Here is a 56840-nt window from a genome sequence, read left to right as displayed (position 1 = left end):
GCGCCCAGCACATGCCGCTGCGCCAAAAACAGCACGCGCCGCCAGCCGACGGTCGCGTGCGCCCCGGCGCGCCTCAGTTCAACGTCATAGTCGATCGCAGCCAACAGGTTCTCCTAATCCGTGTACCGGATACGCGGGTCGAACACCGCGTACAGCATGTCCACGATGAAATTCGCGCTCACCACGACGATGGCAATCAGCATCACCAGGTTCTGCACGATCGGATAATCGCGCCAGCGAATCGCCTCGACCAGGAAGCGCGCGACGCCGGGGATGTTGAACACCGTCTCCGTCACGATGAGGCCGCCGATCAGGAACGCCGCTTCGATGCCAATCACGGTGATGACGGGCAGAATCGCATTCTTCAGCGCATGCTGATAGTTCACAGCGGCGTCCGATGCGCCCTTGGCACGCGCGGTGCGGATATAGTCCTGCCGCAGCACCTCCAGCATCGAGGATCGCGTGATGCGCATGGTCAGTGCCGCGCTGCGGAAGCCGACGGCTGCGGCGGGCACGGCATAGGTCGCAAACGCTTCCAGCCAAGTCGCTGGATTCGGGTTGAAGATCGGCATCTGGTTGAACATCGCCACCGAGGCGGTGAGGATGAGCAGGCCAAGCCAGAACGAAGGCAGCGACAATCCGCTGAGGCTCACCACACGCAATGCGTAGTCGAGCCTCGTTCCCTGCTTCACCGCGCTGATCACGCCAAGGGGGATGCCGATCGAGGTCGAGAACAACAGCGCCAGGCCCGCGAGCCGTGCGGTGATCGGGATCCGTGGCAGGATCTCCTGGAGCGCCGGCTTCTCGGAGACGTAGGAGTAGCCAAAATCGCCGCGCAGGAAGCCGCTGATCCAGTGCCAATATTGCACCACCAGCGGCTGGTCGATGCCGAGCTCCTTCTCCAGATTGGCCTTGTCGGCGGGGTCCACATAGCCCGCGGCGGCGAACAGGATGTCGACGATATTCCCGGGGACGATGCGCAGCAGGAAGAAGATGACGATCGAGATCCCGAACAGGGTCAGGAGCATCAGCAACAGGCGCCGCACCAGATAGGCAAACATGCATCGCCTCCCGTCGAACCCGTCAGCCGCCCGCGCTACTTGTCCATCCAGACGTCCTCGTAGCGATAGCCATTGTAGGAGCTGTTCGACATCACCGTCACGCCCTTGACGTAAGGTTGCCAGCAGCTGCCGGTACGTGCGTGGAAGATGATCGGGCGGGCGACGTCCTCCTGCAGCTTCTTGTCGATGTCCCACACCAGCTTCTTGCGCTTGTTAATGTCGGTCTCCTGGGACTGCACGTCGAACAGCTTTTCGATCTCCTTGTTGCAGTAATTGGTGTAGTTGCGCTCGGAGCCGCAGGAATAGTTCTCGTAGAAGGACTGGTCGGGGTCGTCGACGGCATTGCCGGTCAAATTGAGCCCGAGCATGTAATCCTTCCGCGCGATCTTCGGGAACCAGTTTGCGGTCTCGACCACGTCGAGCTCGCCGTCGATATAGATACTCTTGAGCTGATCGATCAGAATCACCGCAGGATCGCGGTAGACCGGAATGTTGCGGGTCGAGACCTTGACGGCGAGATGCTTATCCGGCCCATAGCCGGCCTTCTGCATCAGCTTTTTCGCTTCCTCACGGTTGGCGTTGATGTCGGGGCCGTAGCCCGGAATGGTCTCGAGCATCTCCTTCGGCATCCCCCACAGCCCATTCGGCGGCGGCAGCAGGGTGCCGCCGATGTCACCCTGGCCCTCGAACAAGATCGAGATGAAGGCCTTTCGGTCGAGCGACAGCGCCATGGCGCGACGGATGTCGATATTGTCGAACGGCGGCGCGGACGAATTGACGATGATGTTGGTGGCGACATTGTTGGGCTCGACCACGCAGACCGCGTTCGGCGCCTGCGATTTGACGTCCTTGAGCAGCGGGATGCTCACCTCGGTCGGGAAGGTCATGTCGAACTTGCCGGCGACGAACGCGAGGATCGCGGTGGAGCGGTTCGGGATGATGGTGAACTCGATGCCGTCGAGATAGGGCCGGCCCTTGCGCCAATAGTCGGGATTGCGGGTCAGCTTGATCGATTCATTGGCCTTGAACTCGACGAACTTGAACGGCCCGGTGCCGATCGGGTGCGTGCGCATGTCGCCGGGCGAGACGTGGCAGGGATAGACCGGCGTGTAGCCCGAGGCGAGCAGCGCCAGCAGCGAAGGCTGTGGCCGCTTCAGATTGAAGGAGACCTCGAGATCGCCGTTGGTGGAGACGTCGTTGACCTGTTCGTACCAGCTCTTGCGCGGGTTCTGCCGGAACTTCTGCTGCGACTTGCCCATCAGCATGTCGAAGGTGCATTTGACGTCCGCCGAGGTGAACGGCTTGCCGTCGTGCCACTTCACGCCCTGGCGTAGCTTGAAGGTCAGCGTCTTGTTGTCGTTGACCCAGGCCCAGCTCTCGGCGAGCTCGGGCACGATGGTGTCCATGCTGTTCTGCGCCACGTCCTGCTTGTAGATGACGAGGTTGTTGAACACCGGCATGAAGGGAACGTTGAGCGAGTAGGTCGCGCCTTCGTGGATCGAGGCATTGCCGGGACTGTCGCGGTGGTACATCCGCAAAATGCCGCCCTGCTTGGGCTCGCTGGCGAGTGCAACGCTCGAAAACGCAAGCAAAGATAGCGCCGCCGTCGCGGCGAGCGCCCGTACGCTCCGCATCCTCGTCCTCCCTGGACATCGGCCTTTTGCGGCCTGTTTGTCCCGACGATAGCGGCGCGTGCGCGGTGAGGCAACCGTCAAGGTCCGCTACTCTCTCGGCAATTCGGACGACGGAAGGCCGCAGGGGTGTCTCTCACGATGAGAGGGAAGTTTCTCCGGCGACAGCGGCCCTTCACACAATCCTTGACGCCTTGTTCCCCCAATACCGGTCCCGCAGCAGCCGCTTGTACAGCTTCCCCGTCGGCAGCCGCGGCAACTCCTTCTCGAAATCGACCGAGCGCGGCACCTTTTGCCGCGACAGCGACGCCCCGCAGAACGCGATCAGCTCCTCGGCGAGCGCCTCGCCCGGCACGGCCCCGGGCATCGGCTGCACCACCGCCTTCACCTCTTCGCCGAGATCGGAATTGGGCACGCCGAACACCGCGGCGTCCGCAACCTTCGGATGGGTGATCAACAGATTCTCGCACTCCTGCGGATAAATGTTCACGCCGCCGGAGATGATCATGAAGGTCGCGCGGTCCGTTAGATAAAGGAAACGATCCTCGTCGACATAGCCGACGTCGCCGACCGTGCTCATGCTGCCGTCGGCCGAGCGCGCTTCCCTGGTCTTCTCCGGGTCGTTGAAATATTCGAATGGCGAGGCCGTCTTGAACCAGACCTGACCCGGCGTGCCGGTCGGGCATGGCTTCATGTTTTCGTCGAGAATGTGGAGATCGCCGAGCAGGACCTTGCCGACGGTGCCGCGATGGGCGAGCCATTCCGCGCTGTCGCAGGCGGTGAAGCCAAGGCCTTCGGTCGCGCCGTAGTACTCGTGGATGATCGGTCCCCACCATTTGATCATGTCGTCCTTGACCAGGGCGGGGCAGGGCGCGGCGGCATGGATCGCGATCTCGAGCGACGACAGGTCGTAGCGCGTGCGCACCTCCTCCGGCAGCTTGAGCATGCGCGAGAACATCGTCGGCACCAACTGGGTGTGAGTGATACCCCACCGCTCGACGAGCTGGAGGTAACGCTCGGGATCGAAATTCTCCATGATGATCGCGGTGCCGCCCATGCGGATCGTGAGGTTCACGGCGGCCTGCGGCGCCGAATGATAGAGCGGCGCCGGCGACAGGTAGATCATGCCCTCGCGGTAGTGCCAAAGCTTTGTCAGGAAATCGAACAACGGCAGATTGTGTTTCGGCGGCTCCTCCGGAAGCGGCCGCAGAATCCCTTTTGGCCGTCCCGTCGTGCCCGATGAATACAGCATGGCGGTGCCGAGCCATTCATCCGGGATCGGCGTCTTCGGCAGGTCGGCGGTTACCTCAGTGAGGCCGACGATGCGCTCGCTCTCGCCCGGGCCGTCGGCGACGATGCACAGCTTGATGTCGGGGCAGACCTTGATCGCCTCGCGGGCGATATCGAGCTTCGCAACCGACGTGATCAGGATTTTCGACTGGCTGTTGACCAGGAGATAGGCGAACTCGCCCGGCGTCAGGAACGAGTTGATGCAGGTGTAGTAGAGGCCGGAGCGCTCGCCCGCGCCGCAGGCTTCGAGGTAGCGGGAATTGTTCTCCATGAAGATCGAGTAGTGGTCGAGCCGCTTCAGGCCATACTTGCGGAACAGGTGCGCCAGCCGATTGCTGCGCGCATCGAGCTCGCGATAGGTGACGGCCTCGCCGGTCGTCGCCATGATGAAGGCGGGCTGGAGTGGGCGCAGGCGGGCATGCTGACCTGGGTACATCAGTCCTCCGGCTTTGGATCATGCGGCAAGAAGCAGGATTTCGCGCACTTGAGCGGGGCTGTCGATCTTGCGCGGGTTGCGCGGGATCCAGTTCGTGCGCATCGCAGCGTCCGCGATGGCGTCGAAATGCTCCGGCGAGACGCGCACATCGGCGAGGCTGCGCGGCATGCCGAGCGAGCGGATGAAGGCATCGAGCACATCGGCTGCCGCGTGGCCGGGAAAGCCCATTGCGGCCGCGACGATCATCTGGCGCTCGGCATTGTCGCGCGCATTCCAGCGCATCACGGCCGGCAGCATGACGCAGGAGGTGTAGCCATGCGGTACGTCGAAGGCTGCGCCCAGCACGTAACCGATGCCGTGGCTCGCGCCCATCGGCACGCCAGCGGCGAGCGCGCCCATCGACAGCCAGGTGCCGATCTGCGCATCCATTCGCGCGTCGAGGTCAGCAGGGTCAGCCTTCACCCGTGGCAGCGCGTCGGCGAGCATGGCGAGGCCCTTCACCGATTGCGCGTCGGCATAGGGGTGCGTCTCGCGCGAGCAGATCGCCTCGACGCAATGATCGATGGCGCGGATGCCGGTCGAGAGGAATAGCCATTCCGGCGTGTGCACGGTGATGGCGGGATCGAGGATGGTCGCGCGCGGAACGCTGAGCGGATGCCGTAGCATCTGTTTCACATGGGCGGTGCGGTCGGTGACGCCTGCGATCGAGCTGAACTCGCCGCCGGCGATCGTGGTCGGCACGCTGATCTGACGCACGGTCGGCGCCGTCATCTCGGGCGCGACGCCCTTGTGCACGCGGATACGCTCGATGCCGTCGACATCGTCGATGCCGTTGGCGAGGCAGAGCTGCACCGCCTTGGCGCCGTCGGTGATCGAGCCGCCGCCCACGGTGACGATCAGGTCGGCGCCCGCTTCGCGCGCCGCATTGGTGGCGGCGATCACCGCCTCGCGCGGGGTGTGCGCCGGCATGGCATCGAAGACGCCCGCGCAATTTGTGCCCAGGGCTTGTTTGATCTTGGCGATTTCGTCGGTCTGCCGGTTGAGCGTGCCCGAGACCATCAGGAAGGCGCGGCGCGTCCCCAGCCGGTCCATCTGGGCGACCACGGCCTCGGCCGCGGGGTGGCCGAACACGACTTCCTCGATCGCGCCGTAAACGACACGTCCCTGGTGCACGCCTGTCCTCCCCGGACAATTCGTCTTGTTTTATGAGGAGCAATCTAGCCGAGCCGGCTCCGCCCGTCATGTGCGAAGACGCTAACGCACTCTCCGCTTGCTCTCCCGGCTTACGGGGAGAGGCCAACAAGCCCTGTCAACCCGTCATCCGGCCAGGGCATTCCTCCGAGCATTGCCTGCGCTTTGGTCTTGAAGAGTTCATCATTGCCACCCATCTTGTGGCGCCCGCGGGTACAGGCGTACCCTGCTTTTTCCGCGGCTTTGATGCGAGGACCTGGGATGACTGGACCGGACGGAAGCGAGCAATTTGTCAAAACGCACGATTTCGTTTCGCCTCGGCCTTACGCCATCGTCGGCCTTCTCGCCGCGGCGTTCGTGCTCACCGGTTGCGGCCAGCCGGCCTCGCAAGCGAGCGCTCCCCCGCCGGCGCCGGTAACCGTCGCCCAACCGGTCAAGCGCACCGTCACCGATTGGGACGAGTTCACCGGCCGCTTCGAGGCGATGGAGGAGGTGCAGGTCCGCCCGCGCGTCGGCGGGTTCGTCAACTCTGTCGAATTCCAGGATGGCGCCATCGTGCGTCAGGGCGATCTGCTCTACGTCATCGACCCACGTCCGTTCGAGGCGGTGGCCACGCAGGCCGAGGGGCAGCTTTCCGATGCCCGTGCCAAGGTGGAGCTTGCAAAGCGGGAGCTCGATCGCGGTTTGAGCCTGGTGCAGACCAGCGCCGTCTCCGAGCAGGTGGTCGATCAGCGCCGTCAGGCCTTGCAGGCTGCGCACGCTGCCGAAACACAGGCCGAGGGTGCGCTCAAAGTCGCCAAGCTCAATATCGAATTCACGCATGTGACGGCGCCGCTGACCGGCCGCGTCAGCCGCCACCTTGTCAGCCCTGGCAATCTCGTGCAGGGCAGCGATACCGGAACGTCGACGCTGCTCACCTCGATCGTGACGCTCGACCCGATCTATATCTATTTCGACATGGATGAGGCGACCTTCATCAAATACAGCAAGCTGTGGTTCGAAGGCCGCCGCCCGAGTTCGCGCGATACGGCGAACCCGGTGCAGGTGACGCTCGCCGGCGAGACGAAACCATCCCGTGAAGGCAGCATCAATTTCCTCGACAACCGCCTCGATGTCTCCACCGGCACGCTGCGCAGCCGCGCCGTGGTCAAGAACACCGATCTTTCGATCCTGCCCGGTCAGTTCGGGCGTATCAGACTGATCGGCAGCGCGCCCTATGAAGCGCTGCTGATCCCCGACGTTGCGGTCGCAACTGACCAGTCCCGCAAGATCGTGTTCGTGGTCAAGCCGGACGACACCGTCGAGGCGCGTCCCGTGACGCTCGGACCGCTCGACGAGGGCCTGCGCGTGATCCGCGAGGGATTGAAGGCGGACGACCGCGTCATCGTCAACGGCATCCAGCGCGCCCGCGTCGGTGCCAAGGTCGCACCGCAGACGGCACCAGCGCCCGCCGGTGGCAAATCATGAATCTTGGCCGTCTCTCCATCAACCAGCCCATCCTGGCGATGGTGCTGTCGATCGTGCTGCTGATCGTCGGCGCGCTGGCCTATACCACGCTGCCGGTCTCCGAATATCCGCAAGTGGTGCCGCCGACCGTCGTCGTCACCACGCAATATCCCGGCGCCTCCGCGCAGACCGTGTCCGACACGGTTGCCGCACCCATCGAGCAGGAGATCAACGGCGTCGAGGACATGCTGTATCTCTACAGCCAGGCGACCTCGAACGGCCAGCTCACCATCACCGTCACTTTCAAGCTCGGCACCGATCTCGACAAAGCCCAGGTGCTGGTGCAGAACCGCGTTGCGATCGCGCAGCCGCGTTTGCCTGAAGAGGTTCAGCGCAACGGCGTCACCACGCGCAAGAACTCGCCCGACATCCTGATGGTCGTGTTCATGCTGTCGCCCGACGACACGTTCGACCAGCTCTACATCTCCAACTATGCGCTGCTCCAGGTCCGCGATCAGCTGCTGCGGATCGACGGCGTCGGCGACATCCAGATCTTCGGCGCGCGCGATTATTCGATGCGGCTATGGCTCGATCCTGACCGGATCGCCAATCTCGGCCTGACCGCAACCGAGGTGCTCGCCGCGATCCGCGCGCAGAACGTGCAGATCGCGGGCGGCCAGATCGCCGAACCGCCGATCGCCGACCGCGCCTTCCAGCCGAACCTCACCTTCACCGGGCGATTGAAAGACCAGAAGCAGTTCGAGGACATCCTGATCAAGGCCGGCTCCGACGGCCGCACGGTGCGCCTGCGCGACGTCGCCCGTATCGAGCTTGGTGCTCTCGCCTACTCCACCAACAGCTTCCTGCTGCGCAAATCGGCGGTCGCCATGCTGGTGACGCAGCGGCCGGGATCGAACGCGCTCGCGACCGCGAAGAACATTTCGGACACCATGACGAAGCTGAAGGAGACCTTTCCGAAAGGCCTCGACTTCAATATCGGCTACAACCCGACCGAGTTCATCGCGCAGTCCGTCCACGAGCTGATCAAGACCATCTACGAGGCCATGTTGCTCGTGGTCGTCGTCGTGCTGGTGTTCCTGCAGGGATGGCGTCCCGCGATCATTCCGATCATCGCGATTCCGGTTTCGCTGGTCGGCACCTTCGCGGTGATGGCGGCGCTCGGCTTCTCGATCAACAATCTCACGCTGTTCGGGCTCGTTCTCGCCGTCGGTATCGTGGTCGACGACGCCATCGTGGTGGTCGAGAATGTCGAGCGGCATCTCGAGCATGGCATGAGCCGGCGCGATGCCGCGCTGAAGACCATGGAGGAGGTCGGCGGCGCATTGGTGTCGATCGCGCTGGTGCTGTGCGCGGTGTTCGTCCCGACCGCATTTCTGGGCGGAATTTCGGGTCAGTTCTTCCAGCAATTCGCCGTCACCATTGCGGTCGCGACCGCAATCTCCTGCTTCTGCTCGTTGACGCTATCGCCGGCGCTGGCCTCGCTTCTCCTCGTCCCCCACGAGGAGAAACGGCCGCCCGCGCGCTGGAATCTTGTTGCACGCGGCTGGAACGCTTTCACTGGCGTGTTTAACCGCGTGTTCGACCGTCTCGCGCATGGCTACGCCGGCCTCGCCAATTTCGTGATCCGGCATTCGGCGGTGATGATCCTGATCTACGTCGTGCTGATCGGCAGCGCCGGCTGGCTGATCGCCACCACGTCGCAAGGCTTTATTCCGGCGCAGGACCGCGGCTACGTCATCATCTCCGTGCAATTGCCGGGCGCCGCTTCGCTGGCGCGCACCACCGAGGTCGTGCGCGAGATCGAGCGGATCGCGCTGGATACGCCGGGTATCATCCGCGTGGCCGCTTTCGCCGGCTTCTCCGGCGCGACGCGGACGCAGGCCGGCAACGCGGCGGCGCTCTTCCCAGTGTTCGACGAGCCCGAGGCGCGGATCAAGAAAGGATTGTCTGCGAACGCCATCACGGTCGAGCTGCGCAAACGCTTGGCCGCGATTCAGGGTGCCTTCATCATCGTGATTCCGCCGCCGGCCGTGCCCGGCATCGGCACCGGTGGCGGCTTCACCATCCGCATCCAGGACCGCCAGGGCCGTGGGCCGGAGATGCTCGCCGCGGCTACTGACGAGCTTGTCGCCGCGGCGCGCAAATCGCCCTCGCTGCTCGCTCCCTCCGTGTTCTCGCCGTTCTCGGCCAATACGCCGCAGCTCTTCGTCGACATCGACCGCACCAAGGCGCAGAAGCTCGGCGTTCCCATCGCCGGCATCAACGACACGATCCAGACCTATTTCGGATCGACTTATGTCAACGACTTCAACCTGTTCGGCCGCACCTACCACGTCACCGCGCAGGCCGACTTCCCGTTCCGGAAAGAGCCGAGCGATCTCTCGCGGTTGCGCACGCGCAACGCCTCCGGCGACATGGTGATGCTCGGCAGCGTGGTCGAGTTCAAGGACGTTTCCGGCCCTGACCGCGTCGCGCGCTACAATCTCTACGCGGCCTCCGAGCTGCAGGGCGAGCCGGCGCCGGGCACCAGCTCGACCACCGCGCTCAACGCGATCAAGAAGCTCGCCGACGACACCCTCCCGAGTGGCTTCAGCTTCGAGTGGACCGATCTGTCCTACCAGCAGATCACGGGCGGCAATGCGGGTCTCTACGTATTCCCGATCTGCGTGCTGTTCGTCTATCTGGTGCTTGCCGCGCAATACGGCAGCTGGACCCTGCCGTTCGCGGTGATCCTGATCGTGCCGATGTGCCTGTTGGCGGCCACCATCGGCGTGCGCATCATGGGGCAGGACGTCAACATCCTCACCCAGATCGGTTTCGTCGTGCTGGTGGGGCTGGCGGCAAAGAACGCGATCCTGATCGTCGAGTTCGCGCGCGACATCGAGAAAGAAGGCAAGCCGCGGCTGGAGGCCGTGATCGACGCCTGCCGCCTGCGCCTGCGGCCGATCCTGATGACGTCCTTCGCCTTCATCCTCGGCGTCTTGCCGCTGGTGATCTCGTCCGGCTCGGGCTCGGAGATGCGGCAAGCCGTCGGCGTCGCCGTGTTCTTCGGCATGATCGGTGTCACCCTGTTTGGGCTTCTGTTCACGCCGATCTTCTATGTGGTGGTGCGGAACCTGGCCGAGGGGAAGAACGAGGGGAAGCCGAAGGCGGTGGGCTGATAAGTATCAAATGGCGCGCCACCGACCCTTCAATATTCACGCTGTCGTCCCGGCGAAGGCCGGGACCCATAACCCTCGAACGTGGTTTAGTGAAGATTCGTCGTTCGGTACTCCTACCGACCGCAACCGAGGGATTCCGCGGTATGGGTCCCGGCCCCCGTGCGCAATTGCGTACTAGGCCGGGACGACGCCGTTTGCTTGGCACGCCCTTCATACTAACGACCAACATGCAATGGATGGGCACCGCCGGGGTTCTTCACTAGTATCCGCGCGATTTCAAAACAGAAAACTGCTGGGAGCTAACAGATGAAATCAGCACTTTTGGCCGCTGTCGCAATTTCGGCTTTGCTGCTGGCCGCGCCGGCCTCTGCGCAAGGCGTCAAGATCGGCATCCTCAACGACCAGTCCGGCGTCTACGCCGATTACGGCGGCAAATGGTCGGTCGAGGCCGCCCGGATGGCGATCGAGGATTTCGGCGGCGAGGTGCTGGGCCAGAAGGTGGAGCTCGTCACCGCCGACCACCAGAACAAGCCGGATCTCGCGACCTCGATCGCGCGCCGCTGGTACGATGTCGAGAACGTCGACATGATCACGGAGCTGACGACCTCATCGGTCGCGCTCGCGATCCACGAGCTTTCCAAGGAAAAGAAGAAGATCGACATCGTCGTCGGCGCTGCGACCTCGCGCCTCACCGGCGATGCCTGCCAGCCCTATGGCTTCCACTGGGCTTATGACACCCGCGCGCTCGGTGTCGGCACCGGCGGCTCGCTGACCAAGGCCGGCGGCGACAGCTGGTTCTTCCTCACCGCGGACTACGCCTTCGGCTACGCGCTGGAGAAGGACACCAGCGAGATCGTCACCGCCAATGGCGGCAAGGTGCTCGGTTCGGTGCGCGTGCCGCTCAACTCCTCGGACTTCTCCTCCTTCCTGCTCCAGGCGCAGAGCTCGAAGGCGAAGATCGTCGGCCTTGCCAATGCCGGCCTCGACACCACCAATTCGATCAAGCAGGCGTCCGAGTTCGGCATCGTCTCCGGTGGCCAGAAGCTCGCGGGCCTCTTGATGACGCTCGCCGAAGTGAACGGCCTCGGCTTGCAGGCCGCGCAAGGCCTGGTGCTGACCGAGGGCTATTACTGGGACATCAACGACCGCACGCGCCATCTCGGCGAACGCTTTCTCAAGCGCACCGGCCGGATGCCGAACATGATCCAGGCCGGCACCTATTCGGCGACGCTGAGCTATCTCAAGGCGGTCAAGGCCGCCGGGTCCAAGGATCCGGATGCGGTCGCCAAGAAGCTGAAGGAGCTGCCGGTCGACGACGACTTCGCGCAAGGCGGCAAGGTGCTCGAGAACGGCCGCATGGTCCACGACATGTATCTGTTCGAGGTCAAGAAGCCCGCGGAATCGAAGAAGCCCTGGGACTATTACAAGCAGCTCGCGGTCGTTCCCGGCGAGAAGGCGTTCTTCACTGCCAAGGAGAGCGGCTGCCCGCTGACGAAGTGAGGATCTCTATGTCGTCCTGGCGAAAGCCAGGACCCATTACCCCGACAGCCGCTTGTTGAAACAAGCTGTCGCCGCCATCGTGCCCATAACCGTGTCCTGTGGTTATGGGTCCAGGCCTCCGCCAGGACGACGGCGGGGCAAGTGGCCGTATGTCGGCTGCCTCACACCAGTCGCAGCACCGCCGCCCCCAGCGCCCCCGCCCACAGCGCAATGGCCGCGATACCCTGAATAAAAAATCCCGGGCCGCGTTTTGCGGCGGCCTTCGAATAGCCGATGAAGTAAACGATGCGGCCGACGATCCAGACCGCGCCGATCGCCGCTGCGCCGGAATCGCTGATGTAAATCGCGAAAAGCCAGAGCGACGGCAGGAAGATCGGCATCCATTCCAGCGTGTTCATCTGGATCCGGAACGCGCGCTCGAAATCCGGATGGCCCGACATTGCCGGCACCTTGACGCCGGTTTTGGTGCGCGAGCGCGACACGTTGATGGAGGTGAAGAAGTAGAACAGGATCGCCAGCAGCGTGACGAGGGCGGTGAGGTGATGCATCGCTAGTCCCTTCGAAGAGGTCCCGGTTCAATACCCGGTCAGCTCGAGATAGCCAACGCCGTCATGCGTACCGGCAAAGCTGATCGGCCCTTCCCAATAGGAAAAACCGGTCCCCATCCACGCCTGTGGATTGAGCGGCTTGCACTGGATCGAGAACGACCGCGAGGGGATCGCGATCTGCCATTCCACCGGGAGCTTGTGTCCCGCGACCTCAGCCGTCGCTTTCGGCATCATCTGGATGTCGTCGCCCGCGATCATCTGCGTCTCGCCCATCGCGCTGATCCAGTTGCCGAACGGATAATCTTTGCCGTCCTTCTGCCGGAGCCGGTACAGCATCAGCTTGTCACCGGATGACAGGTGCAGCGACAGCCAGTCCCAGCCGGTCTGGTCGGCATCGAGTGGCTGGCTGCTCCATTCGCGGTCCATCCAGGCCTGGCCGGAAACATCGACCGTCCTATCGTCGATGGTGAGCGTGCCGCGGGCGCGATAGAACGGCTGGCTGTAATAATAGGAGGCCTGACCGCGCTCCGATTTACGGCTGTAGCCGCCGGCGCCCTGCAACACCACCGGACGATCGGCCTCGAGCGTCAGCACGTAACTGAAGTCGGCGCCCGAGGCCTTCAGCGTCAGCGGCGCTAAAGCGCGATCTTCGGTGCGCTCGGATCCGTTCATCTCCCAATCGTCGATCCAGGCCGAGAACGGTTTCGCCGTGACTCCGGCCTGTCCCACACCACCGCGGGAAAACAGCTCGTTGAAGCGGTGGGTGTCGGCGCGCGTTACCGCGGCATGCGCCATCCACACCTGTTGATTGGCCCAGCCTTCGCCCTGCGGCCCCGGCTGCGTCGCCTGTCGGAACAGCGTCCATTGCAGGCTGCAAGCCGCGCCGCTGGCATCGACGAGGTTCGCCGTGAGATACCACCATTCGATGCGAAACTCCGGATGCGGCCCGTGATCGTCCGGAAAGGCGAACGTCTTCCCCGGCGTGACCTTGGCAAAGCCGTCGGCTGTCTCGCCGAGCCCGGCATAGCCTTGCGCGCCTGCGCGGCGGACTGCCGCGAGCGCGGCGATGCCGCCGGCGAAGGTGCGCCGCGAAATCCCATCAGCGCTCATTGGCAAACACCTTGACGAGGCTCGCCGGCTGCATCCGGGCAAGTCGGATCATCGGCGGCAGGGTGGCAAGCAACGAGGCGAACAGCGCGACTGCCACCAGCTCGACCAGTTGCAACGGAAATACATGGAACGGCAGCCGCCAGCCGAACGCTTTCACATTGACGATCGCGATCAGGCACCACGCCACCAGCAGCCCGAGCGGCACCGCCAGCAGAGACGTGAACAGCGCGACCGACAGCGTCTTGGTCAATTCGATCGCGGCAAGGCGTGGCCGCGTGATACCGATCGCCCAGAGCGGCGCAAGCTGCGGCAGGCGCGAGTTCGCCAGTGTGAGAAGGCTGGTCAGAAGCGCGATCCCGGCGACGCCGAGGGTGAAGGCGTTCAGCGCCGAGGTCACCGCAAAGGTCCGGTTGAAGATGCGGATCGATTCCGCCTTCACCGTCGCCTGGTCGGCGACGCTGCGGTCGTCCAGCGCAAACTGCTTCTGCAGCGCCGCGATCAGACCGGGGATATTCTCCTTCGCGACGATGAGACCGATGCGCGTCTGCGGCGTCTGCGGAAAATGCCGGATCAGCGCCGCGACATTCACCGCCAGCTGTCCCTTGGGGTTGCCGTAGTCGGCATAGATGCCGACGATGTCGAGCTCCCAGGTCCCGCCCGGCGCCGGGACGTCAACGACGTCACCGACGCGGACGTTGAGGCGGCGGCTCAGCTGCTCGCTGATGAAAGCGGCATTGCCGGGTATGAGTTGTGTCCAGGCACCGGGTGCGGCTTCGAGCAGCGGCCAGCGCTCGCGATAGAGCGCGTGATCGGGCAGGCCGAGCAGTTCCACCGGCTGGCCCTGCACCTGCGCCTCGGCACGTCCGCCCGACAGGATCGCCTGGACATCGCTGCGCTCCTTCAGCCAGTTGCGGATCGCGACGCCTTTCGCATTGTCGGAGGCGCTGATGTAGACGTCGGCTGCGAGCCGCCCGTTGAGCCAGCCGATGAAGGTGCGGCTGAACGTTTCCACCATGGTGGACACCCCGACATTGACGGCGAGCGCGAGCAGCAGCGCCATCAGCGCCAGCGACAATCCCGAGAGCTGCTGCCGGCTGTCCGCCCAGAACCACAGCGCGAGCGGTTTTCGCGCGAAACGCTGCCCGGTTTGCAGGATGATGTCGAGGAAGGCCGGCAAGATCAACGCCGCGCCGAGCATCAGCGCTGCCAGCACGCCAAAGCCCGCGATCAGCGATTGCCCGTACTGGAGCAGCAACAGCGCGACGGCGAACACGGCGCAGGCAGCCCCGCTCTGCAGGATCAGCCAACGGCTCTGCCTCTGTTGCCAGGCGCGCGGCTGCGCGGTCGCCAGCACCGGCATCCTGACAGCCTTGATCAGGCTGGTCGCCGCGGCAACAAGCGCGCCCACAATGCTGATGCCGATCCCGGCGAGCCACCATTCGGGACGCAAGCTGAGCTGCCCCGGGATTTGCGCGCCGTAGAGCCCTCGCAGGGATGCTGCGACGTCGGGCAAGAGCGCGGCTGCAATGAAATAGCCGCAGGCGAGCCCGATCAGGCCTGCGACCAGCGACAGCGCCACGAGCTCGACCACCAGCACGGTGTTGACCAGTCGTGCCGAGGCACCGCAGGCCCGCAGCGTGCGCAGCATCGGCAGCCGCTGCTCGAAGGCGAGGCCGACGGCTGAATTGACGATGAAAAGACCGACGAAGAACGACAGCAGGCCGAACGCGGTGAGGTTGAGGTGAAAGCTGTCGGTGAGACGCTCCAGCTCGGTCTCCGCATCCGGCTCAACCCGCTGTAAGCGGTCGCCGACGACGCTCGCTAAGGGCGCGGGCTTGCCCTTGGGCTTGCCGATCAGAAGCCGCGAGATCTGGTCCGGCTTGTTCAGCAGCCGCTGCGCCACGCCGATATCGACCACGAGCACGTCGGGCACGAGCTGCGGCAGCACGCGCAGCGGCGGCAGTATTGCGCCGTTGCTGATCGGCGGCGCTGCGCCTTCCCGCTCCTGCAAGTCGGTCAACGTTTCCTTTGCCACCAGCGTCTGGCCCGGCGGCGCCACGAAGCTGCTCAGATCGGCGGCGCCGAGGCGCGGTGCGTTGCCGACATCGACCGGTAGCGTCACCGGCTCGATGCCGAGCAGCCGGACCGAGCGCCCGTTGACCTGGACCCGTCCCTCCAGCATCGGCGAGACCGGCCAGCCGGCGCGGCGCAGCTTGACGAACAGCTCCTGCGGAAAAGTCGCGGCATCAGGCGCGACCAGCATCGGCGTGCGCGCGCCGCCGAAGGTTGCCGCGGCGCGGTCATAGGCGCTGCGGGCCTGCTGGTTGATCGCCTGCACGCCGCTCCACAGCGCAGTCGCCGCGATCAGCCCGATCAGGAGCGTCGCGAACTGCATCTTGTGGCGCCGCCAATGGCTGAGCAGCACGGCGAGGACCCAGAGCGCGCGCCTCATGCGATCCGCCCGGCATGCAGGTTGACGTGGCGATCGAGTGCGGCGGCCAGATGCAGGCTGTGCGTCACCATCAGAAAGCCGCAGCCGGTGCGCGTGACGAGGTCGCGCGTCAAGGCCAGCACGTCCTCGGCGGTGGCCTCGTCGAGATTGCCGGTCGGCTCGTCCGCCAGCAGCAACGACGGCTTCGTCGCCAGGGCCCGGCCAATCGCGACCCGTTGCTGCTGTCCGCCCGACAATTGTTCTGGATAACGCTTGAGCAGGCCGCCAAGCCCGAGACGCTCGATCAGCTCCTTGTACCAAGCCTCGTCGTACCGGCCGGCGATCCGTGCCTGAAACACCAGATTATCCCCGACCGACAGACTCGGGATCAGATTGTATTGTTGAAACACCAGGCCGATCCGGTCGCGCCGCAGGCCCGCGCGTCCCGCATCGGACAATTTGGTGACCTCCGTGTCTTCCAGTCGGATCGTGCCGCCATCGGCGGCATCGAGCCCTGCGATCAGGTGCAGCAGTGTGCTCTTGCCGCTGCCGGACTCGCCGGTCAGTGCGACGCGTTCGCCGGCCTTGAGATCGAGATCGACGCCGCGCAGGACATGGACCGGCTCACCGGCCGAAGAGAACGTCTTGGAGAGGTTTCGGATGCTCAGCACGATGAATGGCGCCGGACGGAATAGCGGAATTGCTGCGTAGCACACTTGCTGCGGAAATGCCGGGTTGCGTTGGTATTGAAGCCGTTGTTAGCTCCTAAGAGGACCACATCAAAAAAGTGCCAAAAAGGGACGACGGGGAGAACGATGAGCGCTCAGGCAACGCAGCCCGCGGCGGGCAAGATGACGGGGATGTCCAAGGAAACGTCGAAGGAAACGCAAAAGCAAACGCAAAAGCAAACGCCAAAGGGCGCCTGGACCGTTACATTTCTCCTGTTTCTTTTCATGCTGGTGAACTTCGCCGACAAGATCGTCGTCGGTCTCGCGGGCGTTCCGATCATGACCGAGCTGAAGCTCGAGCCCGAGCAGTTCGGTTTGCTCGGCTCGTCGTTCTTCTTCCTGTTCTCGATCTCGGCGATCGTGGTGGGCTTCATCGTCAACAAGGTACCGACCCGCTGGGTGCTGTTGACGCTCGCGGTGATCTGGGCGCTGACGCAGTTTCCGATGGTCGGCACCGTCTCTTTCACCACACTCCTGATCTGCCGCATCGTGCTCGGCGCCGGCGAAGGCCCGGCGGCCTCGGTGGCGATGCACGCAGTCTACAAATGGTTCCCCGACGAGAAGCGCACGATGCCGACCGCAATCCTGTCGCAAGGTTCGGCCTTTGGCGTGATCCTGGCGGTCCCGGCGCTGAACTGGATCATCGTCAATCATTCCTGGCACTATGCGTTCGGTGCGCTTGGAATCGTCGGCCTGATCTGGGTCGCCGCCTGGCTCGCACTCGGCAAGGAAGGCCCGCTGGACACCCACGCATCGGCCGTGATCGAACCGAAAATACCCTATCTCCAGCTTCTGACATCGCGCACTTTCATCGGCTGTGTGACCGCGACCTTCGGCGCCTATTGGGCGCTGTCGCTCGGGCTCACCTGGTTCACGCCCTTCATCGTCAAGGGCCTCGGCTTCTCGCAGTCTCAGGCGGGCTTCGTCTCGATCCTGCCCTGGGTGTTCGGGGCGACCATCGTCATTCTCACGGGCTGGATCTCGCAGGTGATGCTGGCACGCGGCTACACGTCGCGGATCTCCCGCGGCGTGCTCGGCTCTGTGCCGCTGATCGTCGGCGGCCTGATCCTCGCGATGATGCCGCACGTCCAAGGTGCCGGCCTCCAGATCGCCCTGCTCGTGGTCGGCTCCGGCCTGTGCGGCGCGATCTACGTCGTCTGCCCGCCCATGCTCGGCGAGTTCACGCCGACGTCGCAGCGCGGCGCGGTTCTCGCGATCTACGGTGCGCTCTATACGCTTTCCGGCATCATCGCGCCGCTCGTGATGGGCAGCGTAATCCAGCGCGCCGGCAGCATGCTCGACGGCTACATGACCGGCTTCACCATCAACGCCGCGATCATGGTCGGCTCCGGTGCGCTCGGGCTGCTCCTGCTCTGGCCCAACACGGAAAAGGCCAGGCTGACCGGTGGAGCTGCTCCGCAGGCAGCGCCGCTGAATAGCGCGGTGTCGCCGACGTAAGGGGCCACTTCAGCCAACCCAATCACAACTGTCATCCCGGCGAAGGCCGGGATCCATAACCACGATTTTTAGTTTGGCGAAGACTTGGAGTTGGCAGCTTTGCGCCACAACTCCGATTCGTGGTTATGGACCCCCGGCCCCTATGCGCAATTGCGCACTAGGCCGGGACGACAATTGAGTTTGTTGCTCAAGCCGCGATTTGCCGCTTCCGCTCCGTGAACGGCGACAGCACCACCGTCGCGACCATGAAGATCACGGATGCGCCGAACACCCAATGCGGCGCGCTCTGGTCCATAATCCAGCCGAACAACAGCGGGCTGACGATGCCGCCGAGATTGAAGCCGGTGGAGACGATGCCGAAGGCGCGCCCCGCCGCGCCGGGAGGTGCTGCATTGCGCACCAGCATGTCGCGCGAAGGCGCGATCACGCCGGAGAGGAATCCCGCGGCCGCCATCGTGGCGGTCAGCGCCCAGCCCGGCAGCGTGACCAGCGCGATCAGCAGCACGATCGCCGCGTTCGCGGCGAAGCAGGCGGCGGCGACATAGCCGTGGCGCTCGGTGTGGTCGGCAAGAAAGCCGCCCGCGAGCACGCCGGCGGCGCTTGCACCGAGGAAGGCGGTGAGCGCGACATTGGCCGCGGAATAGGTCACGCCATAGCCACTCATCAGCGCCACCACGCCGAAATTGTTGATGCCGGCGACCGACAGGCTGAGCAGCATGAACAGTGCCGTCAGCGTGATCAGCGCCGGCGTGATCACGGCCTGTTTGGGTGCGTTCTCGGTGCCTGGCTTGGTCTTGTGCGCGCCGGCATCGGGAATGTTCATGGTCACCAGCAACACCGCGACCAGAACGCCGATCACGCCCGATGCGATCAGCGCACCGACACCGCCTGACACGATGACCATCGCGGCGACGATCGCCGGCGCCACCGCGCCGCCGAAATAGCCGGCAAAGGTATGGATCGAGAAGGCGCGGCCCATCCGCGCTTCGTCCATGTGCTCGGCGAGGATGGCGTAATCGGCGGGATGGTAGACGCTGTTGGCGAGCCCGAGCAGCACGGCGCAGGCGATCAGCGAGGTGTAGCTGAGATGCAGGCCAAGCAGGATCAGCGCGAGGCCGCCGAGGGTGAGGCCGCCCAGCAAAATCTTTCGCGCGCCAAAATGGTCGACGAGATAGCCGGTCGGCGCCTGCGTCAGCCCCGACACCACGGCCGACACGGTCAGCGCGAAGCCGAGCTCGACGTAGCCGACGCCGAGTTGATTTTTGAGGAAGGGAAACAGCATCGGCAGGACCAGCAGATGAAAATGGCTGACCCAATGCGCGATCGAAATTCCCGTCAGCGTGCGTAGCGCGCTGTCCGCCTTGCCTTGCTGCGGTGCGGCGAGAACGTCGACCATTGCAGTTCCGTTTCACGTCCTTTGGAGACGCGCAAACTATCGGGCAGAGCGGTTATTTGTCCATGAACGCAGGCGCATGGCAGTAGCGCGGGGCAGGACGACAGTTGAGAGCGTGGCAAGAGACGAGCCCCTCAAAACGGCTCGTCGTCCGGCCCGTAGCGGTCGCGCTTTGGTGTCGCGATGTCGCCGTCTTCGTAATCATCGTCTTCGGTGTCGCGCGGAGGCTGAGGCTTCTTCGCCTTGTCTTTTGCTGGCGCGTCGTCCGCAATTTTGGGCGGCGCGCTCGGCTTGCCGATCTTGGCCATGGCTGGTCCCGGACAGTGATGCTGCGCCCAAACCTATCCGGAAGATATGTGCAGTTCCTGACTTATCTCAAGGCGGTCAGTGCACCACCGGCCCGCCGGCCTTCTTCCAGGCATCGATGCCGCCGGCGATGTGGGCGGTGTTGGTGAGCCCGGCCTCCTTGGCGGCGGCGACAGCCATCGCAGAGCGTTCGCCGAAGGCGCAGAAGAACACGACGCGGCGACCGGTGGCGGCCGCGACCTCGCGCAGCATGCCGCCGGGCTTGAGGCTGTCCTCAACGGACGGATAGGGTGTATGCAGCGCGCCTTCGAGCATGCCGTGCTTCATCCGCTCATTGGTCTCGCGCAAATCGACCAGCAGGATATCGGGACGGCCGAGGCTGCGGATCGCCTCGACGGCGCGGAGCACGCGGCCCTCTTTCTCCAGCTCCTCCTGGTGCAGGCCGACATGCATGTTGGCGGGCACCGCGACGTCCATCATCTTCGGATTGGGCAGCTTCAGATTGGCCATCAGCTCGATATAGTCGTCGACCGAGCGCACCTGGAGCCGCGGATTGTAGCGTTTCTCCTCGCCGATGGTGGAGACGGTGTCGCCCTTGTAGTCATGCGCCGGGAACACCATGGTCTCGTCGGGCAGCTTGAGCAGGCGGTTGAAGATCGAATCGTACTGCGCGCGCGACGAACCGTTCTGGAAATCGGTGCGGCCGGTGCCGCGGATCAGCAGCGTGTCGCCGGTGAAGACGCGGTCGCCCATCAAGTAGGAGTAGGAGTCGTCGGTGTGGCCGGGCGTGTACATCACGTCGAGCGACAGGCCCTCGATCGTCACCTTGTCGCCGTCGGCAACCCGCATCGCCACCACGTCGGCCTTGGTCTGGTCGCCCATCACGGTCATGCAATGGGTGCGGTCGCGCAGCTCGCCGAGGCCGGTGACGTGGTCGGCGTGCAGATGGGTGTCCACGGCCTTGACCAGCTTGAGATCGAGCTCGCGCAGGAGCTGGCAGTAGCGGTCGACCTTCTCCAGCACGGGATCGAGGATCAGCGCCTCGCCGCCGGCGCGGCTCGCCAGGAGATAGCTGTAGGTGCCCGAAACACTGTCGAAGAGCTGGCGGAAGATCATGGCAAGACCCGGCGTGAACTACCCCGAGATTCTATTACATTTCGGGCTTACAAGAGAAGCAATTCACTGTGTAAGCAAGAAAATTTGGAAGATTTTTATTCCTGTGACGGGCGGGTGGGCGTCACCTAGCCACGGCTGCCATTCCCGCGAAGGCGGGGAATCCAGTACGCCGCGCCCTCCCGTACCCCTCGCGGTCTCGGAGTACTGGATCGCCCGCCTTCGCCGGCGATGACACCGAGTATGCCGCGACGCTTCGCCCCGACAAAAGGCTCAGGGCCTCACCACCGTGTATCCGTTCTCGCTGAGGAACAGGATCTGCCCGACCCCGACCTGCACCGGCGTAGCGGCAGGGATGAACTCCGGCCGCTTGCCGGTCTCCCGCTCGATCGTGTCGACAGTGTTGAGGCAGATGTCGAAGCGTACGCCTTGCGCGATCAGGCTCTCGACCTGCTTGCGGCGCTCGCTGCCGGTGAACAGGAGGTCGATGCCGGGACCGAACGCCACCACCTCGATTGCGACCTTGTCGGGGTCGTAGGCCTTCAGCAAATTGTTGGCGACGCTGAGCACCAGAGCTTGCTTCCTGGCATCGCCATCGGAGAGCTGCAGCACGATCTTGTGCTCGGCGAACGGCTTGTCCTGGAGCGGCACCTGCTGCGCGAAAGCCGGTGGCATCGCCGCCCAGGCGAACAGCGCCAGCAGCATCGCGGATAGGGTTTGCGACCGCATCATCCCTGTCCTGCGATGCCCGGATTACCCTCGACGCCCTTTAGCGTGACGCCGGAGCCGAGCCGCTCCTGAAACATCCGGCCCGAGCGCAGATATTTTGCCACCACATCCCACACCGGCGCGCCTTGCTGGCCGTTGACCGAGGCCCAGCCCGCGACCTTGTAGCGGTGGCTGGCACTGAGCGCCTTGCCGCCATTGAGCTTCAGCTCCGAGATCCGGCTGCCGATCGTCGCCGTCGGCGTGCAGGTGTAGCTGAGCCCACCGGCGCGCACCATGTCGCCGCCCTGCTGGTAATAGGGATCGGTATTGAAGAGGTTGTCGCAGACGTCTTCCAGCACGTCCTTGATCTCCGCGCCGGTCATCTCCTGCACATAGGTCTCGGGATAGCTGATCGCGGTTTCCGCGAGCAAATCCTCCATCGTCAGTGCCTGGCCGGACAGTCCGGTGACGCCCCAGCGGAAGCCCGGCGACAGCGCGATCTCGGCGTCGAACTCGGTGCGCAGCGCGCTGCAGATCAGCTCGTCGACCGGGCCGGCGAAATTGTCGCGTCGATACAGCAGGCGATCGGGCGTCGCGATCTTCTCCAACCAGTCGGTGACGAAGGGTGCCCGCAACCGGCCGATCAGTTCGGCCATCCCGGGATCGGGTTTCAACAGCTCGGAATAGACCGGCAGCAGATGATATTTGACGTCGCCGACCTTGCCCTTGTCGAGCGCGAGATCGAGCACGGCCAGAAATTTTCCGTTGGAGCCGGCATTGGTGACGAGCGTCGTGCCGCTCGCATTCTTCACGGCGATGGGCTGCGGGATCGCATCATGGGTATGGCCGCCGAGGATGACGTCGATACCGGTGACGCGGCTTGCGAGCTTGAGATCGACGTCCATGCCGTTATGCGACAGCAGGATGACCGCATCGACCTTGTCGGTGCCGCGCAGGCCGTCGACATGCTTCTGGAGCTCTTCCTCGCGGATGCCGAAGGACCAGTCCGGCGTGAACCGTTTGGGATGCGCGATCGGCACGTAAGGGAAGGCTTGGCCGACGATCGCGACGCGATGGCCGCCGAGCTCCTTGATCACGGAGGGCTTGAACACGCGTCCCGTCGCCTTGTCGAAGGCCGGGGCATCATTGAATGCGGCTTCCTCGGTGAGAAAAACGTTCTGCGCCAGAAACTCGCCCCTGAAGCGCGCGAGATTGTCGCGCAGCGCCTGCTCGCCATAGGTGAATTCCCAATGCCCGGTCATCGCCTCGACACCGAGCAGGTTTGCGGCCTCGACCATGTCGCGGCCCTGCATGATGTTGGCAAGTCCCGAGCCTTGCCAGAGGTCGCCGCCGTCAACGAGCACGGAGCGTTTTTCGCCGACATCGCCACGCAAGCGGTCGATCAGCGTCTTCAGATGGGCGAAGCCGCCGAGCTTGCCGAAGCGGCCTGCGGACTTCTCGAACTCGAAGCAGCTGAAGGCATAGGCATCCGCGCTGTCGGGCCTGATGCCGAAACGGTCGAGAAAGGCGCGGCCGACCAGATGCGGCGGCCGTCCCGCCATCTCGCCGATCCCGATATTGACGCTGGGCTCGCGAAAATAGACTGGATTGAGTTGCGCATGCGTGTCGGTGAGGTGAAGGATGCGCGCATTGCCGAACCGTTCGAGGTCGTAAATGCTCGCAGCCTCAGCACCGAGCGCAAGCCGCGGCAGGCTCAGCGATGCGGCAGCAAGGCCTGCATTCTTCAGGAAATCGCGGCGGCGGATCGCCATCCAGAAATTCTCCGCGCCCTCTCACGGTCGCAAGGCTGTTGCACAAGCGAACAGTCTAACGGATTTCCATCGCCTTCCAGGCTTCTTTTTCGGAAATCGCCTGGAAGATCGACGCCTTCGCCAGCGCCTCGGCCTCCCTGGCTGCGGCCACGGCGCGGTCGAAATCGCCGCCATCGGCCGCCTTCTTTGCGGCGGCCAGCGTCGAGACGGTCACGGTCCATTGGTTGCGCATGCCGGCGGCCTCCTTGGAGGCGGCCTCGGCGGCGGCAAAGGCCGCCTTGTAGTCTGCCTCATCTGCCGCGCGCGCCGCCGGCGCGAGCCCGAGGGTAAGCAGCAAGGCAAGCAGCCGGACGAAAGGGAGTGACAGCTTCATGGCCGCGCTCCCGGTCCCGATATCGGCAGGCCGTTGGCGACGTAGGACAGGAAATATTCGACGTCGCGATATTCATCCGCCTGCGGCTCCAGCGGAACCGCGCGGGTCTGGCTGTTGCAGGTGACGAAGCGGCGGCTGGTGGTGCCCATGCCGCTCCATTCGGAGCGGTAGATCGGCATCGCGTTCAGAATGCCAAGCGCCGGCGCCAGGATCTCGGCGCGGATGCGCTCACCCGGGCTCTGCACATGGCAGCTCGCGCAGGAGAAATTCAATTGGCCGCGGCGGGTGTAGAAATAGCGCTTGCCGTTCTCGAATGCCGCGAGCGCGCGAGGATCGTCGGGGATCTTGATGTCCATCGGCTTGCCGCGCGAGGTGAAGGCCATGTACGCCGTGAGCGAGGCCATCTCGTCCTTGACGTAAGAATAGGGCGCCTCGCCATTGGCCTCGCGGCAGCGGTTGAGCGCCAGCTCCAGCGTGACGACCTTGCCTTCCTTCTCGTCGAAATAAGGATAGTTCTGGCGGATGCCGATGCCGCCGTTCGGGAAGCAGTCCGCATAGGTCTTGCCGTTCTTGAACGGGGTGGCGAACATCTCCTTGCCGGCGTCGAGCGCAAACTCGTAGGGCGGGAATTCCTCCTTCTCCTGCCACTGCCGCTTCATGTCCTCGTTCATGGAATAAGGACCGTTGACGAAATCCTCGTGCTTCACATCAGGGAATTTCTGGAAGAAGAAGTTCTGGAACGCCTTGGCATCGGCGATGGGATCGACCTTGTCGGCCGCCACCACGCGTGGAGAGGTGAGGGCCAACGCGACGAGCGCGGCGCTCAACGAACCAAGCAGGATGGTGGTGCGGGCCTTCATCACGAGATCTTCGCAGTGGTCGTGTCCGACGCACCCTTGTTATCGGTCCAGGAGACCTTGAGATCGTCGCCCTTCTTGGCTCCCTTGAAGCTGAACTTGACGTAGGGGTCCTTCGAGACCGCGGTGCCCCAATCGGCAACGAAGACGTCCTTGCCGTTACATTCGAATTTCAGCTGCTGGATGTAATGCGCCGGGATCAGTTCGCCTTTGGCGTCCTTGACGAAGCCGGTATCCATCGGGTGCTGGATCAGCGCCTGCACCTCGGTGATGTCGCCGTTGGTGGTGGCGCGGACGCGAATGCTGGATGCCATCTCGATCTTCCTCGCTTAGCCGCCGCAGCCGCCGACGGTGACCTTGACCTCTTTGGTCGCGCTGTAGAGCTTGCCGTCGGCCTCCACGATCGCGACCACGTTGGTGGTCTTGGCCATCTTCAGCCGGTTGGCGACAGCAGGGATCGTGCCTTCGGGAATCCTGTAGCTGGCGGCCAGCGCGCTGGGATTCTCGGCCACGAAGAATGAAATCGAGGTGACCTTGTCGAGTGTCGTCGTCACCGAGATCGGCACCACACCGCCGTTCTCGGCGATCTCGGGGGCGTCCAGCTTGACCTTGTCGGACGGCTCGGCGGTTTTGCCGTAGAGCGCCTTGATGGCGTCAGCCTCGCTCTTTTGCTTGAACGCCTCTTCCGGATATTTGTCGTTGGCCGCGGCGCGCGCGGGCGCGGCGCCGAACGGCAGATTGCCGAGGCCGAGCAACGCGACCGAGGCTGCGCCCTGAAGGATCAGGCGCCGCGTCGCGCTTGGGCCGGTGAGTGTGGTCATCTCTGGTCTCCCAACCAAATCTCGTGGCATGCCTGAAGTCACAGGGTCTGCAGGAAATCAACGATCGCGCTGATCTCCTGTTCGGTCAAAATCCGGTTCCGGCCGAACGGCGGCATCATGGTCTGCGGATTGCGCTTGGTCTCGTCGAAGATGATCGCGGTCAGTTCGTTGCGATCGGGGTACTTGGCCTTGAGGTCCTTCAGTTCCGGCCCGATCGTTCCCGGCAGGTCGCCACCCCTGATGACATGGCAGGTCAGGCAATTGCCCTTGCCGCGGTCGAAAGCGAGTTTCTGGCCGTCGGCCACAGCGGACTGCGCCCACGCCGGGGTGGCGAGGCCGGCTGCAATGGCCAGCAAGATGAACAGAACGGGCGTCCGGGAAAAGGCGGTCAAGGCGTTATTCCGAGGCGTTATGCGATGGTCTCGATTACGAAATAGAAGCGTTCCAAAGCACAAAGGGCGCCGCCTGACAATCAAGACTATCCACGCGACAAAATGGAGTTAATATCTTCCCGATTGCAACTAAAGAGATTATTTGTTCAGCCGGCTTGGTCCGAGAGTTAGGGACCGTGGCGCGGGCCGGCTGTTTCCTGAGCGTTTGGGCGCTCAACCTGTTTTCATCGCGTTCTCGTTTTTTCAAGGGGACCTCACTTGGCTGAATATGTCGTCGAATTCGGCAGGGATGGCGGTCGGGTCGAGTCGGATGGGCGGCTCGATGCGCCGGCATTTCATCGCAATCACGAGCCGCTCTGGGCGGCACTGGAACGGCATCTCGCCGGCTGCACCGGCAACGTGGTCGAGCTCGGCAGCGGAACCGGCCAGCACGTGGTCTACTTCGCCCGTCACACGCCCGGCCTGATCTGGTGGCCCAGCGATCTCAACCAGCGCCACCTCAAGAGCATCGAGGCCTGGCGCGTTCATTCAGGTCTCAAAAACATCCGCTCGCCGCTGCGGATCGATCTCACCGATCCGGACTGGTGCCCGGAGATGAAAAGCGGGCAGGGGCCGTCGAGTCTTGCCGCATTGTTCTGCGCCAATGTCATCCACATCGCGCCATGGAGCGTCGCCGAGGGTCTGTTCGCCGGCGCCGGCCGCTATTTGCGGGCCGACGGCAAGCTGTTCCTCTACGGCCCGTTCAAGCGCGGCGGCAAGCACATCGCGCTCAGCAATGCGGTGTTCGACACCTCCCTGCGTGAAGGCAATCCCGACTGGGGCGTGCGTGACATCGCCGATGTCGAGGCGCTTGCCCGCGGCGTTGGTCTTCGCCTTGTCGATACGATGGACATGCCCGCGAACAATCTGACCTTGGTATTCGCGCGATAGGAGGTCGTCATGCCCGGGCTTGTCCCGGGCATCCACGTTCTTCGTGCACCAGCTAAGGCGTGGATGGCCCGGTCAAGCCCGGCCATGACCGTGCGGAGATGTCAGCGCCGCAAACGCTAGCCCTCGTCCTTCCACCCGATCTTGTCCTTTAAGAACCGAAAGCCAATCACCTCGAACCCGGCGCGCTCCTTGTTGTCCTTGCCGTAGCCGTGGCCACCGGCTTCAGGCTCGTAGAACCAGGCCTCGTAGCCCATGGCCTGGAGCTTTGCCGCCATCTTGCGCGCATGCCCGGGATGGACACGGTCGTCGCGTCGCGTGGTGGCGATCAGGATCGGCGGATACGGCTGGCCGGCCTTGACGTTGTGATAGGCGGAGTAGGACTTGAGCCAGTCCCACTCCTCGGGCTTGTCGGGATCGCCATATTCCGCGATCCAGCTCGCGCCGGCGAGCAGCTTCGTGTAGCGGCGCATATCGATCAGCGGGATGGTGCAGAACAGCGCGCCGAAACGTTCGGGGTATCGCACCAGCATGTTGGTGATGAGGATGCCGCCGTTCGATCCGCCCTGCGCGGCGATGCGCTTTGCCGTCGTCACACCGCGGCGGACGAGATCGGCGGCAACGGCGGCGAAATCGTCGTGCGACAGTTTCTTGCCGGCGAGCCGGCCGGCATCGTGCCAGCGCGTGCCGAATTCGCCGCCGCCGCGCAAATTCGCCTGCACCGTGGTGCCGCCACGCTCCAGCCACAGCTTGCCGAGCGACGGGTTGTAATACGGCTTCACCGAATGGGCGAAGCCGCCATAGGCGCTCATATAGACCGGTGCATCGCCGGTCTCGCCGGCGGGGCCGGTCTGTACATAGGGGATGCGTTCGCCGTCGGTCGAGATCGCTTCGTGCTGGGTCACCACGAGGCCGTCGGCGTTGAATGTTTTCGGCGCCTGCTTCAACACGGTCGGGCTCGCGACGCCGCGCTCGATCAGCAGCAACGACGGCGGCGTCAGCGGATCCTGCACATTGGCAAGCAGGTCGCCATTGCTCTCGGAGGGATGGCGATCCAGCGGCCAGATGTCGACGACGCCGATCTGCGGCAGGCCGCCGAGCGACGCGCGGCTCCAGCCTGTGGCCGACGGCGTGCAGATCTCGAATTGCGGCTGGAGCTCGTCGAGGATCGACAGCACCAGCTTGCCTCCGGTCCAGAACAGGCCTTGCAGGGCGCGGCGAGGTTCCGGCTCGAACAGCACCGCGAAATCGCGGCTGCCGGCGAGGAACGCCGAGAGCGACATGCCGAGCACGGTGTCGGCGGCATAGGTCTTGCCCTCGATCGACCAGGCTTCGCGCAGCTTCATCGCGAACCAGTCGCCATGCGCCTGCAACCAGATGCCGGTCGGCAGATCGAGCTTCGTCGTCGCACCGTCTGCGTCGCGCAGCCAGAGCGCATGATTGAAGAAGTCGATCTGGTCGACGATCCAGCTGCGCGGGGCCGCAGCGGTGTCGTCGACGATGCCGGAGATCGCCATATGATCGGCCGTGGTCTCGATGATCACCTGCGCCTGATCGACAGGCTGGCCGCGCCGCCACAGTCGAACCGTCCGGGAATATCCCGAGCTCGTCGCCATGCCTTCGCCATGGGCGCTCGACAGCAGCAGCGTGTCGGCATCGAGCCAATCGGCGCCGCCCTTGGCTTCCGACAGCGCAAATCCGTCCGCAACGAAACTCTTGGTGTCGAGGTCGAATTCCCGCAAGGTGACGGCATCGCTGCCACCGCGCGACAGCCCCAAAATGGCGCGCGCGCTTCCCGGCTGCGTGGTGATGCCGCTCAGCAGCCAGTCCTCGCCTTCGCGTGCCGCGAGCTGGTCGACATCCAGCATGATTTCCCACGTCGGATGCGGTTTGCGAAACTCCGCGAGGGAAGTCTTCCGCCACAGGCCGCGCGGGTTGGTGGCGTCCTTCCAGAGATTGTGCAGTTCGGTGCCGCGGCGGCTGACATAGGGAATGTTGTCGGGACGATCGTAGATCGCCGCGAGGATGTCGCGATCGCGCGCGAAGGCCGCTCCGCCGAACGCGTCGAGTGTCAGGCTGTTCTGCCGCGTGACGAAATCGAGCGCCTGCTTGCCTTCGATCTCCTCCAGCCAGAGCCAGGGATCGTCGTCAGGAGCGCTGAGCGTAGGCCTGTCGTCGACGGACATGAACGAAACTCCGGAAGGTCGCGGCGGATAGGATTTGATCGAGCGCAAGCCGTCAAGTGCGCGGCCCATTATCATCGGCCCGATTGCGTCAGAGACATGGCCTGCGCCCGTTTGCGCCGGTTGCCCGCCCTCCCGCGTCCCGCCATAGTGCCGGGAATCAAGCGAGCCCTTGAAAGCACTTAAAAGCCCGTTGGGGCGGAAATGCCGATGCTGGATGTGACTGCAGCCAATGAGGTCGCCGCCGACGCCCGCGTGCGCGCCAATGTGGTGCGCCTTGCTGCCGCGCAGGCGCTGACCGGCGCCAATTCGGCGGTGATCTTCGCCACCGGCTCCATCGTCGGTGCGACGCTTGCACCCGACATGTCGCTCGCGACGGTACCGCTGTCGATGTACGTGCTGGGGCTTGCGGCCGGCACGCTGCCGACCGGCGCGATATCGAGTCGCTTCGGCCGCCGCTGGGCCTTCATCATCGGCACGGGCCTGGGTACGCTCACCGGCCTGCTCGGCTGCTTCGCGATCCTGCACGCTTCGTTTCCGTTGTTCTGTCTGGCGACTTTTCTTGGCGGCCTCTACGGCGCGGTGGCGCAGTCCTATCGCTTCGCTGCCGCCGACGGCGCCAGCGCGGCGTACCGACCCAAGGCGGTGTCCTGGGTAATGGCGGGCGGCGTGTTCGCCGGCGTGCTCGGTCCGCAGCTCGTGCAATGGACCATGGATGTCTGGCAGCCTTATCTCTTCGCCTTCAGCTTCTTGGTCCAGGCGGCTGTCGCGCTCATCGCGATGGGCATCGTCGCCGGGGTCGACATGCCGAAACCGGCGCCGGCCGATCTTCATGGCGGGCGGCCGCTGCTCGAGATCGTGACCCAGCCACGCTTCATCGCAGCGGCGCTGTGCGGCGTCATCTCCTACCCCATGATGAACCTGGTGATGACCTCGGCGCCGCTTGCCATGAAGCTGTGCGGCTTGAGCGTTTCAGATTCCAATTTCGGCATTCAATGGCACATCGTCGCCATGTACGGGCCGAGCTTCTTCACGGGCGCGCTGATCGCCCGCTTCGGCGCGCGCAAGATCGTTGCCGCCGGCCTGCTGCTGGAGGCCGGCGCGGCCGGCATCGGCCTGTCCGGCATCACCGCGATGCATTTCTGGGCCACGCTGATCGTGCTCGGTGTCGGCTGGAACTTCTCCTTCATCGGCGCCTCGGCGCTGGTGCTGGAGACGCACCGGCCGCAGGAGCGCAACAAGGTGCAGGCCTTCAACGATTTCCTGGTGTTCGGCATGATGGCGATCGGCTCGTTCTCGTCCGGCCAACTGCTCGCCAGTTACGGCTGGTCCGCGGTGAACATGGTGGTGTTTCCGCCGGTGCTGCTCGGTCTCGCCGTGCTCTCGCTGGCGTCCTGGACCCGTCGCCGCAAAGCGCGGCTCGACGCGGCCATGGGCGAGTTCCCGGATGCGATCTGAGATGGCGGGAGGCTGTCAGCAGCGTTGATAGTTCGATCCAGGTCGAAGTGATTTTCTGGTGAAGGTTACTAGATGTCGTCATGGCCGGGCTTGTCCCGGCCATCCACGTCTTGAGCGCGCGGATCGAAGAACGTGGATGCCCGGAACAAGTCCGGGCATGACGGAGTAAGCGGCATGCTCGATAACCCTCGACACGACGGATCCGTCGACGAATCCTCTCTCCGCTACGAAGGCTGGCGCATCGTTGCGGTCTGCTTCCTGCTCGCGACCTTCGGCTGGGGGCTCGGCTTCTACGGCCAGAGCGTCTATGTCGCCGAGCTCCAGCGTGCGCACGGCTGGTCGGCCTCGCTGATCTCGTCGGCCACGACGTTCTTCTATCTGTTCGGCGCGCTGCTCGTCGTCTTCGTCGGCGAAGCCGTCAACAAGTACGGCCCGCGCCTCGGCCTGATCGCAGGGACGCTGGCGATGTCGGCCGCGGCGGTCGCGATCGGCGCGGTGCGCGAACCGTGGCAGCTTTATCTCGCGAACGCCGTGCTCGCCTTCGGCTGGGCCGGCACGAGCCTGGCCATGATCACCAACACGATCAGCCTGTGGTTCGACCAGAAGCGCGGCATGGCGATCAGCCTCGCGCTGAACGGCGCAAGCTTCGGCGGCATCGTCGGCGTGCCGCTGCTGGTGAGCTTGATCGGCCATGTCGGCTTCGCCAGCGCTATGTTTATCGTCGCCGGCGCCATGCTGGTACTGCTCGTGCCGGTGATCCTGATTGTCGTCGGCCGCCCGCCCGATCTCCATGGCCGGCGCGCCGCGACGAAAACGAAGCCGCAATCGTCGGCGCAGATTCGTAGCCAGGCGTTGCGCGATGTCGGCTTCCTCACCGTGACCATTGCCTTTGCTTTGGTGCTGTTCGCGCAGGTCGGCTTCATCGTCCACCTGATCTCGTTCCTCGATCCCGTGATCGGGCGCGAGCGCGCGGCCGTCGCGGTTGCGGTGCTGACCGCGATGGCGGTGATCGGCCGGGTGCTGTTCTCGCTGGTGATCGACCGACTCAACCAGCGGCTCGCCTCGGCGCTGTCGTTTCTGAGCCAGGCCGTGGCGCTTCTCGTCGTCATCAATTTGCACAATGATTACGTGCTGATCGCCGCCTGCGCGTTATTCGGCTTCTCGGTCGGCAATCTCATCACGCTGCCGTCGCTGATCGTGCAGCAGGAATTCGATTCCGCCTCGTTCGGCGTGCTGATCAGCCTCAACACTGCGATCAACCAGGTGACCTATGCGTTCGGCCCCGGCGTGGTCGGTTTTCTGCGCGATTTCTCCGGTGGCTATGAGCTGCCGTTCTATCTGTGTATTGCGCTGGAGCTGGTGGCCGCGGCGTTGATCATGGTGCGGGGGCACACAAGGCGATCGACCGCTTCAGTCTGATCGCGGCGCGCGCGGTGCCCGCTTGGGCGACCTCGCCTTTCCCAATGCCGCGACCCGCATGAGGCGGCGAAAATGCAGGCATTCCATGTGACTTGGCGCCGGACAGGCCGCGGCATGGCGCAGGCCGTCGCGCATCGCGATAAGCTTGCGGATCGTTCGGTCCAACTCGTCGGCCTTGGCGGCAAGCTTCCGCCGGTCGATACGCGGCCTTCCGTCGGGTGCGAACATCCGGGCAACTTCATCGAGCGAGAAGCCCGCCGCGCGCCCCAGCGCGATCAGCGCCAGGCGATCCAGGATCTCCAGATCGAACAGCCGGCGCAGGCCGCGCCTGCCGATCGGGGCAATCAACCGCTTTTCCTCATAGAATCGCAGCGTCGACGCCGGAACACCGGAGCGCCGTGCGACTTCGGCGATATCGATCGTCATCACGCCTCTTGACCTCAAGTTCACTTGAACTGGCAGTATGCCGCGTCCAACGCCGCCAAGGCAAGACGAAAGGGGAAACCATCATGGACGCTATGCAGAAGGCGATTGAGCAGATGAGGCTTTGGAATGGTCCCGCCGGACGCGCCTGGGTCGAGACCCAGGACATCCTGGATGAGATGTTCAAGCAATTCGAGAGGCCGCTGTGCGAGGCCGTTCCTGCCGGCTCCAATCGTCGCGTTCTGGACGTCGGCTGCGGCACTGGTGGTCTGACCGTTGCGGTCGCTCGAAAGCTCGGGCAAGGCGGCCGTGTGGTCGGCATCGACATCTCCGCGCCGATGATCGGGGCGGCGCTGGCCCGCGCCGAGCGCGAAGGCACCTCGGCCAGCTTTATCTGCGCCGATGCGCAGCACCATAAATTCGACCCGGCGAGCTTCGATACGATCATTTCACGTCTCGGCGTGATGTTCTTCGAAGACCTCGTTGCGGCCTTCGCAAATCTGAGGCGCGCTGCCGCCGAAGGCGCCGGGCTCGCCGTCGTTGCATGGCGGGGCGCAGCGGAGAATCCGTTCATGACGGCGGCCGAACGAGCCGCCGCGCCCCTTCTGCCGAATATGCCTGCCCGTCCATCCGGCGGTCCGGGGCAGTTCGCCTTCGCTGACAAAGATCGGGTCAGGACCATCCTGCTGGAGAGCGGCTGGACCGAGATCGACATCCGGCCGGTGGATATTCCATGCCGCTTTCCTGCCAGCGAACTCGCTCGCTATGTCGGTTGGCTGGGACCCGTCGGAACGATCCTGCAGGACGCCGACAGGGGATTGCGCGAAAGGGTCGTGGATGCGGTGCGGCCCGCCTTCGCCCCCTACGTGGAGGCAGATGCGATCCGTTTTACCGCCGCATGCTGGATGATCCAGGCGCGGGCTTCAACCGACGCGGCAGGCGAGGTCTCGAATGGGTGAAATGATTGAATTTCTGGTCGGCGCCGCCTTGATCGGATCCGGTGCAACGGCCGTGATCGATGGTTGGGCAGTTCTCCGCGCGCATGTTCTTGGAATCCCATCGCTAGACTATGGACTCCTAGGTCGCTGGCTCATCCTGCTCGCGCGCGGACAGTATCGGCATCTTAAGATCGCGGCACCCGATCCGGCTCCACGCGAGCGCCTGATTGGGTGGGCCGCGCACTACCTGATCGGCATTGCGTTCGCGGCCGTCTTGCTGGCGATCTGGGGGCTCGATTGGCTGCATTCCCCGCGTGTCGGCCCCGCATTGATCGTCGGAATCGGCAGCGTGGCGGCACCTTTCCTGATCATGCAGCCGGGCATGGGCCTCGGCATTGCAGCCCATCACGCGCCACGTCCCAACGTGGCGCGTCTCAACACGCTACTCACGCATGCCGTGTTCGGCGTCGGGCTCTATGTGGCCGGATGGGTCCTGAGGCTCGTGCAGTGGCGAGGTGCGGACTAGGCCTCCCGCTGCTTCAGCAGCTCCTCCACATCCAGCCGCTTCGTGAACATCGAAAGCTTGCCGTCCGGCCCGAATGGCCATTGCTCCCGCGGCTTGTCCCAATACAGCTCCACACCGTTCTGGTCCGGATCGCGCAAATACAGCGCCTCGCTGACGCCGTGGTCGCTGGCGCCGTCGAGCGCAATGCCGGCCGAGAGCACGCGGTGCAACGCATCCGCCAGCGCCGGCCGCGTCGGATAGAGGATCGCGGTGTGATAGAGCCCGGTCGCATCAGGCGGCGGCGGCGAGCCGCCCTTGCTCTCCCAGGTGTTGAGCCCGATGTGGTGGTGATAGCCGCCGGCCGAGATGAAGGCCGCGCCCGAGCCCATGCGCTGCATCAGCTCGAAACCGAGCACGCCGCAATAGAAGCCCAGCGCGCGATCGAGATCGGCGACTTTGAGATGGACGTGGCCGATCCTGGTGCCGGCGGCGACGGCTTGGTTTTGCGACATGCGGCTGCTCCGTTGATGAACTCCACATAAGTCCGGCCTCGGGACAGTGCTACCGGCCGATCCCGAAACCCAGCGTTTCCGGATAGGCAACTTACGACAGCTCCCGCACCTCGCCCTCCGGCAGCTCGAACTCAAACGTGTTCAGCGTCATCGACACCAGCGTGTAATAGCCGCAGAGACCAATCACCTCGACCACGCCGCGCTCGCCGAGCAGCTTCACCGCCTCGTCATAGAGGCCCTTCTCGACGCCGTGGCCCTCATGCAGCGATTTTGCGACGTCGTAGATCATCTTAGCCCTGGGATCGTCGAAGACGGGCGTGCGGCGGTCGCGGATCGCGTCGATGATGTCAGGGTCCATGCCGCCCGCAAGCGCCAGCCGCTTGTGCGCGTACCATTCGTAATGGGCGGTCCAGTGCCGCGCCGTCACCAGGATCGCGATCTCCGAAAGTTTCGCGGGAAATATCGTATCGTAACGCAGGACCTCGCCGAGCCGCGTGGCGTGACGGGCCATGTCGGGGCTGTTGAGCCAGGCCATCATCGGTGCCGGCGGCCTGCCGCGCTTGCCGGCAATCGACTCGTCATAGGTCTGCCGCTGGCTCTCGTTCATTTCGCCAGGCGAAAGAAGCTTCAGGCGCATTGTTGTTTCCTCTTTGTTTTCAAGCTCGCCGTGGCGGCGACTATAGCGGATGCGTGACACGGAAGTGGTTGAATTCCGCGGGAGCTTGGCCCAGAGTCGCGCCCAACAAACCGACATAGATTGATGGAAACGACCTATGACTGACTCCAGGGCCAGCGAGACTGAGACCGCCGATCTCGAAACATTCCGCAGCGAAACGCGCGCCTGGTTGGAAGCCAATTGCCCGCCGGAAATGCGCAAGCCCGCGACGTCCGACGCCGACGTGTTCTGGGGTGGACGTAACGCAAAATTTTCGTCCGAGCCGCAACGCATCTGGTTCGAACGCATGCGCGACAAGGGCTGGACCGTACCGGACTGGCCGAAGGAATATGGCGGTGGGGGCTTAAGCGCCGCGGAGCACAAGGTGCTGCGCGCGGAGATGGCCAGGATCGGCGCGCGGCCCCCGCTGTCGAGCTTCGGGATCTGGATGCTCGGGCCGGCGCTGCTGAAATACGGCAACGATGCCCAGAAGAAGGAGCATCTGCCAAAGATCGCCGCGGGCCTGATCCGCTGGTGTCAGGGCTATTCCGAGCCGAACGCCGGCTCCGATCTCGCCTCGCTGCAGACCCGCGCCGAGAGCGACGGCGATGATTTCATCATTACGGGGTCGAAGATCTGGACCTCCTATGCCAACTACGCCGACTGGATCTTCTGCCTCGTTCGCACCGATGCCGCCGCGAAGAAGCATGACGGCATCAGCTTCATCCTGTTCGACATGACCTCGAAGGGCGTGACGACCAAACCGATCCTCCTGATCTCCGGCTACTCGCCGTTCTGCGAGACTTTCTTCGACAATGTCCGCGTGCCGAAATCGCATGTGGTCGGCACCGTCAATCGCGGCTGGGACGTCGCAAAATATCTGCTCCAGCATGAGCGCGCGATGATATCAGGCATGGGCGAGCGCGGCGTCGGCCGTCCGCTGGGCCAGATTGCGGCCGATTCCGTCGGCACCGATGCGCAGGGACGGCTCGACGATTCCATGCTGCGTGGCCGCATCGCCAGCTTCGACGTCGACGAAGCGGCCCTTGGCGCCTGCGCCGAGCGCGCGGTCGATCTCGCCAAGGCCGGTCAGGCCCATCCGGCGTTCTCGTCGGCGATGAAATATTACGGGACCGAGCTCAACAAGCGCCGTTACGAGATCCTGATGTCGGCCGGCGGCGTCGATGCGCTGGAATGGGAGAGCGAGCGTTCGAAACAAGGAGCGCGTCCGCGCGCCTGGCTGCGGACCAAGGCCAACTCGATCGAGGGCGGCACCACCGAGGTCATGCTCGGCATCGTCGCCAAGCGCATCCTCGATTTGCCGGGGGCGTAACCCCAGCGTCGTTCCGGGGCGGTCCGCAGGACCGAACTAAGGTGCGCGGTTGCGCACCTGAGAACCTCGAAATTCCGGGTTCACGCTTCGCGTGCCCCGGAATGACAACAACAGACATGCATTCCGCCAGACGTTAGAGACATTGCACATGGCCCTCGTCCTCACCGAAGAACAATCGATGCTCCGCGACAGCGCGCGCGGGCTGATCAGCGACAAGGCGCCGGTGTCGCATTTGCGGCATCTGCGCGATAGCAAAGACCCCATCGGCTTCTCCAGGGAGTTTTGGCATTCCTTCGCCGAGATGGGTTTTGCCGGCTTGCTGGTGCCGGAAGAGTTCGGCGGCAGCGGCCTCGGCTATGTCGAGGCCGGGGTGGTGATGGAGGAGATCGGCCGCACGCTGATGCCCTCGCCCTTCCTCGCAACCAGCGTGGTCGCGGCCTCGGCACTGAACCGTGGCGGCAATGCCGCGCAGAAGTCGGAGTATCTGCCGAAGATTTCCAACGGCTCCCTGCTCGCGACGCTCGCGATCGACGAGGGCGCAAAACACCGCCCGCTTCAGACCAGCCTCCAGGCCGTGCGCGCCGGCAACGGCTTCAAACTCTCCGGCGCCAAGGCGCTGGTGGTCGACGGTCACGTTGCCGATCTCCTCATCGTCGCTGCGCGTACGGCCGGCTCAGCCGGCGAGCGCGAGGGGCTGACGCTGTTCCTGGTCAACCCCAAGGCCAAGGGCGTTGCGATCGAGCGCACCATCATGGTCGACGCGCACAATGCGGCGCGGATCGAGCTTGCCAATGTCGAGGTCGATGCCGACGGCGTGCTCGGCGAAGTCGACCAGGGAGCCGGCTTGCTCCACGGCGTGCTCGATATCGGGCGGGGCGCAGTGGCCTCCGAAATGGTGGGTCTGAGCGAAGAGGTGTTCAACCGTACCGTCGAGTACCTGAAGAGCCGCAAGCAGTTCGGCAAGCTGATCGGCGAATTCCAGGCGCTGCAGCACCGCGCCGCCGAACTCTATGTCGATATCGAGATCACCCGCGCCGCCGTGATGAAGGCGCTGCAAGCGCTCGATACGGACGTCGCCAAGGCGGCGTCAGCCGTCGCAGTGGCGAAAGCCCGCGCCGGCACCACCGCCACGCGCGCGGTGCAGGAAGGCGTGCAGATGCATGGCGGCATGGGCATGACCGACCAGTTCGACATCGGCTTCTTTATGAAGCGCGCGCGCGTGTGCGAGGAATTGTTCGGCGACGCCAATTACCACACCGAGCAGCTGGCAAGGGCGCGGGGGTATTGAGGCGAGGGTACCAATGGGCACAGCTGCGCCTCGAATAGAGGTGTCGTCCCGGCGAAGGCCGGGACCCATAACCCCAGGGAGCAGTTTGAGAAAGACTCGGAGTTGCTAGCTGCCGCTACAATTTCCGATGGTGGTTATGGGTCCCGGCCCCCCGTGCGCAATTGCGCACTAGGCCGGGACGACAAAGACCTCTTACCGCACCGGCGGCGCGTACTGCACGCCGCCCGCATTCCACAGCTGGTTCATGCCGCGCGGGATCTTCAGCTTCGACTTCTCGCCGATGTTGCGCTCGTACATCTCGCCGTAATTGCCGACGTGGCGGATGATGCGGACCACCCAATCCTTGGTCAGGCCGAGCTGCTCGCCGTAATTGCCCTCGGTGCCGACCAGCCGCATCACTTCCGGCTTCTTCGACTTCAGGGCCTCGTCGATGTTCTCCGAGGAGACGCCGAGCTCCTCGGCGTTGATCATCGCGTACAGCGTCCACTTCACGATCATCATCCAGTCGTCGTCGCGCTGGCGCACGACGGGGGCGAGCGGCTCCTTGGAGATCATGTCCGGCAGGATCATGCTGTCGCCGGGCTTCGACAGGTTCAGCCGCAGCGCGTAGAGCTGGGAGACGTCGGCGGAGAGCGTGTCGCATTTGCCGGTGTCGTAGGCTTTCACGACGTCGTCCAGCTTGTCGAACTTCACCTCTTCATACTTCATGTTGTTGGCACGGAAGTAATCCGCGACGTTGAGCGCCGTGGTGGTCCCGGTCTGGACGCAGACCTTGCTCCCGGTCAGGTCCAGCGCGGTCTCCTTGTTGCGCGCGCGCGGCAGCATGAAGCCTGCGCCGTCGTAATAGGCGACCGCGGGGAAATAGAGATCGTAGTCGAGCTCGCGCGCCATGCTCCAGGTCGAGTTGCGCGAGAGGATGTCCACTTTCCGGCTCTGCAATTCCTTGAAGCGCTCGTTGGCATCGAGCGCGACGAATTTCGCCTTGCTCGGGTCGTTGAAGATCGCGGAAGCCACCGCGCGGCAGAAATCGACGTCGAAGCCGGTCCAGTTGCCCTTGTCGTCGGGGATCGAGAAGCCCGGCAGGCCCTTGTTGACGCCGCACAGCACTTCGCCGCGGCGGACGGTGCGCTTCAACGTGCGGGTGTCGTAGAATTCATAGATGATGGCCAGGACGGCGACCAGCACGGCGACTGCGAGCCCGATCAGCAGGCCGCCACGAAAAGTGCGCATCATGTTGCTCTCTCGAAAAATCGGGAAAAGGAATATTCGCTAATGCGAGGAGATCAGAGTTCGGGCTTCTGCCGGATGACGACCTTGGTGCCGACAGGGACGCGATCGTAGAGATCGGCGACGTCGCGGTTGACGAGCCGGAAGCAGCCGGAGGAGACCTTGGTGCCGATCGTGTCGGGCCGGTTGGTGCCGTGGATGCGGTAGACCGTGGTGCCCAGATACATGGCGCGCGCACCGAGCGGATTACCGGGGCCGCCGGCCATGAAGCGCGGCAGATAAGGCTGGCGCTGGATCATCTCCGGCGGCGGCGTCCAGTCCGGCCACTCCTTCTTGTTGGTGATGTTCACCAGACCCTGCCACTGAAAACCGTCGCGGCCGACGCCGATGCCGTAGCGGATCGCACGACCGCCAGGCTGCACCAGATAGAGATGCCGTTCGGCGGTCGAGATGATGAGGGTGCCGGGCGCTTCGGTGGTGCGGAAGTAGACGACCTGCTTCTGCCATTCCGGATCGAGCTCATAGGCATCGTCGGCGACCAGGCCCGGCTCGTCGCCGCGGTCGGGCTGCTGGGCGTAGGCGTGGGGCGCGGACAGGATCAGGCCGATCGCAGCCACAAACACCCCGGTCAGGCGACGAAAATCCGTCATTTCAAGCTCTCCCCGCGGCCAAAGCCAAATCATCTGGAACCATCAAATCTCAGGGCCATCTTCATGGCAAGTTCAAGGCACCCTTAGACCATATGTCACGAGAATGCTTTGGTTTTTTGACGGACCGCGCGCAATGCCACAAACGGGGGATGGCGCGAAAAGCAGTGGTCGCAGCATCCTCACCGCGCGCGGCCTGTCAGATCTGGTTATTCTCAGCCGCGATCCCGAGCCGCCGGACGATCTCCGTCCCCACGGGCCGGGCCTCAGGCCTCGAACCGATGCGAGGGCTGCGAAACCGTTGTCCTGACTGCAATCGGATCACGACGATGCAGTGCTCGTCCTCGGAGCGGCCGCGGCGCTCGACCGTGATCGTCTTGACGTCGCGCCCTTCGATGTGGTCGGCGCGCAACGTGCCGTCGCCCCACAGGCGTTCGATCCGGATATCGCCCTGGCGGATGATCCAGAACGCGCCGGTCACAAGGTTGGCATAACGGGAAACGCCAAAAGCGGCGAGCGCGCCGACGGGCAGCAGCACGATGTCGACCGACCCGGGCGACAGGCCACGCCAGAGCCTGTAGGCGTAGGGAACGGCGCACAATGCGACGACGATCAGTGCGACGATCCTGATGTCTCTCTTCGAGAACGGCTCGAGGGGGTCGCCGAGACGCATCTCGGGATTGCTGGCATCGAGCGGATTGACCGGAGACTCGACGTCGGGGACGTCGAATTGCGCGGCGATCCGCGCCACCGTGTCGTGCACATGGGTGACGTCGGAGATCGGCGGCGAGGTCAGGCGTTCTCCGGAGGCCAGCGTGAAGGCCAGCTGAAAGCGGGCTTTCGCCCTCTTGCTGCCGGGAACCTGCAATCCCTTGATGTCGTCCTTGGCGACGATCCGCGTCCGCAGTTTTCCGAACGGGCGCTGCTCGCCGATCAAGATCTCGTCCGGCGTGATGATCCACACCACCGCCGGCGCCAGCATGATGATAGCGACGAACGCTGCTCCAACGAGCAGCGCGACCACGGAGATGATCACCTCCAGGGGATCGTGTGTGAACAGGCCCGGCGTGAAGCACAGCGCAACGGCAGCCGCAAAGCCGGACATGACCAGCCGCTGCGCAATCGAGGCGCCCTCGCGAAGGCGAATGTCGGTGCTGTTGGTGGCGTCGTCCATCGCGGGCGGCTGATTACGTGGCCCGCGAAACTCCACGGACGGGTCCGTGGAGTCAAGCAACAAGGGCGCGACCCGTGCCGGGCGTCAGCTATTGGCGTTCAGCAGCTTTGCCACGGTGCGGTCGATCTCGTCATAACGGCCTTCGCCCTCGTGCTGGAATACGATCTTGCCGTTCTGGTCGATGATGTACTGCGCCGGCCAATATCGGTTGCGGTAAGCGTTCCAGGTCCTGGAATCATTGTCCTGCGCCACCGGATAGGTGATGCCGTGGCGCTTCAGCGCCGCCTGCACATTGGAGGCCGAGCGCTCGAACGGGAACTCCGGCGTGTGCACGCCGACCACGACGAGGCCCTTGTCCTTGTACTTGGCATAGAGATCGGTGACGTGCGGCAGCGTGTTGACGCAGTTGACGCAGCCATAGGTCCAGAAGTCCACCAGCACGACCTTGCCGCGGAGATCGGCGATATTAAGCGGCTTCGAGTTGAACCAGTTGTTGATGCCGGCGAAGTCGGGCGCGGTGTCCTGGCTGGCGGCGGCGGTGACGACAGGGACAGCGCGCGCGGCCTCGTCGCAGATGCCGGGGATGACGGCGCCTGTTACGGCGATGCCGATCAGTGCGGCGGAGACGGCGAGCAGTTTGAAAGTCATGGAAAGATCCTCCGGTGAAGCTGAGGGATGATCACAGGCCGATCTGGCCGGTGGGATAGAAGCCGGTGAGCCACGCCACGATCAGCGTGTCGTATTGGAAGTAGGCGGCGAGCGCGAAGCCGATCACGACGACGCCAAAGCCCTGCTGCAGCCGTGGCGAAATGCGCGCGAGACTGCGCACGCGCGTGGTCGCGGCCTGCCCGCCATAGGCGATCGCCAGCATGGGAATCGCCGCGCCGATGGCGTAGGCGATCAGCAGCGTGCCGGCCCAGGTCGCCTTCTCAGTCGTTGCGACCAGCGTCAGGATCGAGCCGAGCACCGGGCCGGCACAGGGCGTCCAGACCAGGCCGAGCGTGGTGCCGAGCACGAGCCCGCCGAGTGCGCCCTCGCGCTGCGTGGCGCTGGAGTTGCCGAGATCGAGCCAGCCGTTGAGCCGGATCGACAGCCATTCGAACGGTGCCGGCCACAGCATCAACAGGCCGAAGCCGAGCAGCAGGATCGAGGCCGCTTCGCGCAGCACGTTCGGATCGAAATTAAACAGCCGCGTGATGGCGCCGAGCAGCAGCGCGGTCGCGGAGAACGAGATGACGAAGCCGAGCGCGATCATCGCCGGACGAAGATGCGAGCTGCGGCCGATTGAGGCGCCGAGCAGGATCGGCAGCATCGGCAGCGTGCACGGCGCGGCGATGGTGAGGATGCCGGCGAGGGCAGCGAAGAGAAGTTCGAGCATGGGGCACTCGTGGAGAGGGTCACGAGGGCAGTTCGGGATGAGCGAGGCAGTCGTTACGCCGCGTCACGCCTTCGTGACGGGAGTGCTGCTGCCGCAGCTGTCTGCTCCAAACACAAAACGACCCGGAGGGGGGCATCCCGTCCGGGTCGTTGGAGGTCTTGGGAGGTTTAACGAAACCGTATGTGAGCTTTATAGGAGGGAAGTTTTTCCGCCTGATGTTGTGCTTTGTTTCAATTGTTTCGTCGGCGGTAACACTTCCGTGTCCGAGATAGGGCCAAAGCCAATGGCCTATCCCATTGAAATATCTGAATTTCAGGCGGCGAAGCGCTCGACGCCACAGCCCTTAAGCAATTCGGCCAGTTGCTTGCGGGCGTAGAACATCCGGGTCTTCACCGTGCTCTGCGGGATGCCGATGATCTGGCCGACCTCCTCCACCGACTTCTCGTGGTAGTAGACCAGCGTGATGATCTCGCGATGCGCGGGCGACAGCTTCTGGACGCAGGCGCGCAGGATGGCGCTGGTGTCGCTGCGGTCGAGCGAGGTCTCCGGCGTGTCGCAACCATCGGCGATCTGGCGCACGTCTTCCTGGTCGATGTCCTCGAAGCGGCGCTGGCGCATCGCAGTCAGCGCCTTGAAGCGGGCGATCGAGAGCAGCCAGGTCGAAACCTGCGAGCGGCCCTGGAATTGGCCGGCGGTCCGCCACACGTCCAGAAACACCTGGCTCACCAGGTCTTCCGCCGTAGTCGCGTCGCGCACGATCCGCAGGATGAAGCGGTAGACGCGCACATTGTGCCGGCAATAAAGGATGTGCATGGACGTCCGGTTGCCGTCGGCAATGCTTTCGAGAAGCATGTCGTCCGAGGTCGCCTGAGCGGCAATGATGCTCTGGCTGGCTTGGGCGTTGATGGCGATGACGTTCGGCATTGACTTGGCTCCCCGTAGCGCCGCAACCGAGCGGCGTTTCCTTGGACCAAAGTGTTAATGAGCCAACGTTTCGGGACGTCTGCACGAAAAGCGGAAAATGGTTTCGTGCGCCGACAAATTGTTTCGTCGAATTAGCCGCGACGAAACATTCGGGGCAAAAAAGCGTGGAATTTCAAGGTACGGAAAATACGGGGGTGGGGATTAGGCCGCCAGCGGAGGCGCCGGGAACGTATTTCGGGCTTTTGCGTTCGCACTCCCCGTGTCGTCCTGGACAAGCGAGCAAAGCGAGCGCCGATGCAGGACCCATTACCCCAGGGAGACGTTTTGCGGAGACGTGTGGTTGCCAGCTCGCGCCACAATCTCTGCCTGGGGTAATGGGTCCTGGCGTTCGCCAGGACGACAATGGAGCCCCTACGCCTTCTCACCCGCCGGCGAGAACAAATAGCCGCCGCCGCGGATGGTGCGGATCACGGCGGGTTTTGCCGGATCGGGCTCGATCTTGCGGCGGATGCGCATGATGCGCAGGTCGACGGCGCGGTCGAAGGCTTCGGCGTCGCGGGCATTGGCCAATTCCAGCAGGCGCTCGCGCGACAGCACGCGCTTCGGATTGGCCGCGAACACTTTCAAGAGCCCGAACTCGGATGCGGTCAGCGGGTGCTCGTTGCCCTCGTCGTCGCGCAAGGCCTGCGCTTCGAGATCGAGCCACTTGGTCCCGAACCGTACCAATTGCTCCTTGTCCGATTTCGCAGCCGCCGCGTCCGCCACGGCTTTCGCCGGCGCGCTCCGGCGCAGCACCGAGCGGATGCGTGCCATCAGCTCACGCAGCTCGCACGGCTTGGCCACGTAATCGTCGGCGCCGAGCTCGAGGCCGACGACGCGGTCGATCGGGCTTGCCGTCGCCGTCAGCATGATCACCGGCACGTTGATGCGGCTCTTGAGGTCGCGGATGATCGAGAGCCCGTCTTCCTCCGGCATGTTGAGGTCGAGCACGACGAGGTCGGGCATGCTGCCGTCGATCGCCGTGCGCAACGACTTACCGCCGTCGCACAGCGTCACGGTGAAGCCGTGCATCTTGAGGTAATCGCCGACCATCTCCCGGGCCGGGGCCTCGTCGTCGACGATCATGATGTGCTGGCTTTGGGTCATGGTCCTGAGATCACGAAATTTCGGTCGCGGGGAGGGTGATGGTGAAGGTCGAGCCCTTGCCGGGGCCCTCGCTCTCGGCGGTCACCTCGCCGCCGTGCATGTCGATAATACGCTTGACGATGGACAACCCAAGCCCGGTCGAGCTCTCGCCGGCGGTCGGTTTTGCCGACAGCCGCTGGAACCGGCCGAACAGGCGGCCGAGATCCTCCGGCGACAGGCCGGCGCCCTCGTCGCTGACGCGGACGATGGTGTCGCCGCCCTCATGGCTGACGACGACGCCGATCTTGCCGCCGATCGGTGAGTATTTGATGGCGTTGCTGATCAGATTGTCGATTGCCTCGCGAATGCGGTCGGTGTCGCACATGGTGACGACGTTGACGGGCGCGGTGACGCTGATCGCCTGCTGCTTGTTGACGGCGAGCGGCTGGTTGGCCTCGGCGACCTCCTTGACCAGGGCCGCGACGTCGACGGGCTCGCGGCGGATGGTGATGTCGAAGGCATCGGCCATCGCATCCGAGATCAGATGATCGACCATCGTGGTCAGGCGCTTGGTCGCATCGCGGATGTGATCGACCTGGGCCACGACGCCGCCTGACGACGCGCCGGTCGAGATCAACTCCTTCAGCATCTCGGTGCGGCCGAGGATGACGCCGAGCGGATTCTTCAGATCGTGGGCAACGGTACCGAGGATTTCGTTCTTGAAGCCGTTGGCGCGTTGCAGCCGCAGCCATTGCGCCGAGAGGCGGCGGTTGGCCTGCATCAGCGCGCGGGTGCGCTGGGCGACGCGGTCTTCCAGCTGGGTGTTGGCGGCCTGGAGCTGCTGGTAGAGGATGACGTTGTCGAAGGCGATCGAGAGCCGGCTGGAGAAGATCTCTACCAGCGAGCGGTCGGTCTCGGACAGCTCGCGCTCGGCCTGCAGCAGCACCACGACCTCGCGGCCGCTTCCGGTGCGCAAATAGATCACGCTGCGGTGGTCGGCGAATTCGTTCTTGCGGCCCTGGAACGCGGCTTCCACCATCGCGCGCAGATCGGGGTCGAGCGCCTTCGACGAGGTGGTGCCGATGAAGCGGCTGTAGCAGCCGCTGCCGGCGAGCACCGAGAGCTCGGGGTCGATGCCGCCATTGTCGCGCAAAACCAGGATACCGGCGCAATCGACGTTGAGCAGCGAGGCAAGCTGGGTCAGTACGCCCTCGGCGAGCCGCTGCATCGACTTGAAATCGTACAGCGTCGAAGCCGCGTCGATGATGATCTCGAGCCCGCGCCTTGTCTGCAGCATGCGCTCGAGCTGCTGGTAGGAGCGCAGCGCCGCGGTCAGCGAGGTGAACAGCTTGTCGGCGGTGAGCTCGGTCTTCGCTTTGTAGTCGTTGATGTCGTACTGCACGATCACGCGCCGTTCAGGCGCTTGACCGGGCTGTCCGGTGCGCAGGATGATGCGCACGGTCTCGTTCTTGAGCTCGTTGCGGATGTACTCGACCAGCTCGAGGCCGGCGACGTCCGTCTCCATGATGACGTCGAGCAGCACGGCGGCGATGTCGTTGTGCGCGGCCATCAGCTTGCGACCTTCGGCCGCGGAATGGGCGGAGAGGATCTCCAGGCCCTGGCCGTTGAGGGAATAGTCCGAGAGCGCAAAACGCGTACCGTCATGCACGGCCGGATCGTCGTCGATGACGGCGATCTTCCATTTCCGGGCGTCAACATCCTCCGATGCGGTACCGGTGTCGTCGATCAGGTGGAGGACATCGTCCTGTTCGGCCATTGAGAAGTCCCGTCAGTCTCTGTGCTTTGCCCGCCGCCCTTGGCGACCCGGGGCATGATAATGCGAAAAGTAGTGCCTTGTCCCAGCTTGGATTCCAGCATCATGCGACCGCCGAGCTGCTGGGTGACGAGGTTATAGACGATATGGAGGCCGAGTCCCGTGCCACCTTCATTGCGCCTGGTGGTAAAGAATGGGTCAAAGGCCTGGCGCTGCACGTCGGAGGTCATGCCGGCCCCGTCATCGGTGAAGATGATCTCGACGTCGTCGGCCCCGCGCGGCCGCGCCGAGATCGTGATCGTGCCGGCGCGGCCGTCGGCAAAGGCGTGGTTGGCGGCGTTGAGGAACAAATTGGTCAGGATCTGGCCGTAGGAGCCGGGATAGCCGTCGAGCAGCAGCCCCTCGGGCATGTCGACATGGAGCGTGATCGGCGACCGCTTCAACACCGGCCGCAGGCTCGCGATGATCTGCTCGGTGGCTTCGCTCAGTGAGAACTGTCGCCGCTCGGCATGGGAGCGGTCGACCGCGACCTGCTTGAACGACTGGATCAGCTCGCCGGCGCGCTGGAGATTGGCGACGAGCTGCTGCGAGGCGTCGCGCGAGGACTGCACGAATTCTTCCAGCTGCGAGCGGCGCAGGCCGCCGTCGCCCTTGAGCTGGGCCTCGAAGATTTCGGTGCGCCGGGCAAAGCTCGACGCAACGGTGAGGCTGATGCCGATCGGGTTGTTGACCTCGTGCGCGACGCCGGCGACGAGGCCGCCGAGGGCTGCGAGCCTCTCGGCATCGATCAGATTCTGCTGCGCGGCGTTGAGCTCGAGCAGCGCGCTTTCGGCCTTCTCCTTGGACGCGCGCAGCTCGTCCTCGGTCTGGCGCTTCGCGATGGCGTTCTCGCGGAACACTTCCACCGCGCGCGCCATGGCTCCGACCTCGTCGCGCGCGCGCGTGCCCTGCACCTCGCGGCCGAGGTCGCCGAGCGTGATCGCGCGCATCGCCGCCATGATCTGCTGCAGCGGCAGCCGGATCGACAGCGCGATCAGCACGCCGGCGGTGAGGATGATGCCGAGGAAGATCACGGCGATGGAGAGAACGCGACGGGAAATGTCCGCCAGCGTGCGGTCGAACGTCTCCTGCGCCTTTTGCTCGCGCTGGCGCATCTTGGTGGAGAGATCGTCGATGGCGCCGATCGCCTCGGCCTGGTTGGCGTCGATGGTGTTGCGCAGCAGCTCGGTACGGTTCGTGAGCTGCTCGGAGAGCTTTGCAAAACCCTCGCGCAGCGCGGCGGTCCGGGCGGCGAGTCGTCGCAGCGCCATGCGCTGGAGGTCGTTGTCGGCGAGATCGATCATCACGGGGATGGTCTTCTCGATGGTCTCGGTGTTGCGGCGGGCGTCGTCGGCCGCACCCGATGACAGCGACAGATAGTAGGAATTGGCCGCGACCAGCATCGCGGTGAAGGCCTCGCGCGACTTGCCCAGCGAAGGCCAGATCAGCGCGTCGCGATGGCCGGTGGCGCCTTCGATGATGGAGTAAAGGCCGGCCATGTCCCTGGCCGGTCCCTGCACCTGATCCTCGTAGGTCTTCGCGATGGTGGCCTGCACGCCGCGCAGCTCGCCGAAGCCGTTGAGGAAGCGGTCGGTGGTGCGCTCCAGCTCCTCGACCGAGCCCGACAGCATCGGGTCCTTGGCGGCGCGATTGGTCAGCGTCCCCAGCACCGCCTCGCGCAGCAGCAGGATCTCGGCGAACAGGTCGGGGCTCGGCTGGTTGATGTAGCGGTGGATCAGATTGTGCAGCCGCCCGGTCTCGCTTTCGAGCAGCGCCAGAATCCGGTCGGATTCGCGCACCTGGCGCACGTCGTCCCAGGCCGAGCCGAGCACCTGCGAGCCGTTCCAGATCAGCCCGACCAGCACGATGACCACGGCGGAGTTCAGCGCCGCGATCGACAGGATGCGCCAACGGATCGGCACCCCCCGGAGCACGCCGACCAGCCGCGCGCGCAGCCGCCCCATCGGGCCGGGCGACCTGTCTGCATGCTCGCTGTGTCCAAGCCCGGGCAAGAGGCCTCACTCCACCTTGCGAATGCGTTCGATCAGCGCGGCCGCGGCCGGATCCTGCCCGGCCTTGGCGTAGATCGCGACCATCGCGTCTTCGAACGGCTTGCGGTCGATATCCCTGACGATGGTGACGCCCGCTGCTTCCGCCTTGCGCTGCGACTGCTCCTCCAGGTCGCGCCATTTCTCGCGCATGAAGCGGCTGGAGCGCTGTGCGGCTTCCCTGAAGATGGTTTGCTCGTCGGCCGACAGGCTTTTCCAGGCCTTCAGCGAAATCACCAGCACTTCGGGGCTCATGGTGTGCTCGGTGAGGGCGAGATAGCCGGCATGTTTGTAATGGTCCGTCGTCACGTAGGATGGCCAGTTGTTCTCGGCGCCGTCGATCAGGTGGTTGGCAAGCCCGGCAAGCACCTGCCCATAGGGCATCTCGACCGGCTCCGCGCCGAGCGCGCGGATCATCTGGCTCATCAACTCCGACTGCTGCACCCGGATCCGCAATCCCTTGAGGTCCGCGACGTTTCTGACCGGGCGGGCGCCGTTGTAGATCGATCGCGCGCCGGAATCGTAGAAGGCGAGGCCAACGAAGCCGTAGGGCTCGAAGCTGCCGAGGATCTCGCTGCCGATCGGCCCGTCCAGCACCTTCTGCATGTGCTCGATGGACCGGAACAGGAACGGCATCGCCAGCACGTTCATCGCCGGAACGAAATTGCCGATCAGCGCCACATTGGTCCGGTTGAGATCGATCGCACCGACCCGGGTCTGCTCGATGGTCTCCTTCTCCTCGCCGAGTTGGCGGGAGTGGAAGACCTTGACCTCGTGCCGACCGCCGCTGCGCTCGGCGATCAGGGCGCCCATGTAGCGCAGCGCCTGCACGGTCGGATAATCCTCGGTCTGGGTGTCGGCGGCGCGGAACTCACGCGCAGCAGCTCCCGTCGCGCAGAGGGCGATCAAAAGCGCGACGAAAACCACCCCGGTCCGCGTGCGTTCGGCACGGTTCAACACTGGCACACTCAACCCCTCAGTGGTGGAGTCTATGGCGGGAGGAAAAGGTTCAATGCAATCTAGCAGATGGTCGTGGGAAGGCCATCCCGCCGGGCGCCTCGACGTGATTGTGCGGCGCGGCCGGGGCTCATTCCCGGTTGAAACCGCAAATGCCGCGCCTTAAGCAGGGGCAGCCGCTTTCGTCGGTGCGGCATGGAAAGAGCCATCGTGACTTCAGCATCGCGCCTTTTGCAGGTCGTCGCCGCCTTTGCGGCGCTCTCCTTGGCCGCGCCGGTGCGTGCCGCGACCGACATCGCGTGGTGGCACGCCATGTCCGGCGAACTCGGCCGGCAACTGGAAAAGCTCGCCTCCGACTTCAACGCCTCGCAGCCGGATTATCGCGTGGTGCCAACTTACAAGGGCAGTTACACCGAGACGGTGACGGCCGCGATCTTCGCCTTCCGCTCGCGCAGCCAGCCCGCGATCGTCCAGGTCAACGAGGTCGCCACCGCCACCATGACCGCGGCCAAGGGCGCGATCTATCCCGTGTTCAGCCTGATGCGGGACATGAAGGAGCCGTTCTCGCTCAATGACTACCTTCCCGCGGTCTCCGGCTACTACACCGATGCGGCCGGCAATCTCTTGTCCTTCCCTTTCAATTCGTCGACGCCGATTCTTTATTACAACAAGACCATGTTCCGCGACGCAGGGCTCGATCCGGAGGCGCCGCCGAAGACCTGGCCGGAGCTTGGCGCTGCTGCAAAACGCCTGCGCGATCGCGGCGCGGTGTGCGGCTTCACCACCTCCTGGCCGTCCTGGATCCATGTCGAGAATTTTTCAGCCTTCCACAATCTGCCGCTGGCAACGCGGGCGAACGGCTTTGCCGCGTTGGATGCCGAGCTGACCATCAACAATCCGTCTCTCGTGCGTCACGTCTCCGAGCTCAGCGAGTGGCAGAAAACGAAAGTGTTCGACTATAGCGGCCGCGGCCAGTCGGCCGAGCCGCGCTTCCAGAACGGCGAATGCGGCATCTTCATCGGCTCCTCGGCGACGCGCGCCGACATCAAGGCGAATTCGAAGTTCGAGATTGGCTACGGCATGATGCCGTATTGGCCCGACGTGAAGGGTGCGCCGCAGAATTCGATCATCGGTGGCGCCACGCTGTGGGTGCTGCGCGACCGTCCGCGCGAGGAATACAAAGGCGTGGCACGATTCTTCGCCTATCTGTCGCAGCCCGGCGTGCAGGCCGCCTGGCACCAGAACACCGGCTATCTGCCTGTCACCCGCGCCGCCTTCGAGCTGACGCGCGCGCAAGGTTTTTACGAGCGCAATCCGGGCTCGGCGATGTCGTTCGAAGAGATCACGCTGCATCCGCCGACGGAGAATTCAAAGGGCATCCGGCTCGGCTCCTTCGTGCTGATCCGCGGCGCGATCGAGGACGAGCTGGAGCAGGCCTTTGCCGGCCGCAAGAGCGCGCAAGCCGCGCTCGATGCTGCGGTCGAACGCGGCAACAAGATCCTGCGCCAGTTCGAGCGCGCCAGCCCGGATAGGTAGGGGGAGGGATGGTAGCTCGGCGTTAAGGCGCAAGGCCGTTCCACAGCGTCATGGCCGGGCTTGTCCCGGCCATCCACGCCTTGGCCGCAGCACGAAGAACGTGGATGCCCGGGACAAGCCCGGGCATGACGAGCTCAACAGCCGTTAGGTTACGATGTCGATGCCACTCCCCCACCTCGCCGACGCGGCAAGCTTTCGCGCCTTTCGCGCCGACCCTCCGCGATGGCTGCCGATCGCACTCGACATCGCCCGCAGCCACGATCTCGATGCCAGCGCGCCGCACGTGTTTGCCACCGGCACCAATCTCGTGGTCGGGCTCGGCGATCGCCTGATCCTGAAAATCTTCCCGCCGCTGCTCCGCGCGCAGTTCGTCTCCGAGCACGGCTCGCTGGCCCAGCTTGCCGGTCGCATTGACTTGCCAATTCCCGAGATCGTCGCGGAAGGCGAGCGCGACGGCTGGCCTTATCTGATCATCACGCGCCTTGCCGGCACGCTCGGCTCGGAGGTCTGGCCGTCGTTGCCGGAAGCGCAGAAGGAGCGCGTGCTGCGACAGATCGGCGAGACCATCGCCGCCGTGCAGCGCGCGCCGCTCGGCTCACTCGCGCAGATCCAGCCGCGCTGGGACGACTTCATGCGGGCCCAGATGCAGGGCTGCAAGGCGCGGCACACGCGTCTCGGCCTGGCGCCGAAATTCCTCGCCGGCCTCGACGATCTCCTGCGTGATGCGGCCGCGCTCATTCCGATGGATGCGTCGCCGGTGATCCTGATCGGCGAATACATTCCGGAGAACTTCCTGCTCGCCCGCCACGACGATCAATGGTCTCTCGCCGGCCTGTTCGACTTCGGCGACGTGCTGGCGGGATGGCGGGACTACGATCTGCTCGGCCCTAGCGCCTTCATGGCAGCGGGCCGGCCGGGCAGGGTGCGCAACCTGCTCGAAGGCTTTGGCTATGCGAAGCTCGACTTCGCGCTCAAGCGACGGCTGATGGCCCTGATGCTGCTGCATCGCGCCAGCGACCTCAACAGCCACATCTGCATCGAGGGCTGGCAGGAGCAGGCGGATGATCTGGTCGAACTTCAGGAACTGATCTGGCCGGGGTGACGGGCCGCGATCGATAGCCGCGCCACCTAGGGGCGAGACGCGCTCACGCAATAGGCTGGTATTCTCGAAGCATATTTTTTAGGCAAATATACCTGTTTGTATGCAATGTCCGACGGCTTGGCTTCTGATCGACGGCCCGGATAGCAGCCTTTTCCTATAAACATTTCATAGGCTTAGCTGGTTTAATCCTTGCTTAAGCCTTGGCACGAACCTTGCGAATCCAGTTCCAACCAGAAAACTTTTGTGTTGGAGCCATTCCATGAAGCGCCGCGATTTCCTCAAGTCCGTTTCCGGATTGGCCGCAGGTGCGGCGCTTCCGGCCATGCCGTCCGTGATCTCGTCGGCCAAGGCCGATGCGCGCTCGGAGACGCTGCTGATCGTCTCGGAAGGCGGCCCCAACAATCTCGATATCCACGGCGTCGGCACCAACGTGCCCGGCTATGAGGTGTCCTGGAATTGCTACGACCGCCTGCTCAGCCACGAGATGAAGACCGGCCCCGGCGGCGTGCCCTATTACGACCGCGACAAGTTCAAGGGCGAACTCGCCGAGGACTTCAAGATCGACGACAGGTCGGTCACCTTCAAGCTGAAGAAGAACGCCAAATTCCACGACGGCGCGCCTGTGACCGCCAAGGACGTGAAGTGGTCGCTCGACCGAGCCGTCAGCGTCGGCGGATTCCCCACCTTCCAGATGAGCGCGGGCTCGCTCACGAAACCCGAGCAGTTCGTCGTGATCGACGACTACACGGTACGTGTCGACTTCCTGAAGAAGGACAAGCTGACGATCCCCGATCTCGCGGTGATCGTGCCCTGCATCATCAATTCCGAGCTGGTGAAGAAGAACGCCAGCGAGAAGGATCCCTGGGGACTCGAATTCACCAAGCAGCAGACCGCGGGCTCCGGCGCCTACAAGGTGACGAAGTGGACCGCCGGCACCGAAGTGGTGATGGAGCGCAACGACGATTGGGTCGGCGGCCCGCTGCCGAAGATCAAGCGCGTGATCTGGCGCATGGTGCCGCAGGCCGGCAATCGCCGCGCGCTGCTGGAGCGCGGCGACGCCGACATCTCCTATGAGCTGCCGTTCAAGGATTTCCAGGAGATGAAGGCGAGCGGCAAGCTCAACGTGGTGTCGCTGCCGTTCTCCAACGGCATCCAGTATATCGGCATGAACGTGACCAAGCCGCCGTTCGACAATCCCAAGGTACGTCAGGCGGTCGCCTGCGCGATTCCCTATCAGAAGATCATGGACGCGGTGATGTTCGGGCTGGCTAACCCGATGTTCGGCGCGCCCAAGGACAAGCCAACCGAAGTCGCCTGGCCGCAGCCGCACAAATACAACACCGACATGGACAAGGCGAAGGCGCTGCTGGCCGAGGCCGGCTACCCGAACGGCTTCGAGACCACGATCTCGTTCGACCTCAACTTCGCCGGCGTCAACGAGCCGCTCTGCGTGCTGGTGCAGGAGAGCCTGGCCCAGATCGGCATCAAGACCACCATCAACAAGGTGCCCGGCGCCAACTGGCGCACCGAATTGAACAAGAAGGAAATGCCGCTCTTCACCAACGTATTCTCGGGCTGGCTCGATTACCCCGAATACTTCTTCTACTGGTGCTATCACGGCAATAATTCCGTCTTCAACACCATGAGCTACAAGTCGGCGGAGATGGACAAGCTGATCGACGGCGCACGCGCGGCCGCCGCGACCGGCGACACCGCGACCTACGACACCGACGTGAAGGGCTTCGTCGACCTCGCCTACAGCGACATCCCGCGCATCCCGCTGTACCAGCCGTTCGTCAACGTCGCGATGCAGAAGAACATCAGCGGCTACCAATACTGGTTCCACCGGAGGCTGGATTATCGCGCGATGGCGAAGGGGTAAGGGGATGGCGGGCGCTGTCCTTCGCAGTGAGGTGAGCACGCTTTTCAGGCTCCCTCCCCCCTTGTGGGGGAGGGGTGGGGAGAGGGGTAGCCACAAACTCCGATCTCTCCCGGAGCCACCCCCCTCCCTAGCCCTCCCCCACAAGGGGGGAGGGAACGCAGCGGAGCGAGTGGCCGCGTGTCGGGTTCATTCAACGCGCAAGAGGAAGTCGCCATGCTGACCATGATCGGCAAGCGCCTGATGTTCGCGATTCCTTCGCTGATCGGGGTCGTCATCGTCACCTTCCTGCTGACCCGCGCATTGCCCGGTGATCCCGCGGCGTATTTCGCCGGCCCCGCCGCAACGAAAGAAGCCGTCGAGCAGATCCGGAAAAAACTCGGCCTCGACAAGCCGCTGATCGAGCAGTTCTTTCGCTACACCAACGATCTCGCCCATGGCGATTTCGGCAACTCGCTCACGACCGGCCAGCCGGTCGCAGCCGAGATCCGCAACCGCCTGCCGGCCTCCGCCGAGCTGACGCTGCTCGGCCTCATCGTCTCGGTCGTGATCGCGATTCCGCTCGGCGTGCTGGCGGCGACGCGGCCGGGCTCATGGGTCGACCATCTCTGCCGTGTGACGACGACGGCCGGCGTCTCGCTGCCGGTGTTCTTCACAGGTCTGGTGCTGGTCTATGTGTTCTATTTCCGGCTCGGCTGGTCGCCCGCGCCGCTCGGCCGGCTCGATGTGTTCTACAGCGCGCCGCCGACAGTGACCGGCTTCTATCTGATCGACACCCTGATCGCGCGCGACTTCGAGGCGTTCCGTTCGGCATGCAGCCAGCTCATCCTGCCGGCGACGACGCTTGCGATCTTCTCGCTGGCGCCGATCGCGCGCATGACGCGCGCCTCGATGCTGGCGGTGCTGTCCTCCGAATTCGTGCGCACCGCGCGTGCCAGCGGCCTGTCGCCGGCGACCGTCATCGTCACCTACGCCTTCCGCAACGCGATGCTCCCCGTCATCACCACGCTGAGCATGGTGTTCTCGTTCCTGCTCGGCGCCAACGTGCTGGTGGAGAAAGTGTTCGCCTGGCCAGGCATCGGCTCTTACGCCGTCGAAGCGCTGATCTCGTCGGACTTCGCGCCGGTGCAGGGGTTCGTGCTGACCATGGCGGTGATGTACGTGCTGCTCAATCTCGTGATCGACATTCTCTATGGCGTGATCGACCCGCGCGTGCGGTTGGAGGGCTAATCATGAGCACCGTTGCGCCTGCTGTTGAACCCGTCGGCCCCGCGCGCACGTCGGGTCTCGTCGCGCTCCTCGACCAGACCCGCTACGTGCTCGGCGAGAACAAGGTCACCGGCTTTGCATTCGCGCTGCTGATCGTGATCCTCCTTGCCGCGATCTTCGGCCCCTATGTGGTGCCGTATGACCCGCTGGCGTCCGACACCGTGGCGTCGCTGAAGCCACCGTCGGCCGCGCACTGGTTCGGCACCGATCAATTGGGCCGTGACATCTTCAGCCGGGTCGTGGTGGCGACGCGGCTCGATACGTTCATCGCGGTCGCCTCCGTCGCCCTGGTGTTCCTGATGGGCGGGCTCGCCGGCATCGCGGCCGGCTATTTCGGCGGCTGGACCGATCGCATCGTCGGCCGCGTCGCCGACACCATCATGGCGTTCCCGCTGTTCGTGCTGGCCATGGGCATCGTCGCCGCGCTGGGGAACACCGTGCAGAACATCATCCTGGCCACCGCCATCGTGAACTTCCCGCTCTACGCCCGCGTTGCGCGCGCCGAAGCCAATGTCCGCCGTAACGCCGGCTTCGTGCAGGCCGCGCGTCTGTCCGGTAACGGCGAATTCCGCATTCTGCTCGTGCATATCCTGCCGAACATCATGCCGATCATGATCGTGCAGATGTCGCTGACCATGGGCTACGCCATCCTCAATGCCGCCGGTCTCTCCTTCATCGGCCTCGGCGTCCGTCCGCCGACGGCCGAATGGGGCATCATGGTCGCCGAAGGCGCCGGCTTCATGGTGTCAGGCGAATGGTGGATCGCGCTATTCCCGGGCCTCGCTTTGATGATCGCCGTGTTCTGCTTCAACCTCCTCGGCGACGGCCTGCGCGACATCGTCGACCCCCAGCGGAGGACGTGATGGCTGGGTTAGGCGTACTTTTTCGCTCGAAATTCCCCAATGAAATCAACCTCATTCTACTGTGCATGGGGTTGTTTTCGCCATTTTTAGTTGGGAGGTGCCCATGACCGCCCCGCCGCTGCTCGACGTCCAGGACCTTACCGTCGAATTCACCACCCGCCGCGGCATCGTCAAGGCGGTGCAGCACGTCAACATTTCCGTCGCCAAGGGCGAGACGCTTGCGATCGTCGGCGAGTCCGGCTCCGGCAAATCGGTGACGTCGTATGCGGTGATGCGCATTCTCGACCGTGCGGGGCGGATCGCCGAAGGCTCGGTGATGTTCTCGGGCATCGACGTCAAGGCCGCGACCGAAGACCAGATGCGCGATCTGCGCGGTCGCGAAGTCTCGATGATCTTCCAGAATCCGCGCGCCGCGCTCAACCCGATCCGGAAGGTCGGCGACCAGATCGAGGACGTGCTGCGCACCCATGTCCAGCAGGCCATGGTTTCGGACCGCGGCGAGAAGGCGATCGAGGCGCTGGAGCAGGTCAAGATCGCCCGCCCGCGCGAGCGCTATCACGCCTATCCGTTCGAATTGTCAGGCGGCATGTGCCAGCGTGTCGTCATCGCGCTCGCGCTCGCCTGCAATCCGCAGCTACTGATCGCGGACGAGCCGACGACCGGATTGGACGTCACCACGCAGAAGGCGGTGATGGATCTGATCGTGGAATTGACCAAGCGCAAGGCAATGTCCACCATCCTGATCACGCACGATCTCGGCCTCGCCGCTGCTTATTGCGACCGCGTCGTCGTGATGGAAAAGGGCAGGGTGGTCGAGACCGCCAAGGCCGCCGACATCTTCGCCAACCCGCAGCACCCCTACACCAAGAAGCTGATGCGCGCGACGCCGCGGCTCGGCGTGAGCCTGCGGGATCTGTTGCCGGAGGAGGAAGGCTCAGCCGTCGTGGCCGGGCCTGACCGGGCCATCCATCAGGCTTCGCAGGACGAGGCCAGGAAGAGCGGGCAGCCCCTTCTCCTCATCGACAAGCTGGTCAAGGAATATCCCCGCCAGGGCGCCACCGCCACGCTCGGCAAATTGTTCGGCCGCAAGCCGCCGGTCGAGCCGGACGTGTTCCGCGCCGTCGACGGCATCAGCTTCTCGATCGGTCACGGCGAGAGCGTCGGCCTGGTCGGCGAGTCCGGCTGCGGCAAATCGACCACGTCGATGATGGTGATGCGGCTGCTGGATCAGACCTCGGGGCTGATCCAGTTCGACGGCGAGGACATCGGCGGCATCGCGCCCGCCGGCTTTGCCCGGCTGCCGCAGCGCAGCCGCATCCAGATGGTGTTCCAGGATCCGACCGACAGCCTCAACCCGCGCTTCACCGCCGTGCGTGCCATCGCCGATCCCATCATGCAGCTCGGCGACGTCAGGGGGCGCGACGCGCTCCGCGCCCGCTGCGAGGAGCTCGCCACCATGGTGGGCCTGCCGCACAATCTGCTGGATCGCTTCCCGCACCAATTGTCGGGC

Annotated in this window: 50 protein-coding genes (2 of these 50 running past the window's edge); 17 read left to right on the top strand and 33 right to left on the bottom strand. The window is 64.3% G+C overall.

Annotated features, from left to right (window positions below; genetic code table 11):
* The 5 genes from IVB42_RS07295 to IVB42_RS07275 form a co-directional block, all read right to left on the bottom strand.
* Positions 1 to 104, bottom strand: the 5' end (the start) of a protein-coding gene (locus IVB42_RS07295) for an ABC transporter permease (protein ID WP_018455966.1). Its footprint begins 790 nt before the window's first position; only the first 104 of its 894 coding nucleotides appear in the window; it begins with the start codon at positions 102 to 104; its stop codon lies off the left edge, out of view.
* Between the two features lie 9 nt (positions 105 to 113).
* Positions 114 to 1061 (bottom strand): ABC transporter permease, encoded by a 948-nt coding sequence (locus tag IVB42_RS07290; protein ID WP_018455967.1) that lies wholly within the window; start codon positions 1059 to 1061, stop codon positions 114 to 116.
* A gap of 35 nt (positions 1062 to 1096) precedes the next feature.
* Positions 1097 to 2695 (bottom strand): ABC transporter substrate-binding protein, encoded by a 1599-nt coding sequence (locus tag IVB42_RS07285; RefSeq protein WP_085361917.1) that lies wholly within the window; start codon positions 2693 to 2695, stop codon positions 1097 to 1099.
* Positions 2696 to 2867: 172 nt separating this feature from the next.
* The gene (locus tag IVB42_RS07280; protein WP_247295941.1) at positions 2868 to 4418 is read right to left on the bottom strand and encodes an AMP-binding protein; all 1551 of its coding nucleotides are present in this window, start codon (positions 4416 to 4418) and stop codon (positions 2868 to 2870) included.
* A gap of 18 nt (positions 4419 to 4436) precedes the next feature.
* Positions 4437 to 5591, bottom strand: a complete 1155-nt coding sequence (locus IVB42_RS07275; protein WP_018455970.1) for an iron-containing alcohol dehydrogenase — start codon at positions 5589 to 5591, stop codon at positions 4437 to 4439.
* A gap of 279 nt (positions 5592 to 5870) precedes the next feature.
* Between IVB42_RS07275 and IVB42_RS07270 the strand changes: the two genes are divergently transcribed.
* The 3 genes from IVB42_RS07270 (at position 5871) to IVB42_RS07260 (ending at position 11737) form a co-directional block, all read left to right on the top strand.
* Positions 5871 to 7076: an efflux RND transporter periplasmic adaptor subunit gene (locus IVB42_RS07270; protein ID WP_018455971.1), complete on the top strand. Its 1206-nt coding sequence runs from the start codon at positions 5871 to 5873 to the stop codon at positions 7074 to 7076.
* Entirely contained in the window at positions 7073 to 10237 is a 3165-nt protein-coding gene (locus IVB42_RS07265) for a multidrug efflux RND transporter permease subunit (protein WP_018455972.1), read from the top strand. Before IVB42_RS07270 ends, IVB42_RS07265 begins: the two co-directional genes overlap by 4 nt.
* Positions 10238 to 10543: 306 nt before the next feature.
* On the top strand, positions 10544 to 11737 hold the full coding sequence (locus IVB42_RS07260) for an ABC transporter substrate-binding protein (protein ID WP_026233063.1): 1194 nt from the start codon (positions 10544 to 10546) through the stop codon (positions 11735 to 11737).
* A 161-nt stretch (positions 11738 to 11898) separates the two neighbouring features.
* Here IVB42_RS07260 and IVB42_RS07255 read toward each other — a convergent pair whose 3' ends face one another.
* From IVB42_RS07255 to IVB42_RS07240, 4 genes are read right to left on the bottom strand one after another with little or no spacing between them, the layout of a single operon-like run.
* A complete protein-coding gene (locus IVB42_RS07255; RefSeq protein ID WP_018455974.1) occupies positions 11899 to 12285 on the bottom strand; it encodes an MAPEG family protein in 387 nt (128 codons plus the stop codon).
* 27 nt (positions 12286 to 12312) lie between these two features.
* Positions 12313 to 13395, bottom strand: a complete 1083-nt coding sequence (locus IVB42_RS07250) for a lipocalin-like domain-containing protein (protein ID WP_247295944.1) — start codon at positions 13393 to 13395, stop codon at positions 12313 to 12315.
* Positions 13385 to 15847 carry an ABC transporter permease gene (locus IVB42_RS07245; protein WP_018455976.1) on the bottom strand — a complete coding sequence of 821 codons (2463 nt, stop codon included), beginning with the start codon at positions 15845 to 15847 and terminating at the stop codon, positions 13385 to 13387. The genes IVB42_RS07250 and IVB42_RS07245 overlap by 11 nt, the downstream gene beginning before the upstream one ends.
* Positions 15844 to 16497 (bottom strand): ABC transporter ATP-binding protein, encoded by a 654-nt coding sequence (locus tag IVB42_RS07240; RefSeq protein WP_018455977.1) that lies wholly within the window; start codon positions 16495 to 16497, stop codon positions 15844 to 15846. Before IVB42_RS07240 ends, IVB42_RS07245 begins: the two co-directional genes overlap by 4 nt.
* Before the next feature lie 144 nt (positions 16498 to 16641).
* Between IVB42_RS07240 and IVB42_RS07235 the strand changes: the two genes are divergently transcribed.
* On the top strand, positions 16642 to 18012 hold the full coding sequence (locus tag IVB42_RS07235; RefSeq protein ID WP_247295946.1) for an MFS transporter: 1371 nt from the start codon (positions 16642 to 16644) through the stop codon (positions 18010 to 18012).
* A gap of 187 nt (positions 18013 to 18199) precedes the next feature.
* Here IVB42_RS07235 and IVB42_RS07230 read toward each other — a convergent pair whose 3' ends face one another.
* From IVB42_RS07230 to soxX, 10 genes are all read right to left on the bottom strand, one after another.
* A complete protein-coding gene (locus tag IVB42_RS07230; RefSeq protein WP_018455979.1) occupies positions 18200 to 19408 on the bottom strand; it encodes an MFS transporter in 1209 nt (402 codons plus the stop codon).
* A 131-nt stretch (positions 19409 to 19539) separates the two neighbouring features.
* Positions 19540 to 19713, bottom strand: a complete 174-nt coding sequence (locus IVB42_RS07225; RefSeq protein ID WP_018455980.1) for a hypothetical protein — start codon at positions 19711 to 19713, stop codon at positions 19540 to 19542.
* A gap of 76 nt (positions 19714 to 19789) precedes the next feature.
* Positions 19790 to 20827: an MBL fold metallo-hydrolase gene (locus IVB42_RS07220; protein ID WP_018455981.1), complete on the bottom strand. Its 1038-nt coding sequence runs from the start codon at positions 20825 to 20827 to the stop codon at positions 19790 to 19792.
* A 270-nt stretch (positions 20828 to 21097) separates the two neighbouring features.
* Complete coding sequence (locus tag IVB42_RS07215) at positions 21098 to 21556, bottom strand: hypothetical protein (protein WP_018455982.1); 459 nt, start codon at positions 21554 to 21556, stop codon at positions 21098 to 21100.
* The gene (gene soxB, locus IVB42_RS07210; RefSeq protein WP_018455983.1) at positions 21553 to 23304 is read right to left on the bottom strand and encodes a thiosulfohydrolase SoxB; all 1752 of its coding nucleotides are present in this window, start codon (positions 23302 to 23304) and stop codon (positions 21553 to 21555) included. The genes IVB42_RS07215 and soxB overlap by 4 nt, the downstream gene beginning before the upstream one ends.
* Before the next feature lie 55 nt (positions 23305 to 23359).
* Entirely contained in the window at positions 23360 to 23677 is a 318-nt protein-coding gene (locus IVB42_RS07205) for a hypothetical protein (protein ID WP_018455984.1), read from the bottom strand.
* On the bottom strand, positions 23674 to 24537 hold the full coding sequence (gene soxA, locus IVB42_RS07200) for a sulfur oxidation c-type cytochrome SoxA (protein ID WP_018455985.1): 864 nt from the start codon (positions 24535 to 24537) through the stop codon (positions 23674 to 23676). The genes IVB42_RS07205 and soxA overlap by 4 nt, the downstream gene beginning before the upstream one ends.
* Positions 24537 to 24848, bottom strand: coding sequence for a thiosulfate oxidation carrier complex protein SoxZ (soxZ, locus tag IVB42_RS07195; RefSeq protein ID WP_018455986.1), 312 nt, complete (start codon positions 24846 to 24848; stop codon positions 24537 to 24539). The genes soxA and soxZ overlap by 1 nt, the downstream gene beginning before the upstream one ends.
* 15 nt (positions 24849 to 24863) lie before the next feature.
* Complete coding sequence (soxY, locus tag IVB42_RS07190; protein ID WP_018455987.1) at positions 24864 to 25355, bottom strand: thiosulfate oxidation carrier protein SoxY; 492 nt, start codon at positions 25353 to 25355, stop codon at positions 24864 to 24866.
* A 38-nt stretch (positions 25356 to 25393) separates the two neighbouring features.
* Entirely contained in the window at positions 25394 to 25747 is a 354-nt protein-coding gene (gene soxX, locus IVB42_RS07185; RefSeq protein ID WP_018455988.1) for a sulfur oxidation c-type cytochrome SoxX, read from the bottom strand.
* Positions 25748 to 26005: 258 nt separating this feature from the next.
* Between soxX and IVB42_RS07180 the strand changes: the two genes are divergently transcribed.
* Positions 26006 to 26677 carry a DUF938 domain-containing protein gene (locus tag IVB42_RS07180; RefSeq protein WP_018455989.1) on the top strand — a complete coding sequence of 224 codons (672 nt, stop codon included), beginning with the start codon at positions 26006 to 26008 and terminating at the stop codon, positions 26675 to 26677.
* A gap of 116 nt (positions 26678 to 26793) precedes the next feature.
* Here IVB42_RS07180 and IVB42_RS07175 read toward each other — a convergent pair whose 3' ends face one another.
* Positions 26794 to 28860, bottom strand: a complete 2067-nt coding sequence (locus IVB42_RS07175) for a prolyl oligopeptidase family serine peptidase (protein ID WP_026233064.1) — start codon at positions 28858 to 28860, stop codon at positions 26794 to 26796.
* A 207-nt stretch (positions 28861 to 29067) separates the two neighbouring features.
* On the opposite strand from IVB42_RS07175, the gene IVB42_RS07170 reads away from it, so the two are divergent.
* Both IVB42_RS07170 and IVB42_RS07165 read left to right on the top strand, forming a co-directional pair.
* The gene (locus IVB42_RS07170) at positions 29068 to 30315 is read left to right on the top strand and encodes an MFS transporter (RefSeq protein WP_018455991.1); all 1248 of its coding nucleotides are present in this window, start codon (positions 29068 to 29070) and stop codon (positions 30313 to 30315) included.
* A gap of 174 nt (positions 30316 to 30489) precedes the next feature.
* Positions 30490 to 31734 (top strand): MFS transporter, encoded by a 1245-nt coding sequence (locus IVB42_RS07165; RefSeq protein ID WP_018455992.1) that lies wholly within the window; start codon positions 30490 to 30492, stop codon positions 31732 to 31734.
* On the opposite strand, the gene IVB42_RS07160 is transcribed toward IVB42_RS07165, so the two are convergent.
* Positions 31726 to 32163, bottom strand: coding sequence for a helix-turn-helix domain-containing protein (locus IVB42_RS07160; protein WP_026233065.1), 438 nt, complete (start codon positions 32161 to 32163; stop codon positions 31726 to 31728). The genes IVB42_RS07165 and IVB42_RS07160 overlap by 9 nt on opposite strands.
* An 80-nt stretch (positions 32164 to 32243) precedes the next feature.
* Here IVB42_RS07160 and IVB42_RS07155 point away from each other — a divergent pair, with 80 nt between their 5' ends.
* Together IVB42_RS07155 and IVB42_RS07150 are read left to right on the top strand one after the other, a co-directional pair.
* Entirely contained in the window at positions 32244 to 33116 is an 873-nt protein-coding gene (locus IVB42_RS07155; RefSeq protein ID WP_026233066.1) for a class I SAM-dependent methyltransferase, read from the top strand.
* On the top strand, positions 33109 to 33621 hold the full coding sequence (locus tag IVB42_RS07150) for a DUF2938 domain-containing protein (RefSeq protein ID WP_018455995.1): 513 nt from the start codon (positions 33109 to 33111) through the stop codon (positions 33619 to 33621). The genes IVB42_RS07155 and IVB42_RS07150 overlap by 8 nt, the downstream gene beginning before the upstream one ends.
* Here IVB42_RS07150 and IVB42_RS07145 read toward each other — a convergent pair.
* Both IVB42_RS07145 and IVB42_RS07140 read right to left on the bottom strand, forming a co-directional pair.
* Positions 33618 to 34112, bottom strand: a complete 495-nt coding sequence (locus IVB42_RS07145) for a VOC family protein (RefSeq protein WP_018455996.1) — start codon at positions 34110 to 34112, stop codon at positions 33618 to 33620. The genes IVB42_RS07150 and IVB42_RS07145 overlap by 4 nt on opposite strands.
* A 91-nt stretch (positions 34113 to 34203) precedes the next feature.
* Positions 34204 to 34749, bottom strand: coding sequence for a carboxymuconolactone decarboxylase family protein (locus IVB42_RS07140; protein WP_018455997.1), 546 nt, complete (start codon positions 34747 to 34749; stop codon positions 34204 to 34206).
* Positions 34750 to 34885: 136 nt separating this feature from the next.
* Between IVB42_RS07140 and IVB42_RS07135 the strand changes: the two genes are divergently transcribed.
* Positions 34886 to 36100: an acyl-CoA dehydrogenase family protein gene (locus tag IVB42_RS07135; RefSeq protein WP_085349645.1), complete on the top strand. Its 1215-nt coding sequence runs from the start codon at positions 34886 to 34888 to the stop codon at positions 36098 to 36100.
* 148 nt (positions 36101 to 36248) lie between these two features.
* The gene (locus tag IVB42_RS07130; RefSeq protein WP_247398927.1) at positions 36249 to 37388 is read left to right on the top strand and encodes an acyl-CoA dehydrogenase family protein; all 1140 of its coding nucleotides are present in this window, start codon (positions 36249 to 36251) and stop codon (positions 37386 to 37388) included.
* Between the two features lie 192 nt (positions 37389 to 37580).
* Here the strand turns inward: IVB42_RS07130 and IVB42_RS07125 are convergent, their stop codons facing one another.
* From IVB42_RS07125 to IVB42_RS07080, 10 genes are all read right to left on the bottom strand, one after another.
* A complete protein-coding gene (locus tag IVB42_RS07125; protein ID WP_026233067.1) occupies positions 37581 to 38618 on the bottom strand; it encodes an amino acid ABC transporter substrate-binding protein in 1038 nt (345 codons plus the stop codon).
* 53 nt (positions 38619 to 38671) lie between these two features.
* A complete protein-coding gene (locus tag IVB42_RS07120) occupies positions 38672 to 39265 on the bottom strand; it encodes a L,D-transpeptidase (protein ID WP_018456001.1) in 594 nt (197 codons plus the stop codon).
* Positions 39266 to 39461: 196 nt separating this feature from the next.
* Positions 39462 to 40436, bottom strand: coding sequence for a hypothetical protein (locus IVB42_RS07115; protein ID WP_247398930.1), 975 nt, complete (start codon positions 40434 to 40436; stop codon positions 39462 to 39464).
* Between the two features lie 84 nt (positions 40437 to 40520).
* Complete coding sequence (locus IVB42_RS07110; protein WP_018456003.1) at positions 40521 to 41084, bottom strand: thioredoxin family protein; 564 nt, start codon at positions 41082 to 41084, stop codon at positions 40521 to 40523.
* A gap of 31 nt (positions 41085 to 41115) precedes the next feature.
* Positions 41116 to 41814 carry a cytochrome c biogenesis CcdA family protein gene (locus tag IVB42_RS07105; protein ID WP_018456004.1) on the bottom strand — a complete coding sequence of 233 codons (699 nt, stop codon included), beginning with the start codon at positions 41812 to 41814 and terminating at the stop codon, positions 41116 to 41118.
* Between the two features lie 312 nt (positions 41815 to 42126).
* Positions 42127 to 42738, bottom strand: coding sequence for a sigma-70 family RNA polymerase sigma factor (locus IVB42_RS07100; protein WP_018456005.1), 612 nt, complete (start codon positions 42736 to 42738; stop codon positions 42127 to 42129).
* A gap of 411 nt (positions 42739 to 43149) precedes the next feature.
* Complete coding sequence (locus IVB42_RS07095) at positions 43150 to 43884, bottom strand: response regulator (protein ID WP_018456006.1); 735 nt, start codon at positions 43882 to 43884, stop codon at positions 43150 to 43152.
* 10 nt (positions 43885 to 43894) lie between these two features.
* A complete protein-coding gene (locus IVB42_RS07090) occupies positions 43895 to 45640 on the bottom strand; it encodes a DUF3369 domain-containing protein (RefSeq protein WP_018456007.1) in 1746 nt (581 codons plus the stop codon).
* The gene (locus tag IVB42_RS07085; RefSeq protein ID WP_247398959.1) at positions 45610 to 47640 is read right to left on the bottom strand and encodes an ATP-binding protein; all 2031 of its coding nucleotides are present in this window, start codon (positions 47638 to 47640) and stop codon (positions 45610 to 45612) included. The genes IVB42_RS07090 and IVB42_RS07085 overlap by 31 nt, the downstream gene beginning before the upstream one ends.
* A gap of 54 nt (positions 47641 to 47694) precedes the next feature.
* The gene (locus IVB42_RS07080; protein ID WP_026233068.1) at positions 47695 to 48690 is read right to left on the bottom strand and encodes a TRAP transporter substrate-binding protein; all 996 of its coding nucleotides are present in this window, start codon (positions 48688 to 48690) and stop codon (positions 47695 to 47697) included.
* A 186-nt stretch (positions 48691 to 48876) separates the two neighbouring features.
* Here IVB42_RS07080 and ugpB point away from each other — a divergent pair, with 186 nt between their 5' ends.
* From ugpB to IVB42_RS07050, 6 genes are all read left to right on the top strand, one after another.
* Complete coding sequence (gene ugpB / locus IVB42_RS07075) at positions 48877 to 50217, top strand: sn-glycerol-3-phosphate ABC transporter substrate-binding protein UgpB (protein WP_026233069.1); 1341 nt, start codon at positions 48877 to 48879, stop codon at positions 50215 to 50217.
* Between the two features lie 154 nt (positions 50218 to 50371).
* Positions 50372 to 51319, top strand: a complete 948-nt coding sequence (locus IVB42_RS07070) for an aminoglycoside 3'-phosphotransferase/choline kinase family protein (protein WP_247338302.1) — start codon at positions 50372 to 50374, stop codon at positions 51317 to 51319.
* A gap of 259 nt (positions 51320 to 51578) precedes the next feature.
* Positions 51579 to 53201 (top strand): ABC transporter substrate-binding protein, encoded by a 1623-nt coding sequence (locus IVB42_RS07065; protein ID WP_018456012.1) that lies wholly within the window; start codon positions 51579 to 51581, stop codon positions 53199 to 53201.
* Positions 53202 to 53414: 213 nt separating this feature from the next.
* On the top strand, positions 53415 to 54428 hold the full coding sequence (locus IVB42_RS07060) for an ABC transporter permease (RefSeq protein WP_018456013.1): 1014 nt from the start codon (positions 53415 to 53417) through the stop codon (positions 54426 to 54428).
* Positions 54429 to 54430: 2 nt separating this feature from the next.
* Entirely contained in the window at positions 54431 to 55330 is a 900-nt protein-coding gene (locus IVB42_RS07055) for an ABC transporter permease (RefSeq protein WP_018456014.1), read from the top strand.
* Positions 55331 to 55433: 103 nt separating this feature from the next.
* Positions 55434 to 56840: the 5' portion of an ABC transporter ATP-binding protein gene (locus IVB42_RS07050; RefSeq protein ID WP_247295952.1), read on the top strand. 357 nt of this gene lie beyond the right edge of the window; only the first 1407 of its 1764 coding nucleotides appear in the window; the start codon lies at positions 55434 to 55436; its stop codon lies beyond the right edge, outside the window.

Origin of the sequence: Bradyrhizobium sp. 45 (genome assembly GCF_023073155.1) — a bacterium.
Classification (GTDB): Bacteria; Pseudomonadota; Alphaproteobacteria; order Rhizobiales; family Xanthobacteraceae; genus Bradyrhizobium; species Bradyrhizobium canariense_D.
The sequence above is the reverse complement of the archived record's forward strand: the minus strand, read 5'-3'. Positions and strand labels throughout refer to the sequence as shown.

What these genes read in the sequence shown, in the direction of transcription:
- IVB42_RS07260 (WP_026233063.1), top strand. Translation starts at nt 10,544, where the DNA reads ATGAAATCAGCACTTTTGGCCGCTGTCGCAATTTCGGCTTTGCTGCTG.
- IVB42_RS07220 (WP_018455981.1), bottom strand. Translation starts at nt 20,827, where the DNA reads ATGATCTTCCGCCAGCTCTTCGACAGTGTTTCGGGCACCTACAGCTAT.
- IVB42_RS07120 (WP_018456001.1), bottom strand. Translation starts at nt 39,265, where the DNA reads ATGACGGATTTTCGTCGCCTGACCGGGGTGTTTGTGGCTGCGATCGGC.
- IVB42_RS07085 (WP_247398959.1), bottom strand. Translation starts at nt 47,640, where the DNA reads ATGGGGCGGCTGCGCGCGCGGCTGGTCGGCGTGCTCCGGGGGGTGCCG.
- IVB42_RS07150 (WP_018455995.1), top strand. Translation starts at nt 33,109, where the DNA reads ATGGGTGAAATGATTGAATTTCTGGTCGGCGCCGCCTTGATCGGATCC.
- IVB42_RS07095 (WP_018456006.1), bottom strand. Translation starts at nt 43,884, where the DNA reads ATGACCCAAAGCCAGCACATCATGATCGTCGACGACGAGGCCCCGGCC.
- IVB42_RS07165 (WP_018455992.1), top strand. Translation starts at nt 30,490, where the DNA reads ATGCTCGATAACCCTCGACACGACGGATCCGTCGACGAATCCTCTCTC.
- IVB42_RS07055 (WP_018456014.1), top strand. Translation starts at nt 54,431, where the DNA reads ATGAGCACCGTTGCGCCTGCTGTTGAACCCGTCGGCCCCGCGCGCACG.
- IVB42_RS07280 (WP_247295941.1), bottom strand. Translation starts at nt 4,418, where the DNA reads ATGTACCCAGGTCAGCATGCCCGCCTGCGCCCACTCCAGCCCGCCTTC.
- IVB42_RS07290 (WP_018455967.1), bottom strand. Translation starts at nt 1,061, where the DNA reads ATGTTTGCCTATCTGGTGCGGCGCCTGTTGCTGATGCTCCTGACCCTG.
- IVB42_RS07155 (WP_026233066.1), top strand. Translation starts at nt 32,244, where the DNA reads ATGGACGCTATGCAGAAGGCGATTGAGCAGATGAGGCTTTGGAATGGT.
- soxZ (WP_018455986.1), bottom strand. Translation starts at nt 24,848, where the DNA reads ATGGCATCCAGCATTCGCGTCCGCGCCACCACCAACGGCGACATCACC.
- IVB42_RS07105 (WP_018456004.1), bottom strand. Translation starts at nt 41,814, where the DNA reads ATGCTCGAACTTCTCTTCGCTGCCCTCGCCGGCATCCTCACCATCGCC.
- IVB42_RS07070 (WP_247338302.1), top strand. Translation starts at nt 50,372, where the DNA reads ATGTCGATGCCACTCCCCCACCTCGCCGACGCGGCAAGCTTTCGCGCC.
- IVB42_RS07140 (WP_018455997.1), bottom strand. Translation starts at nt 34,749, where the DNA reads ATGCGCCTGAAGCTTCTTTCGCCTGGCGAAATGAACGAGAGCCAGCGG.
- soxB (WP_018455983.1), bottom strand. Translation starts at nt 23,304, where the DNA reads ATGGCGATCCGCCGCCGCGATTTCCTGAAGAATGCAGGCCTTGCTGCC.
- IVB42_RS07170 (WP_018455991.1), top strand. Translation starts at nt 29,068, where the DNA reads ATGCTGGATGTGACTGCAGCCAATGAGGTCGCCGCCGACGCCCGCGTG.
- IVB42_RS07090 (WP_018456007.1), bottom strand. Translation starts at nt 45,640, where the DNA reads ATGGCCGAACAGGACGATGTCCTCCACCTGATCGACGACACCGGTACC.
- IVB42_RS07100 (WP_018456005.1), bottom strand. Translation starts at nt 42,738, where the DNA reads ATGCCGAACGTCATCGCCATCAACGCCCAAGCCAGCCAGAGCATCATT.
- IVB42_RS07245 (WP_018455976.1), bottom strand. Translation starts at nt 15,847, where the DNA reads ATGAGGCGCGCGCTCTGGGTCCTCGCCGTGCTGCTCAGCCATTGGCGG.
- IVB42_RS07110 (WP_018456003.1), bottom strand. Translation starts at nt 41,084, where the DNA reads ATGACTTTCAAACTGCTCGCCGTCTCCGCCGCACTGATCGGCATCGCC.
- IVB42_RS07205 (WP_018455984.1), bottom strand. Translation starts at nt 23,677, where the DNA reads ATGAAGCTGTCACTCCCTTTCGTCCGGCTGCTTGCCTTGCTGCTTACC.
- IVB42_RS07265 (WP_018455972.1), top strand. Translation starts at nt 7,073, where the DNA reads ATGAATCTTGGCCGTCTCTCCATCAACCAGCCCATCCTGGCGATGGTG.
- IVB42_RS07285 (WP_085361917.1), bottom strand. Translation starts at nt 2,695, where the DNA reads ATGCGGAGCGTACGGGCGCTCGCCGCGACGGCGGCGCTATCTTTGCTT.
- IVB42_RS07135 (WP_085349645.1), top strand. Translation starts at nt 34,886, where the DNA reads ATGACTGACTCCAGGGCCAGCGAGACTGAGACCGCCGATCTCGAAACA.
- IVB42_RS07145 (WP_018455996.1), bottom strand. Translation starts at nt 34,112, where the DNA reads ATGTCGCAAAACCAAGCCGTCGCCGCCGGCACCAGGATCGGCCACGTC.
- IVB42_RS07175 (WP_026233064.1), bottom strand. Translation starts at nt 28,860, where the DNA reads ATGTCCGTCGACGACAGGCCTACGCTCAGCGCTCCTGACGACGATCCC.
- IVB42_RS07215 (WP_018455982.1), bottom strand. Translation starts at nt 21,556, where the DNA reads ATGATGCGGTCGCAAACCCTATCCGCGATGCTGCTGGCGCTGTTCGCC.
- IVB42_RS07225 (WP_018455980.1), bottom strand. Translation starts at nt 19,713, where the DNA reads ATGGCCAAGATCGGCAAGCCGAGCGCGCCGCCCAAAATTGCGGACGAC.
- soxA (WP_018455985.1), bottom strand. Translation starts at nt 24,537, where the DNA reads ATGAAGGCCCGCACCACCATCCTGCTTGGTTCGTTGAGCGCCGCGCTC.
- IVB42_RS07270 (WP_018455971.1), top strand. Translation starts at nt 5,871, where the DNA reads ATGACTGGACCGGACGGAAGCGAGCAATTTGTCAAAACGCACGATTTC.
- IVB42_RS07115 (WP_247398930.1), bottom strand. Translation starts at nt 40,436, where the DNA reads ATGGACGACGCCACCAACAGCACCGACATTCGCCTTCGCGAGGGCGCC.
- ugpB (WP_026233069.1), top strand. Translation starts at nt 48,877, where the DNA reads ATGGAAAGAGCCATCGTGACTTCAGCATCGCGCCTTTTGCAGGTCGTC.
- IVB42_RS07230 (WP_018455979.1), bottom strand. Translation starts at nt 19,408, where the DNA reads ATGGTCGACGTTCTCGCCGCACCGCAGCAAGGCAAGGCGGACAGCGCG.
- soxY (WP_018455987.1), bottom strand. Translation starts at nt 25,355, where the DNA reads ATGACCACACTCACCGGCCCAAGCGCGACGCGGCGCCTGATCCTTCAG.
- IVB42_RS07130 (WP_247398927.1), top strand. Translation starts at nt 36,249, where the DNA reads ATGGCCCTCGTCCTCACCGAAGAACAATCGATGCTCCGCGACAGCGCG.
- IVB42_RS07125 (WP_026233067.1), bottom strand. Translation starts at nt 38,618, where the DNA reads ATGCGCACTTTTCGTGGCGGCCTGCTGATCGGGCTCGCAGTCGCCGTG.
- IVB42_RS07250 (WP_247295944.1), bottom strand. Translation starts at nt 13,395, where the DNA reads ATGAGCGCTGATGGGATTTCGCGGCGCACCTTCGCCGGCGGCATCGCC.
- IVB42_RS07235 (WP_247295946.1), top strand. Translation starts at nt 16,642, where the DNA reads ATGAGCGCTCAGGCAACGCAGCCCGCGGCGGGCAAGATGACGGGGATG.
- IVB42_RS07255 (WP_018455974.1), bottom strand. Translation starts at nt 12,285, where the DNA reads ATGCATCACCTCACCGCCCTCGTCACGCTGCTGGCGATCCTGTTCTAC.
- IVB42_RS07060 (WP_018456013.1), top strand. Translation starts at nt 53,415, where the DNA reads ATGCTGACCATGATCGGCAAGCGCCTGATGTTCGCGATTCCTTCGCTG.
- IVB42_RS07065 (WP_018456012.1), top strand. Translation starts at nt 51,579, where the DNA reads ATGAAGCGCCGCGATTTCCTCAAGTCCGTTTCCGGATTGGCCGCAGGT.